Here is a 55109-nt window from a genome sequence, read left to right on the forward strand (position 1 = left end):
ACGTCCAGGACATGACCGAGTGGAAGAACCGCCTCGACATGTACCGCCAGGCCGTCCTGACCGCCATCAGCGACCAGGCCGCCGACACCCCGAGGTGGATCCCCGCCGCCTCGACGGCCCCCCACGCCTACAACTGACCGTCATCCTCCGGGCGTACTGTGGACAGCGGTGTCTCACGCGTGCGCGAGAGGGGGAGTGGTGGCTTTCCGTGACGGGGAGCAGGTGTTCTACGGTGCCGATCCCGCCGAGCTGGCCAGGGGCGACCCGGAGGTGGCCGGGGCGCTCGGGGACGAGCTGGACAGGGTCCGGGGACGGCTGCAGCTGATCGCCAGCGAGAATCTCGCCTCGCCGGCGGTGCTGGCGGCGCTGGGGTCGGTGCTGAGCAACAAGTACGCGGAGGGGTATCCAGGGGGGCGGTACCACGGGGGGTGCGAGGTCGCCGACCGCGTGGAGCGGCTGGCGGTGCGGCGGGCGCTGGAGCTGTTCGGGGCGGATCACGCGAACGTGCAGCCCTATTCGGGGGCGGCGGCCAACATGGCGGCGTACGTCGCGCTGCTCCGGCCGGGGGACACGGTGCTGGCGATGGAGCTGTCGCACGGCGGGCATCTGACGCACGGGTCGAAGGGGAACTTCTCGGGCCGGTGGTTCGACGTCGTGTCGTACGGCGTGCGCAGGGACACCGAGACCATCGACTACGACGAGGTGCGCGAACTGGCGCTGCGGCACCGCCCCGACATGATCATCTGCGGGGCGGCGGCGTACCCCAGGCTGATCGACTTCGAGGTGTTCCGCGGCATCGCCGACGAGGTGGGGGCATGGCTGCTCGCCGACGTGGCCCACGAGATCGGCCTGATGGCGGGGGGCGCGGTGCCGTCGCCGGTGCCGCACGCGGACGTGGTGACGTTCACCACGCACAAGTCGCTGCGCGGCCCGAGGGGCGGCGGCATCCTCTGCACGCGGGAGGTGGCGGCCCGGGTGGACCGCGCGGTGTTCCCGTTCGTGCAGGGCGGCCCGCTGATGAACGTCATAGCGGCCAAGGCGGTCGCGTTCGGCGAGGCGCTTCGCCCGGAGTTCCGCACGTACGCCGCCCAGGTGGTCGCCAACGCCAAGGCGCTGACCGAGGCCCTGGCGGAGGAGGAACTGCGCCCGGTGACCGGTGGCACCGACACCCACATGGCGCTGGTCGACGTCCGCGACCTCGGCGCGACCGGGGTGAGCGCCGAGACGGCGTGCGCCCAGGCGGGCATCGTCCTCAACCGCAACGCCATCCCCTACGATCCCGAGCCGCCGCGGGTGAACTCCGGCGTGCGCCTCGGCACGTCGTGCGTGACCACGCAGGGCATGGGCGTGCCCGAGATGAAGGAGATCGCTTCCTTGGTGGCGCAGGCGGTGCGGGAGCCGGGTGCGATAACGTCGGTGGCCGAACGGGTCACCAGATTGACCGCCGGTCATCCGGCGTATCCACGGGGTTAATGTGTCGTTCTATGTACTTTTCCGGTCACAAGTGACCGGGGGATACGGGAAACTGGGTCCGTGCGCGAATACCTCCTGATAGCGCTGGTGGCGGCGGCGGTCACCTACCTCCTGGTCCCGCTGGTCAGGGTCTTCGCCCTGCGCATCGGCGCCGCGCCGGAGATCCGCGAGAGGGACGTGCACACCGTCCGCACCCCGCGCCTCGGCGGCCTCGCCATGTACGCCGGCATGCTGGCCGGCCTTTTCGTCGCCACCAGGCTGCCGCACCTCGGCGAGACCCTGGCGGCCCCCGAGATCGGCGACGGCCGTACCGCCCTCGCGCTCGCGCTGGCCGGCGGCATCATCGTGCTGACCGGTTTCTTCGACGACTGGTGGGGCCTGGACGCCTTCGTGAAGCTGGTCGGCCAGATCGCCGCCGCGGGCGTGCTGGTGGCGTTCAAGCTGACCATCCTGTGGATCCCGCAGCCCAACGGCGGCACCATCAGCCTGGACGAGACGCTGCGCACCATCATCACGATCCTGGTCGTCGTGGTGGCCATCAACGCGGTCAACTTCGTGGACGGCCTGGACGGCCTGGCCGCGGGCATCGTCTGCATCGCCGCGATGGCGACCTTCGTGTACTCGCTGGCCCTCTCGCAGAACTCCTTCGTCACCGCCGACCACGAGCCGACCCGCCTGAACGTCCCGGCGATCATCGCGGCGATCCTCATCGGCATGTGCCTGGGCTTCCTGCCGCACAACTTCAACCCCGCCAAGATCTTCATGGGCGACACCGGCGCGATGCTCATCGGCCTGGTGCTGGCGTCGTCGGTGGTCACGGTGACCGGCCGGGTCGACTACTCGGGCATCCCCGAGATCAACCGCTTCCCCGTCGTGCTGCCGGTGCTGCTGCCGGTGGCGGTGATGGTGCTCCCGCTGATGGACCTCCTGATGGCCGTGGTGCGCCGCACCTCGCAGGGCCTGTCGCCGTTCGCGCCCGACCGGGGCCACCTGCACCACCGCCTGCTCCAGATCGGCCACTCCCACCGCCGCACGGTCCTGATCATGTACGCGTGGACCTTCCTGTTCGCCGCGAGCGTGGTCGGCATGTCGGTCGGCGGCGTGCCGCTGATCCTGTTCCCGCTCACCGTGCTGCTGGCGCTGGTCGTGCTGGTGATGATGGCGCTGCCGCTGTGGCGCTCCGGACGCGGCGGCGCCCACGCGGCGCGCCCGGGTCCCGGCGGAACGGGCGGGCCCGGCGGGACGGCCGCCCCGGGTGCCCCCGGCGCGCCGGCGCACGGCGTGCCCGCGCAGGGCCCGGCTCCGGACACCCGGGCGGCGACCACCCGTTGACCTGCTGTTCACCTGCGGGTGCGCTCTTCTGTTACCTCGGCGAAAGCCCTGGTAAAGGAGCCTAGCCCGAGCTTGTGATATCTTTCACTAGCAAGGGCGGCGAGACGGTCGCTCAGTAAGGTAGCAAACGCTCGCTTGACAACCTGTTCTCCTTGGAGCGCCGATGCAGGCTAACGACGTGCGCGCACTCAAAAGCGCGGCAATACCAACCATCGTGGTCGGGCTGGTCGTGGTCGTCGCGGCGGCGCTGCTAGCAGGGGGTGCGGGTGCGCTCGGCGCCGCGATCGGCGTGGCGCTGGTAGCGGTCTTCTTCACGATCGGCCTCGCGGCCGTCACCTGGGCGGGCCGCGTGTCGCCCCAGATGATGATGCTCGCCGCCGTGCTGGGATACCTCGTCAAGGTGATCCTGCTCATGGTGCTGCTGAGCGCCTTCCGTGAAGCCACCGCGTTCTCCCCGCGCGCCCTCGGCTGGAGCGTCGTGTTGTGCACCATCACCTGGACGATCGGTGAGGTCCGCGCGTTCCTGAAACTCAAAATGCTGTACGTCGACCCGAGCGCCGAGGTTCCCGGTCAGGGCCGTCGGACATGAGCGTAGGATTCATCCGAGGTCGGGTGGGGTCCGATATGACTAGTCCCCTGCCCGCCTGCTATCGTCGTGCCCGCGATGAGCGAGCAGCGCAAGCCCGAGGAAGACGGCCGCGACTTCGCCAATGCCGCCTGGTCCATCCCGAGCTATCTGGTCGCCGGGATGCTGGCCTGGGGCGGCGTCGGCTGGTTGCTGGGCCGTTGGCTCGACGTGGCCGCGCTCTTCCCGATAGGCATCGTCCTTGGGACCGTGCTCGCGGTGTACCTGGTGTATGTGAGGTACGGGCGCTGAGCGCCCCGTCCACTTCTCGCAGTCTTCTGTTGATCCACCACCTTGGAGGGAACGCCGCGTGAGCGCGCTGACGGTCCTCGCCGCCGACGGAGAGTTCGAGGCCCCAGGGCCTTCGATCTTCAATTTCCCCCCGCTCTGGCCAGGTGCCCCGGAGTGGGCGTCAAAGCCCGCGCTGTTCGCTCTCCTCGGTGCGCTGCTGGTCTGCGTGCTGGCCTGGAGCGCGTTCGCCAGCCCGAAACTCGTGCCCCGCGGCATGCAGAACCTCGGTGAGATCGGTTACCTGTTCGTGAGGGACGAGATCGCCCGGCCGTTCCTCGGCAAGGACGCCGAGAAGTGGATGCCGCTGCTCGTCCCGCTCTTCTTCCTGGTCTTCTGCTGGAACCTCATGGGCGTCGTCCCGGGGATCCAGCTCCCCATCGCCTCGCACATCGCGTTCCCCGCGGTGCTGGCCCTCGTGATCTACGTCATCAAGCTGTACCTCGGTATCAAGGTGCAAGGGCTCATCGGGTACTTCAAGAACCTCGTGCCCCCCGGCCTGCCCAAGCCGGCGTACGCCATGCTCATCCCGATCGAGCTTCTGCAGAACTTCGTGACCGCGCCGTTCACCCACGCGGTCCGACTGTTCGCGAACATGTTCGCCGGCCACATGATCCTCGCGTTCTTCAGCGCGGTGGGCTTCTGGTTCCTGTTCGAGGCCCTCACGCCGTTCGGCGCGCCGGTCGGCATCCTCGGTGTGATCATGGCGACGCTGATGACCGGCTTCGAGATGTTCATCCAGTACCTGCAGGCGTTCCTGTTCACGCTGCTGGCCGCCATGTACATCGGCGCGTCGCTGCACCCCGATCACTGAGTCCCGCGAACCCCGAATAGCCAAGACCGGTGCACCGGCACCGGCCAAAAGTAAAGGAATCACAGCAATGAGCATTCTCGCTGAGGTCTCCGGCAACGTCACCGCCATCGGTTACGGCCTTGCCGCCATCGGCCCCGGCATCGGCGTGGGCATCATCTTCGGCCAGGGTGTGCAGGCCATCGCGCGCCAGCCCGAAGCGTACGGCCTGATCCGCCAGAACATGCTCCTCGGCTTCGTCCTCACCGAGGCGCTGGCCCTGATCGGTCTGGTCGCGCCCTTCATCTTCCAGACCATCTGAGTGGCGCGACCATCCTCTGACGGAAGGCTGCATCCATGACATCAATGACGCTGGCAACCGGAATCCTGGCGGCCGAGGAGAACAACCCCCTCGTCCCGCACGCCTACGAATTGGTCGTCGGCAGCTTCGCGTTCCTCCTGGTGCTGGTGGTCGTCGGCAGAATCCTCGTCCCCCGCATCCAGAAAACGCTCACGGAGCGGACCGAGGCCATCGAAGGCGGCATCAAGAAGGCCGAGGACGCCCAGGCCGAGGCCCGCGCCACGCTGGAGGAGTACCGCGCCAAGCTGGCCGAGGCCCGGCACGAGGCCGCTCGCATGCGCGAGGAGGCCCGTGAGCAGGCCGCGCAGATCAAGGCCGAGCTGCGGGAGGAGGCCCAGAGCGAGGCTCGCCGTCTGATCGAGGCGGCGCACGCGCAGATCGAGGCCGACCGCCTGCAGGCGTTCACCCAGCTGCGCACCGAGCTCGGCCGCCTGTCGACCGAGCTGGCCGCGCGCATCGTGGGCGAGTCCCTCGAGGACGAGACCCGCCAGTCGCGCGTGGTGGACCGCTTCCTTGAGGAGCTGGAGACCACGGGCCAGGCGGCGGTGCGCTGATGAGAGGTCTGAGCCGTAGTTCGTTCGCCACCGTGGAGGAGCGCTTCAACGCGGTGGCGGCGACGGCCGATCTCGGCCGGCTGGCCGCGGACCTGCACGGGGTCGCGGTCCTGCTGGACCGCGAGCACGCGCTGCGCCGCAACCTCTCCGACCCGGCGCGTCACGCGGAGCAGAAGGCCGAGGTCGCGCGCATGCTCCTCGGCGCCAAGGTGTCCGAGGCCGCCATGGAGACCGTGGTGGCGGCGGTGTCGGCGCGCTGGTCCCGCTCGGCGGACCTCGCCGACGCGCTGGAGCGGCTGAGCGTGATCGCGTCGGCCGCCGAAGGCGAGTCGCACGGCATGCTCGACGACGTCGAGGACGAGCTGTTCAGGTTCGGCCGCATCGTCGAGGCCAACCCCCGGCTGCGCATGGTGCTCGCCGACATCTCGGTGCCCGCCGAGGCGAAGGGCCGGCTGGTCGCCGAGCTGCTGGAGGGCAAGGTCACCCCCGTCACGCTGGGCCTGGTGACCCGGCTCGTGGGGTACCCGCGTGGTCGTAGCTTGGAAACCGGGCTGAACGAATACATCTGGCTCGTGGCGGAGCAGCGGCAGCAACTCGTCGCCGTGGTGCGCAGCGCCGTTCCGCTGACCGACGCCCAGAAGCGGCGTCTGGCCGACTGGCTGCGCACCACCTACGGGCGCGACGTCCACCTGAACACAGAGGTGGACTCCCGGGTGATCGGTGGATTCTCGGTCCGTCTGGGAGACGAGATGATCGACACCACGATCGCAGGACGTATCGAAGAAGTCCGCCGCCGATTGGCCGGCTAGTGGAGTCGTGGCGGCCGATGATAAGGGAGACTGAAGAGAGATGGCGGAGCTGACGATCCGCCCGGACGAGATCCGGGAAGCCCTTGAGCGCTTCGTTCAGGCGTACGAGCCGGAAGGCGCGGCGCGCGAGGAGATCGGGACCGTCGTCGACGCCGGTGACGGGATCGCCCACATCTCCGGCCTGCCTTCGGCGATGGCGAACGAACTGCTCGAATTCGAGGACGGCACGCGCGGTCTGGCGCTGAACCTCGACGTACGCGACATCGGTGTCGTGGTCCTCGGCGACTTCAGCGGCATCGAAGAGGGCCAGGCGGTCCGCCGGACGGGCGAGGTCCTGTCCGCGCCGATCGGCGACGCCTTCCTCGGCCGCGTGGTCGACCCCCTGGGGAACCCCATCGACGGCAAGGGGGCGATCGAGGCCGAGGGACGCCGTCCCCTGGAGGTGCAGGCCCCCTCGGTCGTCCAGCGGCAGCCGGTGAAGGAGCCGCTGCAGACCGGCCTCAAGGCGATCGACGCCATGACGCCGATCGGCCGCGGCCAGCGCCAGCTGATCATCGGCGACCGCGGCACCGGCAAGACCGCGATCGCGGTGGACACGATCCTCAACCAGCGTGAGAACTGGGAGAGCGGCGACCCCGCCAAGCAGGTGCGCTGCGTCTACGTCGCCGTCGGCCAGAAGGGCTCGACGATCGCGCAGGTGCGGGCCCGCCTGGAGGAGGCGGGCGCGATGGAGTACACCACCATCGTCGCCGCCCCGGCCTCCGACCCCGCCGGTTACAAGTACATCGCCCCCTACACCGGTTCCGCCATCGGGCAGCACTGGATGTACCAGGGCAAGCACGTCCTGATCGTCTTCGACGACCTGACCAAGCAGGCCGACGCCTACCGCGCCGTGTCCCTGCTGCTGCGCCGCCCGCCGGGCCGCGAGGCGTTCCCCGGCGACGTCTTCTACTTGCACTCGCGTCTGCTGGAGCGCTGCGCGAAGCTGTCGGACGACATGGGCGCGGGCTCGATGACCGGCCTGCCGATCATCGAGACCAAGGGCAACGACGTCTCGGCGTTCATCCCGACCAACGTCATCTCCATCACCGACGGCCAGTGCTTCCTGGAGACCGACCTGTTCAACGCGGGCGTCCGTCCCGCGATCAACGTCGGTATCTCGGTGTCGCGAGTCGGCGGCTCCGCGCAGATCAAGGCGATGAAGACCGTCGCCGGCACGCTGCGCCTGGCGCTCTCGCAGTACCGCGACCTGGAGGCGTTCGCCGCCTTCGCCTCCGACCTGGACGCGGCCTCCCGTGCCCAGCTGGAGCGCGGCGCCCGCCTGGTGGAGCTGCTCAAGCAGCCGCAGTACACCCCCTTCCCGGTGGAGAAGGAGGTCGTCTCGGTCTGGAGCGGCACCAGCGGCGAGCTGGACGACGTGCCGCTGGAGGACATCGGCCGCTTCGAGGCGGAGTTCCTGGAGCACCTCTCCAGCCGCCACAAGGGCATCCTCGACGGCATCCGGGAGTCCCGTGTCATGAACGACGACACGGTCACCGCGCTGAAGGAGGCCATCACGGAGTTCAAGCAGACCTTCCAGACCTCCGCCGGTGAGCTCCTGGTCCAGGACGAGCCCGTCGAGGCGCTGGAGGCCGACGAGGTCGGCCAGGAGAAGATCGTGAAGCACGTCCGCCCGTCGAGCGAGAAGAAGTAACGCATGGGTGCCCAGCTAAGGGTGCTGCGGCGGCGTATCCGAGGGGTCAAGTCCACGGCGAAGATCACCCGGGCGCAGGAGCTCATCGCGTCGTCGCGCATCATCAAGGCGCAGCAGCGCATGGAGGCGGCCGTGCCGTACGAGCGCGAGATCACTCGCGCGGTGTCGGCCGTCCTCAGCAACACGTCCGACGTGGACCACCCGCTGACCGTCGCCAAGGAGCGCCCGGCCACCGCCGGCGTGCTGATCGTGACGAGCGACCGCGGTTTCGCGGGCGGCTTCAACGCCAACATCCTGCGCGAGGCCGAGGCCCTGGCGGGTCACCTGCGCGGGCGCGGCCTGGAGATCAAGCCGTACGTCGTGGGCCGCAAGGGCATCACCTGGCACCGGTTCCGCAGCCGGGAGATGAGCGGGGAGTGGTCGGGGTTCTCCGACAACCCCCTGTACCAGCACGCCAAAGAGATCGGCGAGGCCCTGGTGAACTCGTTCTCCGACGAGAACGGGATCGACGAGATCCACGTCGTGCACACCGAGTTCGTCTCGATGCTGACGCAGCAGGTGCAGGTCAAGCGCATCCTGCCCCTGGAGGTCGAAGAGACCACCGAGCAGCCGGCGGAGGGCCCGCTCCCGTACTACGAGTTCGAGCCGACGGCGGGTGAGGTGCTGAACCAGCTCCTGCCCCGCTACATCGAGTCGCGCATCTTCAACGCGCTGCTCCAGTCGGCCGCCTCCGAGCACGCCTCCCGGCGCCGCGCGATGAAGTCGGCGACCGACAACGCCAACGAGCTCATCCGCACGTTCACCCAGCAGATGAACCAGGCTCGCCAGGCCGAGATCACCCAGGAAATCAGCGAGATCGTCGGTGGTGCCAACGCGCTCGCCGACGCCGCCGCGGGGAAAGAGTGAGAAACCACAATGACAGCTGAGACCGTCGCGACCGGTGTTGGTCGCGTGGCCCGTGTCACGGGGCCCGTCGTCGACGTGGAGTTCCCCGTCGAGGCGATGCCGGACATCTACAACGCGCTCACCGTCGAGGTCACCCTCGGCGACGAGACCAAACTGCTCACCATGGAGGTCGCCCAGCACCTGGGTGACAACCTGGTGCGCGCCATCTCCATGCAGCCCACCGACGGCCTGGTCCGCGGGGTGGCGGTCGCCGACACCGGCAACCCCATCTCGGTCCCGGTCGGCGACGTCGTCAAGGGCCACGTGTGGAACACGCTGGGCGAGGCGCTGGACGTCGAGACCGCCTCGCTGCAGATCAGCGAGCGGTGGGGCATCCACCGGCCGTCCCCGCCGTTCGACCAGCTCGAGTCGCGCACCGAGATGCTGCCCACCGGCATCAAGGTCATCGACCTGCTCACCCCGTACGTCAAGGGCGGCAAGATCGGCCTGTTCGGCGGCGCAGGCGTGGGCAAGACCGTCCTGATCCAGGAGATGATCCGCCGGGTCGCGCTGAAGTTCTCCGGCACGTCGGTGTTCGCCGGCGTCGGCGAGCGCACCCGTGAGGGCAACGACCTCTGGCTGGAGATGGAGGAGGCGGACGTCCTCAAGGACACCGCCCTGGTGTTCGGCCAGATGGACGAGCCCCCGGGCACCCGTCTGCGCGTCGCGCTGTCCGCGCTGACCATGGCGGAGTACTTCCGCGACGTGCAGAAGCAGGACGTGCTGCTGTTCATCGACAACATCTTCCGGTTCACCCAGGCGGGTTCGGAGGTGTCCACCCTGCTCGGCCGCATGCCGTCCGCGGTGGGTTACCAGCCGACCCTGGCGGACGAGATGGGCGTGCTGCAGGAGCGCATCACCTCGACCCGCGGTCACTCGATCACCTCGATGCAGGCGATCTACGTGCCCGCGGACGACATCACCGACCCGGCCCCGCACAACGCGTTCGCGCACCTCGACGCGCAGACCGTTCTGTCCCGGCCGATCTCGGAGAAGGGCATCTACCCGGCGGTGGACCCGCTGGACTCCACCTCCCGCATCCTCGACCCCACCATCGTGGGCGAGGAGCACTACCGGGTGGCCCAGGAGACCAAGCGGATCCTCCAGAAGTACCGGGAACTCCAGGACATCATCGCCATCCTCGGCATCGACGAACTGTCGGAAGAGGACAAGGTGGTCGTCCAGCGTGCCCGCCGGATCGAGCGCTTCCTGTCCCACCCGATGTACGCCGCCGAGGCGTTCACCGGCCAGCCGGGCGAGTTCGTGCCGGTCGACGAGACCATCCACTCCTTCAAGGGGCTGTGCGAGGGCGAGTACGACCACCTGCCCGAGCAGGCGTTCTTCATGGTCGGCGGCATCGACCAGGCCATCGCCCGGGCGAAGGAACTGGCCCGCTGACGACGGGACGCCGGTACGGCCCCGCCGTACCGGCGTCCGAGGAAGGTATGTGATGGCAAAGCTCCGCATCGGCGTCGTCTCGCCGGAACGTGAGATCTGGTCCGGCGAGGCCGACATGGTGATTGCCAAGACCGTGGACGGAGAGATCGGTATTATGCCGAATCACGCTCCTGTTCTCGGCGTCCTCGTGGAAGGCGGCGTGCTGCGCGTCAAGCGCGGCGACGCGGGCGACATCGTCGCGGCGGTCCACGGCGGGTTCATCTCGGTGGCCAACAACGACGTGTCGGTGCTGGCGGAGACGGCCGAGCTCGGCAGCGAGGTCGACGTCGCCGCGGCGAGGGACGCCCTGCAGAGGGCGCTCGCCTCGGTCGAGGCGGACGGCGAGGACACCGAGGCCCAGGTCGAGGCCAAGCGTGCGAGGGCCCGGCTGCGCGCGGCCGGCGAAGAGGTCTGACGAAACACCCGATGTGAAGTGGGGGCGGCGATGGCGGCGCTGGACATCCTCGTGAGCGTTGCGGCGATCGCCGTCCTGCTCGTGCTACGGGGCGTGTTGCTGGCCCGCTCCCGGGGCACCATCGTATGCAGCCTCCGGATAGGCGAGAGGGCCTGGAGGAGCGGGGTGGCCCGCTACGCCGGAGGAGAGCTTCACTGGATCCCGTTCCTGGGACTACGACTGAGGCCGCGTCACGCGATCGCGAGGCGCGGCCTCACCGTTTCCACCCGGCGCCCGCTCAGCGCCAAGGAGGGCCCGGTCGGCTACTGGACGGTCGACTGCGCCGGGGTGTCGCTGGCCATGAGCGAGGACGCCCTGACCGGTTTCCTGGCCTGGGTCGAGTCCGCGCCGCCGAGCGCCTACCTGGACGCCGCCTGACGTCCCCCGCCTCGCTCCGTACGGCGCCCAGCCGCGCCGTGCGGCCCGGACCCCACCGAGGCCGAGCCTGACCTCGTCAGCGGGTGCCGCCGGGCTTCCAGAGCACCTCCTGGCCCGCCGCCACCACCCGGCACAGGATGAACAGCAGGTCGCTGAGCCGGTTGAGATATCTGGCCGTGAGCGGGTTCACATCCTCGTGCGCCTCCAAGGCCGCCCACGCGGTGCGCTCGGCGCGCCGCACGACGGTGCGCGCGACGTGCAGCAGCGCGGTGCCGGGGGCGCCGCCCGGCAGGATGAAGCTGCGCAGCGGGGTGAGCCCGGCGTTGAAGCGGTCGCACTGCTCCTCCAGCCGGTCGACGTACTCCTGCTCCACCCGCAGCGGCGGGAACGGCGGGTTCTCCGTCAGCGGCATGCACAGGTCGGCACCGAGATCGAACAACTCGTTCTGCACCCGGGTCAGCACCACGTTCACCTCGGGCGCGAGACCGCCGAGCGCCATCGCGACGCCGATGGCGGCGTTGGCCTCCTCCACGTCGGCGTACGCGGCGAGCCGGGGATCGGTCTTACTGGTGCGGCTCATGTCGCCGAGGGCGGTGCCGCCGTCGTCGCCGGTGCGCGTGTAGATCGTGGACAGCACGACCGGCTTGTCGTTGTCAGCTCGCGTCATGCCGTCAGCGTAACGAGCGGAGGGCGCGGCCCGGCCGGGCGACGGGGGGGTGTGCGGGATCCAGGGAGACAAGCAACCAGGCAAGAGGTGGATAGAGCGTGCTCAGATGGGCAGGGAACCCGTGCGGCCTGGCGGCCGCGCGACACGAGGAGGGCACCATGCGGAGCCGGAGAACTCCGGGACGGCAGGTGGTCAACGTCGGGTCCAGGCTGGACGGAGGCACCGTCGCGGGCCTGCGCCCGCGCCTGCATGAGGCGGTCGACCGCGGCGAAGGCGATCTGATCGTCGACATGTCCGGCCTGGAGATGATCGACGCGGCCGGTCTCGGGGTCCTGGTCGGCACGCACCGTCGCGCGCTGCGGGCCGATCGCCGCCTGGTGCTGCGCGACGTGCCGCCGCGGGTCATGCGTGTGCTGGCGATCACCAGATTGCACCGGGTGATCCCGGTGGAGATGCCCGAGGCCGCGGTGGCCTAGGCGGGCTCAGGAGCCGAACGAGCGCCGGAAGATATGCACGGCGGTCTCGACGAGATGCTCCAGGGGGGGTTGCCGCTCGGCGAGCACCCACTCGATCAGCAGTTCCTGGAGGGCCCCGACCATGCCGAGGGCCAGCAGATGCTTGCGCCCGGGCAGGCCGACGGGCAGCTCCCCGACGGCGTCCTCGATGATCTCGGTGAACCCGGTGACGGCCCGCTGGCGGCGCATCGAGAGGATCTCACCGGCCCTGCGCACCTCCAGGTGCATGATGCGCGCGCGCCGCACGTCCCGGGTCACGAAGGAGATGTACTCCGTGATTCCGGCCTCGATGCGGCTGTCCGGATCCGGGGGCGCCTCGCCGATCGCCTTGGAGACGGCGAGCATGGTTTCCTCCACGCAGTGGTCGTAAACCGCCCGCATGAGATCTTCCCGTCCGGAGAAACATTCATAGAACGCCCGGTTGGAGATGCGGGCCGCGGCGCACAATCGTTCGATCGTGGTCGTCGTGAATCCCGCACCGGCGAACAACGTGTATGCCGCGTGCAGCAACCGCTGCCTGCGGTCGGCTAATCGTTGCTCCGCGGTCATTCCGCGGTAGTCGCGTCCCGTCGCCACTGTCCACCTCACGTCCTTGCTGGCCCCGTAGGAACCCATCATTATGGACGCAAGATCGTTTTAGCGGAAGTATCACGACAACTAGCTCTTGCGGCGGCCGTGGAGAAAGGTGACCAATTTCACGAGACGCTCCAGGTCGGCTGGGGTTCGAGTGAAAGAGGTGAGATTCATTCCGGGTATGGCGAAACGCTGCCGGGAGATCGCCTTCGGCCGGGTGAACTCGCGCAGCCCGTCGGCCCCGTGAATGCGGCCGAACCCCGAGGCGCCCACGCCGCCGAACGGCAGCGCGGGGACGCCGACGAACGAGATCACCGAGTTGACGGCCGTCATGCCGCTGAGCATGGCCCGCGCCAGCTCGGTGGCCCGGCGCACGTTCCCGGCGAAGACCGTGCCGCCGAGGCCGTACGCCACCGCGTTGGCCCGGCGCACCGCCTCGTCGGCGTCCGCGACCTTGGCGACCGTGATGGTCGGGCCGAACGTCTCCTCCTGGACGGCGCTGGAGTCCTCCGGCACGCCGGTGAGCACCACGGGGTCCACGAACGGCGGGCGGACCGACTCCGCGCCGCCGACCACGGCCGTGGCGCCCCTGGCGAGCGCGTCGTCGACGTGGCGGCGGATGACGCCGGTCTGCTCCGGCATGGTGATCGGGCCGTAGTCCTCCCCGGCGCGCAAGGCGTTCACCCGCTGGGTGAGCTCGCGCAGGAAGTCGTCGTACACGCGCTCGACCGCGTACACGCGCTCCACGCCCACGCAGGTCTGGCCGGCGTTGGACATGGCGCCCCACACCGCCGCGTCGGCGGCGGCCCCGAGATCGGCGTCCTCGTCGACGATCAGCGCGTCCTTGCCGCCGCACTCGGCCACCATCGGCGTCAGGTTGGCGGCGCAGGCCGTCATGACCCGCTTGGCCGTGGCCGTCGACCCGGTGAACGCGATCTTGCCGATGCCCGGGTGACCCGCCAGCGCGGCCCCCGTCTCCCCGAACCCGGTGATCACCTGGAACACCGGATGCTCGGGCACGCTCTCGGCGAACAGCTCGGCCAGCAGCCTGCCGACCCCCGGCGTCAGCTCGCTGGGCTTGAACACCACGGCGTTCCCCGCAGCCAGCGCGTACGCGATCGACCCCATGGGCGTGAACACCGGGTAGTTCCACGGCCCGATCACCCCGACCACGCCGAGGGGGAGGTACTCCAGCGTGGCGGTGAGGTTCATCCCGACCAGCCCCGTCGGCACCCGCCGCGGCCCGAGCACCTTGCGCGCGTTCCGGGCCGCCCAGTCCACATGGGTGATCGCGATCGCCGTCTCCAGCGTGGCGTCCCCCACAGGTTTGCCGGTCTCCTGCGCCACCAGCTCCGCGATCCGCTTCAGGTTCCGCGTCAGCAGGGCCTTGTAGTCCAGCAGCCGCCTCTTGCGGCCGTCGTACCCCAGCCGCCCCCACCACAGGGCCGCCTTCCCGGCGCGCTCCACCGCGGCCCCGACGGACGCCGCGTCGTCGATCGGGTGGGTTCCCACCACCGCTCCCGTCGCGGGGTGCACGGACTCGAAGGTACGCCGGTCGGTGGCCGTAGACATGGGGAAACTCCTTCCCGCCCGCCACCCCACCGAAAAGGGACGGCCGGGCGAACGTTCGCGGTCACGATAACCCCGTCCCGTCACCGATGACCACCCGCGGGGGTGCGGGCGGGGCTACAGCAGGCCGCGGCGCAGGGCCGTGGTGACGGCGGCGGTGCGGTCGCCCACGCCGAGCTTGCCGAAGACGCGCAGGAGGTGGGTCTTGACGGTGGCCTCGCTGATGAACAGCTCGCGGCCCACCTCGGCGTTGGTGAGGCCGCGGGCCACCAGGGCGAGGACCTCGGTCTCGCGTTTGGACAGGGAGTCGGCCACGGGGGAGCGCATGTGGCCGACCAGTTTGGTGGCCACCGAGGGGGACAGGACGGTCTCGCCGCGGGATGCGGCGAAGACGGCGGACACCAGGTCGGCGCGGGAGGTGTCCTTCAGCAGGTACCCGGCGGCGCCCGCCTCGACGGCCCGCACGATGTCCTGGTCGGTCTCGAACGTGGTCAGGACGATGACGCGGCAGCCGGGGCGGTCGGTGAGGACGCGGGGGATGGCGCCCACCCCGTCGCCGCCGGGCATGCGCAGGTCCATGAGGATCACGTCCGGCTCCAGCTCGCGCGCCCGCACCACGGCCTCGTCGCCGGACCCGGCCTCCCCGGCCACCGTGATGCCCGTGTCGGCCTCCAGCATGCCGCGCAGGCCCTCCCGCACCACGGGGTGGTCGTCGACGATCAGCACACGGATCACGGGCGCTCCTTCCTGCGGGACGGCACGGCGGCGGCCACCCGCCGCCGGAGGGCACCCGGGCCCCGGGACGGTCCGGCGCCGCCGGTGACCGCGTGCCCGCCCGCGGCGGGAAGCGGGGCGGGCCCGGCGGGGGCCGCCGGCTCATCCAGGTCCGCCGCGGGAGACGCGGCGGGTTCCACGTCGGGGTACGGGATGCGCACGGTGAGCTCGGTGCCGCGCCCGGGGACGGAGTCCACGTGGACGTCGCCGCCCGCCTGCTCCACGCGGGTACGCATGCCCCGCAGGCCGAAGCCCTGGGCGACGGTGGCGGAGTCGAAGCCGCGCCCGGTGTCGCGCACCCGCAGCACGACGTCGCGCTCACCGTACTCCAGGCCGACCCGCACGGCGGACGCCGCGGCGTGCCGCCGCACGTTGGCCAGCCCCTCCTGCGCCGCCCGGATCAGCACGACCTCGATGCCGGGCGGCAGCGGCCGGGAGCCGTCGCCCACCTCGAACACCACCGGCACGCTCAGCTCCTCGGCCAGCCGGGCGGCGATGCGGCGCAGCGCCTCCTCCAGCGTGGAGCCGTCCAGCGGGGTGGGGGTGAGCGCCGCGATCAGGCCGCGCGCCTCGGCGAGGCTCTCCCGGGCGGTCCGCACGGCCAGCGCCAGGTGCCGGGACGGGTCCCGCTGCGCCTCGGCGGCCTGGATGAGCATGATGATGCTGGTGAACCCCTGGGCGAGGGTGTCGTGGATCTCCCCGGCCAGCCGCTCCCGCTCGGCCATGGCCCCTCGTTCGCGCGACAGCCGGGCGACCTGCGCCTTGCTGGCCTCCAGCTCCTCGATGAGCTGGGCCCGCTCGGCGCTCTGGGTGATGATCCGCGAGATCCACGGCCCGAACACGAGCGAGAACGTGATGGCCACCGCGCTGGTCGCCGCCGCGGTGAAGACCGCCTCCCACCTGAGGCCGGGCTGGAGCGCGAACCGCACGGCGGGCGACAGGTTGAGCGAGAGCACCATCACGATCGCCCAGCGCGCGGTGAGCGTCATGAAGATCTGCGGGCACAGCGCGAACAGCGCGAACGACGACGCCGGGACGAGGATCGTCGCGGGCACGAAGGTGACCAGCACGAACGCCACGTACAGCCGCCGCGCCCGCTGCTGCTCCTCCGACCGCCCGAGCGCCGGGCGCCCGAACACGATGTACGTCGCGCCGCACAGGGTCAGCAGCGCCAGGGCGGTCGCCTTGGCGGGGGCGGACGTGCCGTCGTCGACCAGCACCAGCGTGCCGGTGACCAGGTACGCCACCACGAACATGATGTTCCACCCGCGAAACGCCCGCCACGCGTCGGCCGGCGCCGGGCGTCCGCCCGGCGCCACCCGGCGCGCGCAGTCGTTGTAGCGTGCCGTCCGCTTCATCCGTCGCGGCGGCTCTTCCAGCGAAACGTCGTCAAGCACAAGATGAGACCTCCTGCCACCCACGCTGCCAGTACCAGGGCGACCCGGTCGAGTTCATAAGAACCTGTCATTTCCAGGGCGGCCCCTGCATCGCCCAGGAAGACCGACCGGAAACCCTGGCACATCCACTTCAGCGGAAAGAACGAGGCGATCCGCATCAACCATTCGGGCATCTCGGTGAACGGGATGAAAACTCCGGAGATGAACTGCAGCACGACGAACGGAAGGCTGATCACCGCGCTGGCGCTCTTGGCCGACCGGGGCAGGCTGCTGACCGCGACCCCGAGCAGCGCGGAGCCGGTGATGCCGAGCAGGAACACCCACGCGAACGTCACCCAGCGCCCCACCTCGGACGGCAGGTTCAGGTCGTACAGCAGCACGCCGATGGTCAGCAGGATCGCGATCTCCAGCACCGCCACGACCAGCACGCTGATGATTTTGCCGATGAAGTAGGCGCTGCGCGGCAGCGGGGTGCCGGCCAGCCGCTTCAGGGTGCCGTCGTCGCGGTCGCCGGCGATGCCGATGCCGAGGTTCTGGAAGCTCACGCTCATCACGCCCGCGCCGATCAGGCCCGCGGAGTAGAGCTGGGAGACGGTGATCGGGGAGTCGCCGAGCTGCCCCTGGAAGATCGAGCCGAAGATGGCGAGCAGCACGATGGGGAACGCGAAGGTGAAGACGACGGCGTCCTTCTCGCGGAAGAACATCTTGGTCTCCACGAGCCCTCTCGACCACCCGGTGGCGGCGAGCGAGGGCGGGCGCCGGGATGTGGCGGCGCGCGGCGGCGCGGCCGGGGAAGCAGCGACGGTGTCGCTCATGGGGGTCCTCCAGGAAGGTGCCGGCCCGGTCGGGCGGCGGATGAGGCCGGGGACGTCCGGGCCGGGGAAGGCGACGAGAGCGGGACGTGCCGGTCAGGCGTGGGTGGCGATGAGGCCGAGGTAGACGTCCTCCAGGGTCGGCCTGGTGACCGTGAGCTCGGGCACCTCGCCGTCGAAGCGGCGGGTGAGCTCCACCACGGTGCGGGAGGGCGTGGCGGTCTCCAGCCGCCTGCGCTCGCCGTCCTCCTGCCAGCTCACCGTGGCGTTGGCGGTGGCCCGGCCGCCGAGCGTGGCGGGGTCGCCCTCGGCGACGATGCGCCCGGCGCTGATCACCGCGACCCGGCCGGCCAGCGCCTCGGCCTCATCGAGGTAGTGGGTGGTGAGCATGATGGTGGTGCCCTCGCGGGCCAGGTCCCTGATCAGGTCCCAGAACTGCCGGCGGGCCTCGGGGTCGAACCCCGTGGTGGGCTCGTCCAGGAAGAGCAGCTCGGGCCGTCCGATCACGCCGAGGGCCACGTCCACCCGCCGCCGCTGTCCCCCGGACAGCTTGCGCACCCGGGTGCCGGCCTTCTCGGACAGCCCCACCTTGGCGATCACCTCGTCGGGGTCCCTCGGGTCCTGGTAGTAGGTCGCGAAGTGCCGGACGGTCTCGCGCACGGTCAGCTCCGCGGTGTCCCCGGCGGTCTGCAGCACGATGCCGATGCGGTCCCGCCACTGCCGCGTGGGGTGGCGCGGGTCGATCCCGAGCACGCTCACCTCGCCGTCGTCCCGGGTCCGGTACCCCTCCAGGATCTCGACCGTGGTCGACTTGCCCGCCCCGTTCGGCCCGAGGACGGCGAACACCTCACCCTCCTGGATCTCCAGGTCGATCCCGTCCACCGCCCGGACCTCGCCGTAGCGCTTGGCGAGACCGCGCACCCGTACCGCTGCCTGTGTCATGTCCCGAGCATCCCGCACCGCCCCCTGGCCGCGGCACCATCGTCGGGCTGAACCGGGCGTCCACCGAACGGGGGACACCGGGGGTCGGCCGTCCGGCGCGACGTGATCTCGCGAAGGCCGGGCCCCGCAGGCGATATAGGTTGACTATGGATCGGTCCCCTTTCCCCCCGGGAGCCACCGATGCTCGTTCTCGTGCTCGACGCGTTGCGCTGGGAGTGCCGCGGGGAACGGCGCCGCCTCGATCCGGACCGGCTACTGGTGCGCTCCGGGGAGACCGCGGTGGTGGCCGGAGGCTCCACCGCGGACGCCGACACCTTCACCGAGGTGCTGCTCGGCCGGGCGCCGCTTCCCGGCGGGCACATCCGGCTCGCCGACGCGGTGATCCCGCTGGACGTGCGGCGGGAGATCGCGCTGGTGCCGGCGGGCGGCGGCCTGTTCCCGTACCTCAGCGTCCGGGAGAACATCGTCTGCGGGCGGCGCGGGATCACCGGGGCCGCCGTGCGGGACGCGGCGGCGAGGTTCCGGCTGAACGGCCACCTGGACCGCCGTCCCGGCGACCTCGGGCACGAGGAGCGCGTCCGCGTGGCGCTCGCCCGCGCCACCTGCGCCACCGCCATCCGCGTCCTCGTGGTCGAGGACCGCGCCGGCGAGGTGCCCTGTCACCGGGCGGTGGACACGGCGCGGCGGGAGCTCCCCGACCTTCCCGTGGTGGTGGTCACCGACGACCCCACCCAGGTCGTCACCCTGCGGGCGTCCCAGTGGGAGATCGTCGATGCGGCCTGACCTCACCCGCAGGGGCGCTCTCGCGCTGGTGGCGGGCTCGGCCGCGGCCGGGCTGACCGGCTGCGCCACCTCGCCGGTGCGCATCGCGGTGCCCTGGAGCGGATGGGAGCTCGCGAGGTTCCGCCAGGTGATGCGCGGCTTCCCCGGCGACCCGGTGGTGTTCTCCGCGGGGGACAGCATGGACGCCCTGCTGAAGAACCCCGTGGCGCGGTCGGCCCGGCCGGACGTCGCCTTCATCCCGCGCCTCGGGACACTCGGCGAGGCGGCCTCTGGCCTGCGCACCATGCCGTCGGCGATCCCGGGGCCCTCGTCCGCCGGCGGCGCGACGGCCTGGCGGAGGCTGCTCACCCACGGCGGCCAGGTCAAGGGCGTCTGGTTCAAGGCGGCGCACAAGTCGCTGCTCTGGTTCCGCGACGCGGTCCCGCCGCCGTTCGGCGCGAACCCGGCCGAGCCGTCGTCCTGGAAGGACTGGCTGGCGTACTGCCGCACGGCTCCCCGCCCGGTCCTGTCGATCGGCGCGGCGGACGGCTGGGTGCTCACCGACTGGTTCGAGAACGTCCTGCTGGGCATCGACCCCGTCACCTACCGCAGGCTGCTCCCGGCGGCGGACGGCACGAAGCCGCGCTGGGACGGGTACGCCGTCACCGAGACGCTGCGGCGCCTCCAGGAGCTGTGGGAGATCCCCGATCTGCTGCCGGGCGGGGGCCGCAGGGCGCTGCTGACCTCGTTCCACGACTCGATCCTCGACGTCTTTCACTACGGGCACGCCCGGGCGGTGGCCGCCGCGGACTTCGCGTACCCGGTGATCTCCAGGTACGGGAGCAGGATGCCGGCCCCGTGCCGGTTCCCCGCGACGAACTCCGCCGCGGTGCCGGTCCTGGTGGCCGGGGACGCCGCCGTCGCGCTCACCGAGGCGGGCGAGAGCGTCGTCCGCTGGCTGGCCGGCGACCACGGTCGGGTCGCGGTGCGGGACGCCTGGGTGCGCGAGGGCGGCTTCATCTCCCTGGACTCCCGGGTGACCGGCTATCCCGTCATCCTCGGCCCCTTCACCGGCCAGGTCACCGGGGAGAACGTCGAGTTCGACCTGTCCGACCAGCTCACCGGGCGCCTGTCCGGCGGCAACGGGCGCGGCCTGTGGCGCATCCTCACCAGGTTCTTCGGCGACGTCACCGGCGTCACATCCACCGCCGACCCGGTGGGCGCGGCGCAGAAGGCGATGACGGAGGCGGCCGGGTGAGCGACGAGCCACTGCTGTTCGCGGTGACGCCGAGGATGGACCCCCGGGCACCGGCCACCTGGAGCTCCCACGGCCGGTGGGCCGGATGGGGATACCTGCTGCCCGCCATGGCCGTCATGACGGCGATCCTCGCGGTGCCGCTGGCGATGACGGTGACCACGAGCCTGCTCACCCCGCAGGCGTACCGGACGCTCGTCACCAAGCCCGACTTCTGGCTGGCGCTGCGCAACAACCTGATCTGGATGGCGTTCGCGCTCATCGCCTGCGCGCTCGGCCTCGGCCTCGCCCGGCTGGCCAGGGACGTCGGCGGGCGGCTGCGGTGGGTGCTGACCGCCGCGCTGACCGTCCCCGCCGTCGTCTCGCCGCTGGCCGCCGCGATCACCCTGCGGCTCATCTTCGACTTCCGGCCCGAGCGGGGGCTGCTCGGGGGAGGAGCGCGCGAGGGATACCTGCTCGGGCCCGGCTGGATCTGGCTGCTGCTCGGCATGGCGTTCGTGTGGCAGTGGACCGGGGTGGCGTTCCTCGTCTTCCGTGAGGGGCTCGGCCGGATCCGCGGGGACCTGCTGCGCATCGCGCGGATCTTCGCGCCCGGCAGGTGGTCCAGGACCCGCCTGGTGATGATCCCCACGCTCTTCCCCACGGCCGCGATCGCCGGTCTGATCGTGCTCCTCGCCGCCGCCCGCGCGTTCGAGATCGTGCTGGTGGCCGTGCCGGGGTCCATCCAGGACCAGGTGGACGTGCTGGGGCTCTTCTGGTGGCGGCAGAGCGACGTGTTCGCCGCCGGGGAGCGCGAGGCCCTCGGCGTGCTGCTGTTCCTGATCCCGGCCACCGCGGCGCTGCTGCTGCTCTGGCGGCTGCGCAGGGACCTGCCCCCGCCGGGGGAGAGCGGCGCGGACGGCCCGGCGCGCGGCCCCGGCCGGGTGCCGCGGGCCGTGTCGGCCCTGGTGGCGCTGGTGTGGCTGCTGCCGTTCGCCGTTCTGCTGCTCACCTCGCTGCACGACCCGGTGGACGCCGCCAGGTCCGGCCCGCGGGCCGGGAGCTACGGGTTCGCCTCCTACGCCGAGGCGCTGAGCGACGGGTCGTTCTTCGACGCGATGACGCCCACGGCGACCCGGTCCCTGCTGGTCGCGGTCCTGGTCGTCTTCCTGGCCGTCCCGGCGGCCTACGGGCTGACGTACGCGGGCATGCGCCGCCGCGCGGGGGCGGTCGTGGTGGCGCTGGCGGCGGCGCTCGCGACGATCCCGCCGCAGGCCATCGCCGTCCCGCTGGGCCAGGTGACCGACCGCCTGGTGGGCGGCCCGGTGACGCTGAGCCTGGTGCACACCGCGCTGATCCTGCCGCTCGCGGTGCTGCTGCTGCGCAACGCGTTCCTGTCGGTGCCGCGCCCGGTGGTCAACCGGCCGCTGGCGCAGGGCCGCTCGGCGTTCCGGTGGGTCGTCGAGGCGCGGTTCCCCGCCGTGGTCACCGTGGCGGTGCTGTCCGCGGTGTTCACCTGGAACGACCTCATCGTGAGCCTCCTGCTGAACTGGCCCGCCGCGGACCAGGTCCCCCTGGTGATCTGGCAGCAGGCCAGGGAGTTCGCCACGTCCGCGGGCCCGCTCGCCGCCGAGTCGTTGATGGCGGGCGCCGTGCCCGCGGCGCTGGTGCTGGCGACCGGGCGCTGGCTGGCCGAAGGGCTCACCCAGGGGGTGGCGCGATGAACCCGCCGCCGCGCCGCCACCGGGTCGCCCGGCTGCTCGCCCTGCTGCCGCAGAGCCGCGGCGAGTCGCTGGTGGCCGGACTGACGGTGCTGGGCCTCGTCGCGACCGCCCTGCTGAAGGAGATCCTGACCGATCTGGCGCTGGAGCTGCTCCCGCTCTGGATCCTGCTCATCGTCACGGTGCCCGCGTTCGTGATCTTCTGGCTGCGCAGGCGGCGCGAGCCCGGCGTGGTGCCCGAGTCGCCGCCGCTGACCTTCCCGCCGCCGGTGGAGCGCCTGATCGGGAGGGACGAGGCGGTGCGGCAGGTCGTCCGCGGGGTGGAGGCCCGGGGGCTCGCCGTGGTGCAGGGCAGCAAGGGCCTCGGCACGTCCGCCGTCGCCACCGCCGCCGCCTGGGAGATCGAGCCCCAGCCGGACCGGCAGCGATACGCCGACCTGCGCGGCCAGGACCGCGGCAGGCCCGAGCCCGCCCTCAGCGTGGCCCGCAGGACCCTCGGCGTGCTCGGCCTCCAGCCGGGCGCGGTGGAGACCGCCGACGCGGCGGCGGCCCTGATCGGCGACGCGCTGCGCACGTCCGGCCTGACGCTGCTGCTGGACAACGTCCAGGACTGGGACCAGGTCGCGTGGCTGCCCCGCGCCCCGTCGGCACGGATCGTCGTGGCCGGGCTGCTCGCGGGCACGCCGGTGGAGGAGGAGCCGATCCCCATCGGGTCCCTGTCCGAGGAGGACGGCCTGCGGCTGCTGCGGGCGAAGGTGAAGGTGAACCCCGGGCGGCTGGCCCCGGCGCCCCGGGACCCGCTGCTGCGGTCCTTCCTGCGCAACCCGGTGATCGTCCTCACCGTCGCCGCGTGGCTCGACCACAACGGCGGGATGCGGATCGGCGACCTGGCCGACGACCTGCGCTCGCGGTCGTCGGAGGCCGACGTCCTCGCGACCGTCCGGCGGCGGCTGTCGCAACGGCTGTCGCCGCACGCGGCGCGGCTGCTGTCGGTCCTCGCGCACCTGCCCGTCGAAGAGGTCACCACCGTCACGCTCGCGCGGGTCGCGGGCCTGTCGGAGCGGGAGACCGCCGAGGCCGTCCAGGCGCTCCTCGACAACTGCCTGGTGGAACGGCCGCGCTCGCCGTCCCGGGTCCGCGCCGTGGACGGCGCCTCGCTGATCGTGGAGCCGCCCAGGGACGGCGCCGCCGTCACCCGGGCGCTGGTCGGGCAGCTGGCCGCCCAGGCCGACGCGCACGGACGGCGGCTGCCCGGCGACGAGCACGCCCGGCGGTGGTTCGCCGCCGAGGACACCGCGCTGCTGAAGGTGCTCAGCGCGGCCCCGCCGGTCGCCGCGTCGGCGTACGACATCTGGCGCATCGGGGACGCGCTGGAGACGTGGTTCAACGCCCAGCACCGGCAGACCGACCGGCTGGAGGCGGCCCGGCGGCTGGCCGCCGCCGCCCACCGGCTGCGGGACCGGGAGGCGAACGTCGTCGCCGAGCTGCGCTGCGCCGACGTCGGGCTGGCCCTCGGCGTGGTCGGCGAGGCGAGAAGGCACCTCGCGCGGGCCTGGGAGTCGCTCCCGCCCGCCTCGCGCCCGCCCCAGCTGCACCTCGCCCAGGCCGCCGTCCACCTGACCACCCAGGAGGACCTCACGGTCGTGGAGGCGGAGCTGGCGCGGTACCGGCAGGCGCTGCCCTCCGGGGACGCGCAGGGGCTCGCCGTGGCGCAGGTCAACATCGGCGCGCTGCTGCTGAGCGGCGGCGCGCTGGACTCCCGCCGGGTCCAGGACGCCCACAAGCTCCTCGGCACCGTGGCGGCGTCCCACGACCAGAACGTCGACCTCGGCACCAAGGCCCACGCGACCGAGCTGCGGGCGCTGGCCGACTGGCGCCTCGGCAAGGAGCAGGAGGCCCGCGCCGGGTGGCGGAGGGCCGCCGGCATGTTCCGCCGCACCGGCGAGCCGGTGGGCGAGGGCCGCTGCACCGTCCACCTCGGCACCTCCCTGGTCGGGGCCGACCCCGCCGAGGCCGCCCGTCTGCTGCGCGCCGGCCGCGGCCGGCTGCCCGGCACCGGCCTGCCCACCGCCCTGGCCTGCCTCTACCTCGCGCGCCTGGAACCCGCCCAGGCCCGCGGCCACGTCGAGGCCGGCCTCGACGCGCTCGCGCCCTGGGCGGACGTGACCGAGCCCTCGCACATCGGGGAGATCAGGCGTCGCCTGGAGGAACTGGCCACGATCTCGTCGTAGCCGCCGGACGTCCACGGGGCTCGCGTCACGGCTCGTTGTGGCCGGCGGGCCCGTCCTCGGTCTCGGCATCGCTCGACGGGCCGGCGAGCCCGTCCAGCAGGGCCTCCCACCGGGGGCCGATGGAGGCCATGGTGTAGCGATCGGCGGAGCGCAGGGCGTTGGCGCCGAGGGTGCGGCGCAGGTCCTCGTCCTCGATGAGGCGGCACAGGGCGCGGCCGAGGGCGGCGGCCTTGTCGGAGCGGACCAGCAGTCCGTCGTGGCCGTCGGTGATGATCTCGCGGGGGCCGTGCGGGCAGTCGAAGCTGACCACCGGCACGCCCTTGCTCATCGCTTCCAGGATGGTCATGCCGAAGCCCTCGTAGCGCGAGGCGACCGCGTGGATCGACGCCTTAGACAACATGATCCCCGGCTCCCGGGTGCTGCCCATCAGGGTGACCACGCCGGTGAGGCCGGCCTTGTCGATCCGGTCGCGCAGGCGCTGCTCGCGTTCCTCGGTGCCGCCGCCGTAGATGTGCAGCCGCCAGCCGGGGTGGGCGGCGGCGACGGTCTTCCACGCGTTGACCAGCCGGTCGAAGCCTTTGGCGTGCGCGACGCGGCCGATGCCCACCACCACCTTCTCGTCCAGCCGCGAGACGTCCCCGGCCAGCTCGGCGACCGCGTTGGGCACGCACAGCAGGCGGCCGGGCGGCTTCTGGCGCAGCGCCTTGCGGTACGCCTTCAGGTCGGCCTCGGTGAGCGTGGTGAACACGTCCAGCCGCCCGTAGCGGCGGCGGATCGCGGCCTGCAACTCCGGCGCGTGCGCGTCGAAGGTGGTGTGCTCCTGGCCGATGGTGAGCACCCCTGGCGGGGTGAACAGCGCCATGATCAGGTTGAAGGCGGGCCGGGTGCCGATCAGGACGCCGCCGCGCAACGAGCGCAGGCGCCGGACCAGCAGCAGGTCCGTGCGCAGGCTCATGTTGAGGTACGCCTTCTCCTGCTCGGGCACCAGCCTGCTGCGCATCCGGCTCAGGCGGCGCGCGACCGGGCCCTGCGGGACGGTGCGGTCGTCCAGGAACGTCACCCGCACCCCGGGCGGGATCTCGAAGAACGGTTCCTCGGCCGTGCGGGTCAGGCTGATGATCTCGACGTCCCTGGTGCGGGCCAGGTGGGCCGCGAGGTTCAATGTGGTGCGGATCGTGCCGCCCATGCCGTACGCGTGCAGAAGCAGGATGCGCACGGTGCCGGTCCCCGGCGGCGGCGCCCCGCGGGCCTTCTTCCGGTTGAGCACCCCGAGCACCCGTAACGCGGCGCGCGCGATCGTCCTGCGTGCTTTCGGCGACACGCGGAAACCCCCCTTGACGACGGATCATTTGCCCGCACCAGGCCGCTCCTGCGGCCGGTGGGACCTCCAATGACCTTGTGACGCCATATCGCTGGGGAATGTTGGACGAGCTTGGAAAGATCATCCTTAGGGAGGAGGAAGAACCCCTCAGAACCCGCGAAAACCGCCCAAAAGGGCGCTCAGAAAAGCGTGTCCTTACGCTCGATGCCGCGCAGCGCGTCGTAGTCCAGCACCACGCAGCGGATGCCGCGGTCCTCGGCCAGCGTGCGCGCCTGCGGCGCGATGGTCTGGGCCGCCAGGATGCCGCCGACCGGGGACAGCAGGGGATTGCGGTTCAGCAGCTCCAGGTAGCGTGTCAGCTGCTCGACGGCGTCGATGCCCGCCCGCCGCTTGATCTCCACCGCCACCGTGCCTCCAGGCTGGTCCCGGCACAGGATGTCCACCGGCCCGATCGCCGTGGGGTACTCCCGCCGCACCAGCGTCCACCCGTCCCCCAGGGTCTCGATGTGCTCGGCCAGCAGCGCCTGCAGATGGGCCTCCACACCGTCCTTGCGCAGCCCCGGATCCACACCGAGCTCGTGCGAGGAGTCATGCGTGATCTCCTCGATGGTGAGAATGAGCTTCTCCCCGGTCTTGCTATGGGTGACCGTCCACACGCCCTCCTCCTCACGGAGGCTGCACGGCGGACTCATCCAGTTGAGCGGCTTGAACGCCCGGTCGTCCGCGTGCACGGACACCGAGCCGTCCGCCTTGATGAGGATCAGACGGGGCGCCATGGGCAGGTGCGCCGTCAGGCGGCCCGCGTAATCCACGCTGCATCGCGCGATGACCAGTCGCATGACGGCCAACCCTACCGCCCGCTCCGGTGCCCGTCAGGCGCATGATCAAGTCCCTCCCCGTGGGTGGTAACGGGGGGCCGCTCTGGAAGACTGGCCGACGTGGAGGTGGGACGCATGGGTACGGCGTACGAGACCGTGGGTGTGGTCGGGCTCGGCACGATGGGGGCGGGGATCGCCGAGGTGTTCGCCCGCGCGGGGCTCGCCGTGATCGGCGTGGAGGCGGACCCGGACGCGCTGGAGCGCGGCAGGTCGCACCTGAGCCGATCCACCGAGAAGGCCCTGCGCCGGGGCAAGCTCACCGAGGAGGAGCGCGCGGCGATACTCGGCCGGGTCACCTTCGCCGGGGACCTCGGCGCGCTGCGGGACGCCGACCTGGTGGTCGAGGCCATCCCGGAGATCATGGAGGCCAAGCGGGCGCTGTTCGCCGAGCTCGACCGGATCTGCGGGCCGGGAACCGTGCTCGCCACCAACACCTCCTCGTTGTCGGTCACCGCCCTCGCCGCCGCGACCACGCGCCCCGGCCGGGTCGTCGGCATGCACTTCTTCAACCCCGCGCCCGTCATGCGGCTCGTCGAGGTGGTGCGCACCGTGGTCACCGACCCCGGCGTGGCCGAGGGCGTCGCGGGTCTGGCGCGGCGGATCGGCAAGACCCCGGTGCGGGTGGGGGACCGCGCGGGATTCGTGGTCAACCGCCTGCTGCTCGGCTACCTGAACCGCGCCGTTGGCCTGCTGGAGCGGGGCGTGGCCTCCCAGCACGACATCGAGACCGCGATGCGGCTCGGCGCGGGCCTGCCGATGGGGCCGTTCGCGCTGCTCGACCTGATCGGCCTGGACACCGCGTACGAGATCTGCGAGGTGCTGTTCCAGGAGAACCGCGACCCGTCGTTCGCGCCGTCCCCGCTGCTGCGCGAGCTGGTCGCGGCCGGGGCTCTCGGGCGCAAGACCGGGCGCGGGTTCTCCGCCTACACCGACGAGCCGTCACGGCCGGCGCCGCACGCCGAGACGCCGGGCAGGCTGCGGGTCGCCTCGGTCTGCGTGCTCGGCGACGGCGCGGAGGAGTTCCGGCAGCGGCTGGCCGCCATCGGCTTCAAGTGCGACGACCCGGACGAGTCGGACGTGGTGATCGCGCTGGCCGACGGCGCGGTCGCCGGGCTCGGGGAGCGGGTGCCCCGGCCCGAGCACCTGGTGGGGCTCCACCTGGTGGGCGACCGGCTCGCCGAGGTGGTCCGCACGGTGCGCACCGCGCCCGAGGCGGCCGAGGCGGTGCGCGGCCTGATGCGGGTGCTCGGTCTCACCCCCGTGACCTGCGCCGACCGTTCCGGCCTGGTGGTGAGCGCGCTGCTGTACCCCTACCTCAACGACGCCGTGCGCCTGTACGACGGCGGCTACGCCACGATGGACGAGATCGACGACGCCATGCGCCTCGGCTGCGGCTACCCCGCCGGGCCGTTCGAGACCCTGGACACCCTCGGCCTCGCCACCGTCCGCGACGGCCTGCGCGCCCAGTACGACGAGTACCGCGAGCCCTTCCTGGCGCCCTCCCCGCTGCTGGACCGTCTCGTCACCGCCGGCGTCCCCGGTTTCCGTGCCCGGTGAGGGAAGAAACCCGCCCCGCCATCACGTTCGTGCCGACATGAGCCCACGCCGCGCCCGCCGCATGGACCCCATGATGGGCAAGGGCCGCCGCACCGAGCCGCCCCGCCCCGTGGAGGACGCCCTGCGCGGCAGCGAGCGCCTGGAGAGCTGGCCCGACGGCGACTGGAAGGTCCGCCAGGTCTCCGGTGCCGGCTCGGACAAGCTGTACCGCTGCCCCGGCTGCGATCACGAGATCCGTCCCGGCCTCCCCCACGTGGTGAGCTGGCCCGCCTGGAGCGGCGGCGAGGGTGAACGCCGCCACTGGCACACCGCCTGCTGGCGCAAACGCGTCGACCGTGGCCCCGGCCGCTCACGCTACTGAGGAGACACCTGTGGAGATCCGCTCGTCGACGGTCCTGCCCGCCGTGCGGCAGGACATCGAGCTGCACACCGCCGACGGGCTCACGCTGGTCGGCGAGCTGGCCCTGCCGCCCGAGGGGCCCCCGGCCGCCACCCTGGTGTGCCTGCACCCCCTGCCGACGGCCGAGGGCATGATGGACAGCCACGTCCTGCGCAAGGCCGCCAACCGCCTCCCCGCCCTGGCGGGCATCGCCGTCCTGCGCTTCAACACCCGGGGCACCGAATCCCCCCGGGGCCGCTCGGAGGGCACCTTCGGCGACGGCGAGTCCGAGCGCTTCGACGTGGCCTCCGCCCTGGAGTACACCGAGTTCCACGACCTCCCGAACCCCTGGCTCCTCGGCTGGTCCTTCGGCACCGAGCTGGCCCTCAAGTGGGGTCGCGACCCCTTGGTCCGCGGCGCCGTCCTGCTGTCCCCGCCCCTGCGCCGCGCCACCGACGCCGATCTCGACGCCTGGGCGGAGTTCGGCCGCCCCCTGGTGGCGCTGATCCCCGAGTTCGACGACTACCTCCGCCCCGACGAGGCCCGCCGCCGCTTCGCCCGCGTCCCGCAGGCCGAGGTGATCGCCGTGGACAACGCCAAGCACCTCTGGGTGGGCGAGCCCTACGTCCGCATCGTCCTCAACGAGATCGTCACGCGCCTCAACCCCGCCGCGCACCCGCTTCCGACCGAGGCCTGACGTTCCGGTAGAGGGTGTGCCATGGTCGCCGATGCCCTAGAATTTCGTTCGGTTTTCGAGCGAGGAGGATGCCGTGCGGGCATTTGATCTTTCTGGGCGCAACGCGTTCGTCACCGGCGCTTCGCGGGGCATCGGGCGGGCCATCGCGCTCGCCTACGCCGAGGCGGGCGCCGACGTCGTCCTCGTCTCCCGGTCGGCGGACAAGCTGGCGGAGGTCGCCAAGGAGGTCGAGGCCGTGGGGCGCCGCGCGCACGTCATCGCCTGCGACCTCACCGACCGGGAGGCGTCCGCAGCCGCCGTCCACGAGGGCATCGCGGCGTTCGGGCACCTGGACATCGTGGTGAACAACGCGGGCGGGTCCAACTTCCTCGTGCCCTTCAAGGACCTGCGCCTGTCCGGCTGGGACAAGCTGATCCGCCTCAACCTGGACTCGGTGATGTCGGTCTGCCACGCCGTGGCCCCCCACCTGCTGGAGCGCGGCTCCGGCTCGGTGGTCAACGTCGCCTCCATCGCGGCCCTCGGCGCGCCGTTCCTGGCCCCCTACGCCGCCGCTAAGGCCGGGGTCGTCGCCCTCACCAAGACGCTGGCCGTGGAATGGGCCACCTCCGGCGTACGGGTCAACGCCCTGTGCCCCGGCTGGACCGCCACCGACCTCAACCGCGACCTGTGGCAGGACGAGAACGCCTCACGGGCCACCGTCGGCGGCGTCCCCATGGCGCGCTGGGGCACCCCCGAGGAGATGGCGGGCCCGGCCGTCTTCCTGGCGAGCCAGGCCTCGGCGTACATCACCGGGCAGGCCCTCTACGTGGACGGCGGCCTCACCGCCGTCTGAGCCGCTCAGACCTGGGCCTGGCGGGGCAGCACCACCTCGCGGACGATCAGCGCCACGGCGGCGGCCACCGGGATGGCCAGCAGGGCACCCACGGCACCGAGGAGCGCGCCGCCGAACAGGGCGGCGATCACCGAGACGGCGGGCGCCACGTCCACCGAGCGGCGCATCACCCTGGGATAGATGACGTAGTTCTCCACCTGCTGGTAGACGGTGAAGAAGATGATGCAGGCGATGGCCAGGGTGCCGGACTGGAGCGCGCCCACGGCGGTCACCAGGACGGCGCCCACGGTGGCGCCGACCAGGGGGATCAGGTCGGTGACGGCGACGACCAGGGCCAGGGCCAGGGCGTACTTGGCGCCCGCGATGGTGAGGAAGAGCCAGGACAGGCCGCCCGCGATCACCGAGATCAGCACGTTGCCGGCCACGTACCCGCCGATGCCCGTCAGGATCTCGTCGCCGATGGCCCGGGTGCGGACGCGGCGGCTGGAGGGCACCAGCTTCAGCATGTACTCCTTGATCGCGGACAGCGAGCCGAGGAAGTACAGCGTGAGCACCAGCAGCGTGAGGCCGGAGAAGAACGCGTCCAGCACCACGGCCCCCGCGCCCAGGATGCCCCCGGCCACCGTCGTGCCGAGGTCCCCGCTGGTGACGTACGCCTGCAGCTTGGCCAGGATCTGGTAGTCGGCGTCCAGCTGCTTGATCGTCGGGTTGGCCAGCAGCTCCTGCACGTACCCGGGCACGGCCTGGATGAAGTCGCTGGTCTCCTGGCTGACCGGCGGCACGATCGCCAGCCCGAACAGCCCGAACAGCATGATCACCCCGACGAACACGATCGAGATGGCCCCCCGGCGCGGCACCCGGTACCGCTGGAGCACCTCGACGATGGGATTCAGGCCCACCGCCAGGAACATGGCCACCACGATCAGCACGATCACGTTGCGCGCGCTCACCAGCGCCTGCGCCAGCCCCCACGCCGTCAGCACCCCGAGCGCGGCCGTCAGGCCCCACAGGAACGGCCCCCGGACGAGAGGCTTGCCCGGAACCCCGTACGGCGCAAGATCGCCGTTCTCGGGGCGGTCCATCTCGATCACCGCCGTCGCCGTGGAGTCCGGCGTGCCGGCGTCCTTGGGGGTGGGCGTCGTGTCCGGCCTGGAATCGGGCACTGGCGCTCCTCAGGCGTGTGGAACCGGGGGGAGGTGGGGGAGTGGCACAACAGAGGAGAGCCTAGCGACCATGAAGGTCGCCAGGCTCTCCGGTAGCCGTCCCTATCGCCCGTCGTGTGGTGAGGAGCCTATTCCTGCCACCACTCTGAGTCGTCCTCGGCCGGTGCGGCGGACCGCTGCGGAGCGGGGGCCGCGGCCGGAGCCGGGACGGGCTTGTCGTTCGCGACGGGGGTCGCCGCCAGAGCGGGCTTCGGCGCGGGCGCCGCCACCGCGGGGGCGTCGTCCATGCCCGGCAGGGCCGCGCCGCCGAGCAGCTGGCGCAGCTGGGCGAGGTGGCTGGTGATGCTGTCGCGCTGACGGGTCAGCTCGTCGACCTGGCGCTGGGCGAGCGTGCGGTTGCGCTCGGCGTCGGCCTTGGCGTCCGAGACGATGGACTCGGCGCTGGACTTGGCCTCGGCGACGAACTGGTCGGCGTTCTTGCGGGCGTTGGCCAGCAGCTGCTTGGCGTGGGTGTCGGCCTCGCGGCGGGTCTGGTCGGCCTGCTGCGTGGCCTTGGTGGCCCGCTGCTCGGCGGTGGCGGCGCGCTGCTCGGCCTCGGCGACCAGCTTCTGCGTGGCGGCCTGGGCGGTGGCGTGGCGCTCCGACTCCTGGCGCTCGGCCTCCTCGCGGCGGGCGGCGAGCTGGATCTCGAACTCGGCCTCGTCTTGGGCGCGCTTCGCCTCGGACTCCTCCAGCACCCGCTGCGCCTGGGCCCGCATCTCGTCGGCCTGGCGCTTGGCGGTGGTGAGCACCTCGTCGCGCTCGCGCTTGGTGGACGCGCGCAGCTGGGCGACCTCACGCTCGGTGGTGGTGCGCAGCTTGGCGATCTCGCGCTCGGCGTCGGCCCGCTTCTCGGCGACCTCGTGGTCGGCGGTGGCGCGGAGCTTGGAGACCTCGCGCTCGGTGGTGGAGGTCAGCTCGTCGGCCTCGCGGCGGGCGGTGCCGCGGATGTCCTCGGCGTCGCGCTCGGCGGTGGTGCGCATCTCGTCGGCCTCGCGGGTGGCCAGCGCGCGCTTCTCGGCGGCCTCGTTCTCGGCGGCGGCCCTCAGGTCCGCGGCATCGATCTTCGCAGCGGCCTTGATCTCGTTCGCCTCGGCCCTCGCGGCCTGGACGAGCTCGGTTGCCTGCTCCTCCGCCAGCCGGAGCAACTGCTCGATGCGGGCGCCAAGACCGGAGTAGGTCGGGCGTTCCTGCTCCTGGAGCTGGCGCTGGGAGTCGGAAAGCTCTCGCTGCATCGCGGCGACCTGCTCGCGGGACTGACGCAGGTCGGTGTCGAGCTGCTTCAGATGGTCGTGAACCTGGTGCCGGTCGTAGCCACGGAGAACCACGTCGAATTCCCGCGTGGGGGCGTCTTCAAAGAAATTGTTGAGCTGGGCGTCGATGTCGGAGGACTGCATGAGGCTCGATCCTGGGTTGTCGAGACGGCTACACGGGCCGGACGAGGGGCGGACATCCGAGGCGAGGTCCCGCCACTGCCCCACGCGCTACCAGCACAGAACCGTCACGGAGCTCGGGTGCGCTCGTCGAGGTCCTGCGCTGGGCTCGCCGGTCCATGGCGGGTTCCACGTCCGGTGGTAGGTCAGCGTACTCCGGTGTTGCCGAATTGGAGGTCCCGACCGACTTTCTGCGCGACTTGTTACGAATAGGCCATTGTTGAGTTTCGGGTGCTAGGACTGGGGCCGGGGGGACTCCACCAGCTCTGTCAACACTCCTCCCACATCTTTCGGATGAAGAAACGCGATTGACGTGCCCATTGCCCCGTGACGGGGCTCCTTGTCGATCACCCGGATCCCGATGGCCTCCATCTCCTTGATGGCCTTCGCCAGGTCCGGCACACCGTACGCGATGTGGTGGATGCCCTCGCCGCGCCGGTCCAGGAACCGGCCGACGGGCGTGTCGGGATGGAGTGGTTGGACGAGCTGGATGTACGACCCGCCGCCCTCGCCGTCGGCGATGTGCAGCATGGCCTCATTCACGCCCTGTTCCTCATTGATTTCGCGGCTGACCACCGTGACGTCGAAGACCTTCTCGTAGAAAGCGATCTTCTCGTCGAGATCGTGGCAGGCGATGCCCACGTGGTCGATTCTCAGCAGCATTGCGTCTTCCTCCTCCGCCCCGCGCCTGCTTGGCGGGGCGCTCCCGCGGGGGGCGCTCCCGCGGCGACCTCCCCCGAGGTCGTCGTACGGTCTCCTCTAGGTATGGTGACAAAGTCGCCTACGACCCCATCATGGAGGCCCCGGTGTCCAGTTCTCCCGCCGCCCGGCGATCGGTCATCGTCGCTGGGGCCCGCACCCCTATCGGACGCCTTCTCGGCGCCCTGGCAGGGGTTTCCGCCGTCGAGCTCGGCGGCCTGGCGATCAAGGCGGCACTCGGGCGCTCCGGAGTCGCACCCGAGCAGGTGCAGTACGTGATCATGGGCCAGGTCCTCCAGGCGGGGGCCGGGCAGATCCCCTCCCGCCAGGCCGCGGTCAAGGCAGGCATACCCATGAGCGTGCCCTCCCTGACGATCAACAAGGTCTGCCTGTCCGGCCTGGACGCCATCGCCCTGGCCGACCAGCTGATCAGGGCCGGGGAGTTCGACATCGTGGTGGCGGGCGGCATGGAGTCCATGACCAACGCCCCCCACCTGCTGCCCGGCCTGCGCAAGGGCGTGAAGTACGGCGCGGCCGAGATCCAGGACGCGATGGCGCTGGACGGCCTCACGGACGTCTTCGACCAGGTCTCGATGGGGGAGTCCACCGAGCGCCACAACACCCGCCTCGGGCTCGGCAGGGCCGAGCAGGACGCCTTCTCGGCCCGCTCCCACCAGCTGGCCGCCGCGGCGGCCAAGGACGGCCGCTTCGACGACGAGATCGTGCCGGTGGCCCTGCCGCAGCGCAAGGGCGACCCGCTGGTCTTCGCCGCCGACGAGGGCGTGCGCGGCGACACCACCGCCGAGACGCTGGCCGGCCTGCGGCCCGCGTTCGCCAAGGACGGCACGATCACCGCCGGGTCGGCCTCCCAGATCTCCGACGGCGCGTGCGCCGTCGTGGTGATGTCCAGGGACAAGGCCGAGGAGCTCGGCCTGCCGTGGCTGGCCGAGATCGGCGCGCACGGCAACGTCGCGGGGCCGGACAACTCCCTGCAGTCCCAGCCGGCCAACGCCATCGCCCAGGCTCTCGGCAAGCAGGGCCTCACCGTGGACGACCTCGCCCTGATCGAGATCAACGAGGCCTTCGCGGCGGTCGTGCTGCAGTCCGCCAAGGAGCTCGGCGTGCCGCACGACAAGGTCAACGTGAACGGCGGCGGCATCGCCCTCGGCCACCCCATCGGGGCCTCGGGCGCGCGGATCGTGCTGACCCTGGCGCACGAGCTGCGGCGCCGCGGCGGCGGTACCGGCGCGGCAGGGCTCTGCGGCGGGGGCGGTCAGGGCGACGCCCTCATCATCACCGTCCCCGCGCCCTGATCGTCCCGGCACGCGTCATCAGGGCTCGTCGGCGAACTTGATCGTCACCTTGGTGAAGCCCAGCGACTTGAGCATGCCCTCCAGCATCAGCTTGGTGTTCTTGTCGGCGCGGGCGCGCAGGTCGCTCTGCTGGGCGGCCTCGGCGATCTTCTGCTCCGCCAGGACGTACAGCTCCTGCTGGTCCGCTGGGTTGTCCGAGAGCATGTCGTTGAACCGGTCGAACAGGCCTCGTTCCCTCGCGTATACGTGGGATTTCTGGTGGTCCAGGTTGGGACGTTCCAGCTGGGCGCGCGGCAGCCGCACCGTCACCTCGGTGCGGTCCGGCGAGATGGTGATGGCGTCGTCCTTCAGCCCGCTGAAGTCGACGTACGCGTCCACGCTCCCCACCCCGACGAACAGGGTGCGCGAGCCCTTCAGCGCGTCGGGCAGGAACGGCGCGTCCTTCTCCAGGTCGACGATGACCTGGAAGTTGCCCGCGGCGGCCTGGTAGCGGCTCATGTCCTGGATCGACTGCAGCAGCACGGGCGGGCTGCGGTCGACGTTGCGCGTGCCGAAGGGGTCGAAGTAGGTCCAGGCCAGCCAGGCGCCTCCGGCGAGCAGGACGACGACGGCCAGGATGCCGACGAGGAAACGCCGGCCACGGCCGGAGCGACGTTGCTCGTGCGCTCCGGCTTCGGTGGACGGGTAGGGCGTCCGGGGGGGCGGCGACTCGCGATTCACGGCAGTGGTTCTTCCCGAGAAGAACCCGTTCTCACCTTCCGTGGCGTTACCTGATCCCACGTGCACGTCAGGGGTGGTACGCCGGAGTGCGCGCCGCCGAGGAGACGGGCAGCGCGGGGTACGGCGAACCGGGCACCGGGACCTGCGGCGGGTAGCGGATCACGCCGCCGGACGGCCACGCCGGGTGATCCCCCCGCACGCGCACCGGGTGGTAACGGGCCCCGCCGCCGAAGTGCGGCCCGTGCAGCCGGCAGGTCGCGAAGTCGGTGTAGAACATGCGCAGCCAGTCCCGCCGCTGGCTCTCGGCCAGCGTGGAGAACCACCCCGCCGCGGCCTGGTGGCCCGCCAGCGGCCCCGCGGGCAGCGGGCGCCCGCGCAGCCAGGCCGTCACGATGGCCCGGTACCCCTCGGCCGCCGTCCCCGCGCACGGCCTCGCCAGCGTCCCGACGAACTCCGACGCGGCCCGGTCGGCGTACCCCGGGGCGAGGTCGTCCACGTGGATGGTCACCACGCCGGGCCCGAGGTCGTCGGCGTCGTCGCGCGAGCGCTGCTCGACCCGGGAGAACGCGGCGGGCGTGCCGGTGAGCCGGGCGGCGATCGTGGTGAACTCGGCGCCGAGCTCGGTCAGGCCGCCGCGCATCCCGGGATGCACGCACACCGTGATCGGCCACTCCTGGCAGCTGTAGACCATGGGCTCGTCGGCGGCCACCGCCTGCGGCCGGATCAGCATGCGGGCCATGCCCGCCCCGGCCACCAGCACCGCGAGCACCGCCAGCGCGAACGCCAGGGCGCGCCGGGTCACGACGGCCGTCCAGACGAGCAGCAGGGCGCCGGTGGCGCCGAGCAGCCAGAGCGTCTGGTCGGCGAACGCGACCGGGCTCAGCCCCGTGAACGGGTCGTACGGCTCGGCGACGCCCGGCGCGAGCCTGGCGGCGAAGGACGAGCCCCCCGACGGCGAGGTGAGCAGCGCGTAGGTGCCCGCCCCCGCGGCGAGCGGCGTCACCGGCCAGGGCAGCGCCCAGCCCGCGATCCACCCGATCACGGTGTACAGCGCCAGCCCCGCGGCGCCCACCGCGAGTCCCGTGGGCGCCAGATGCCCCGCCTGCTCGGTCAGGACGGCCTTCATGGCGAGCACGCTCACCGTCGCACCGAAGGCCCCCACCACGACCGCGAGGATCGCCAGCGGCGCTCTCAGCACCCGCCAGCCGGGCCCGCCCGAGCGCGCCCCTCCCGGGGCGCCGGCGCGCGGACGTCCGGTCAGGCCCCGCGCGCGCCAGGGCGCGCCGCGTCCACGCCACGGCGCGGCACGCGCGTGCCAGGACCCGCCCCCGGGTGCGCGGCGCGGCGAGGCGCGACGGGCGCGCACCGCGACCCACGCGCCGAAGGCGGCGGCGACCGGGCCGGTCAGACGTAGCGACCCGATGACGGCGACGACGATGTTCTCCCATGCGGAGACACCAGGAATCAGGACGCTCCACGCGGCGAGCAGGCCCAGCGCGAGCAGCGTTCCTACCGCCACCAGCGCGCTGTGCTTCAGCTCCTCCCGTGAAACGCCCCTATGCTCAAGCACGGCCCCGCGTGGACCGGATGACCGGCCACGCCGCCCGCGCGGTGTTCGTGTAGTTCACTTGCAAGGACCCCCCGTGCCTGGATGAGCGGCGCGCCACTCGGATGCCGGCCCCTTGGCATCCCCTCGCCCGGCCGCCTCGCCCCGCCGGTCCGTCCACGGGATCACGTAGTCGTGCCTCGCGTCGGACGGCAGGGCTTTCCCCGTGCTTTGGGTCGGGCTTTGCCGCGCCTCACCTCTTGACGTGCCAACCATAACGGAGCGTGATGTTTGGCGTCCCGCTTCTTGGGTACCAAATGGAATTCCGGTCACCCTGTGTCAGTGGTCGCGGCAGGCGCTAGCGTAAGCGTGTGTCAATCGGTGTACCTAAGCCGCTCAACCTGCCCTTCGACCCAATCGAGCGCGCCGCCGACACGTGGCGCGTGCACTTCGGGCCGTCATCCGCCATGGCAGCCGTCACCTCGATCATGAGAGCGCACCAGATCCTGCTCGGGCAACTGGACACGCTGCTCCGCCCGCACGACTTGACCTTCGCGCGCTACGAGGCGCTCGTGCTGCTCACCTTCAGCCGTACCGGTTCGCTGGCGTTGTCACGGATCGGCGAACGGCTGATGGTGCACCCGACCAGCGTCACCAACACCGTCGACCGCCTGGAACGTGCCGGGCTGGTGCGCCGGGTGCGCAACCCCGACGACGGGCGCGGCATCCTCGCCCAGATCACCGAGAAGGGGCGCGAGGTCGTCAAGCGCGCCACCGACGACCTCATGGCCGCCGACTTCTGCCTGGGCATGTACGGCGAGCCGGACCTGGTGCACATGTTCGACCTGCTGCGCACCATCAGGGTCGCGGCGGGTGACTTCCCGGCCCCCGACGAGACCGCGCGCTCCGACGCGTAGGGCGCGTTCCGGGCCCGCCGCACCGGGACGCCGCACGGGGACGCCGCCGTGCCGAGACGGCAGAAGGGGCCCGCCCTGGGAGGACGGGCCCCTTCCGGGGTGCTCCGGTCACCGGCCGTGTGCCGGTGACCGGTCAGTGCTTCAGTGGCCGACGGCGCGCAGGGCGTCGACGATGCCCTTGCCGTAGAAGCCGTTGGACCAGGTGCTTCCCTCGCAGACGTGCGTCGCCGTCACGGTGGTCCCGTTGGGCAGGATGCGGGTGTAGGTGTAGGCGGGCGGGGTGGGGCAGGCGGTCTTGGTGGCCGTGGCCTTCAGGACCCCCTCGACCAGGTCCGGGGACATGGTCTTGCCGCCGTTGCGCCAGTCACGGGTGCCGTACTTGCTGACGATGAGCGCCGCGACGCCGGCCGCGCGGGGCGAGGCCATGGACGTGCCCTGAAGGTACTGGTAGTACGCGCAGGTGGAGCCCTTGCAGTCCTTCACCACGTAGTCCACCGTCGGGTTCCCGGCCGCGTCGATCTCGCCGTTGGCGATGGCGAGCGACTTGGGATAGGCCGACAGCGTGGCCTTGGTGACGTCCCGCGTGTTGGTCGGCGTGTCGTACGTGTCGCCGCCGGGGGAGGCGACGTCGACGTAGCCGTTGCCGAAGCTGGAGTAGTACGACTTGCGCTTGCTGATGCCGATGGCGGACACCGAGATCACGTGCTCACCCTCGCCGGGCAGGGACAGGCAGCTCGGCGGGATGGTGCGCGTGTAGGGCGCCTCGCCGGGCTGGCCGGCGAAGTCCGGGCTGGTGTTGTCGGTGTAGTTCTTGGTGTAGTCACCGGCCTGGTTGCCCGCGGCGCCGACCAGGGTGACGCCCTTGCGGTGCGCGTAGTTCAGGGCGCGCTGGGTCGCGTTGATGATCGTGGCCTGCTCGGCCCGGTCCTCGGGCGAGTCGGCCGGGTTGTCGGTGCAGTTGAACAGCCATGGGTCGATGTAGTAGCTCATGTTGACCACGTCGACACCGGCGTCACCGGCGTAGGTCAGGGCGTCCACGCTCGGCTGCAGGAAGAAGTAACCCGAGTCCTGGCCGGCGCGGATGTTGATGACGGTGACGTTGGGGGCGACACCGGCGACACCGAGCTTGTTGATCGGGGAGGCGATCGAGGACGCCACGTGCGTGCCGTGACCGTTCTCGTCCACGTCCGGCGCGTCGCTGCAGGAGTGGTCGGCCTCTTCCTCACAGGGGCCGTCGACCGGGTCGCCGTTGGCGTCCACGGGGACGTCGGTCGTGAAGTTGCGGCTCAGGGCGCGGTTGAAGTTGGGGGCGATGTCGGGGTGCGAACCGTCGACGCCGGTGTCGATGACACCGACCACCACCTGCTTGTCGCCCTTCTCGTACTTGTGGGCCTCGTTCGCGTGGATCTGCTTCAGGTCCCACTGAAGGTCCGAGAGCGGTTCGGCCTTGTCGTTGCGGCCGTGGTTGAGCGGGCCGCCGTGGCCCCGGCCTTCCTTCTCCACTGCCTTGGCCAGCTCGGCCGCGCGGGCGGCGTCACTCGCCCTCGCGCTCTTGGGGACGCTGCCGATGCTGCGGTCGTGCGCGACGCCATCGACGGCGCCGCTGGCCCTGACCGCATCAGCGAAGCCCGGGTTCTGCGTTGACACCGTGGCCAGTCCGACCGCGGTGTTCACTTTGAGGACGCTGCCGCCCGCCGCCTCGATCGCCTTCTGGGCGTCGGCGGCAACGGCACCTTCCTTGTACAGGACGACGTACTGGGTCGTGGTCGCCGGCGCGGCCTTTGTTGGTCCAGCTTGCGCCGGGTTGGCCGCCACTGCCGCGATCAGTGCGGTAGCCGCAGCTACGACGATGACGCGTCTCAACACCCACCTCCAAGTGAGCTGAACTTCTGCGGAGTTCATATTTCGGGATAACCCCGGTTCGTGACAGTCCCGTGAGGATTTGCGATAAAGGTGTGACATAGCGGCGGGCGAATCGGGCTCAGGCGCCCCCGGGCGACGCTGAGCACCCGGTGGATGCGGCAGGATTGGGGTATGAGCCCAGCGGACTTCACTCGACCGGCATCGCTGCAAGGGGCCGTGGACCTCGGCGCGCGCAAGCAGGCCCTGGAGGCGCAGGCCCGCCGCGAGGCGGCGGCGGCCCAGGCGCCGGCGCAGGGCGCCACACCCCCCGCCGCGGGGGGGACGGTCATCGACGTCACCGACGCCACCTTCGCCACCGAGGTGATCGAGCGCTCCATGCGGGTGCCGGTGATCCTCGACCTCTGGGCGACCTGGTGCGAACCATGCAAGCAGCTCAGCCCCATCCTGGAGAAGCTCGCCGCCGAGGCCGCCGGACGCTGGGTCCTCGCCAAGGTCGACGTGGACGCGAGCCCGCAGATCAGCGGCGCGCTCCAGGTGCAGAGCATCCCCACCGTCCTCGCAGTGTTCCAGGGACAGGCCGTCACCGGCTTCCAGGGCGCGCTGCCCGAGGCACAGGTGCGGCAATGGCTCGACCAACTCATGACCGCGCTGGCGCAGTACCTCCAGCCGGGCGGCGAGCAGCCCCCCGGCGAAGCCGATGCCGAGGCGCCCCAGCCCCAGGTCGACCCCGACCTCCTCGCCGCCGAGAAGGCCGTCGACGAGGGCGACCTCGACGCCGCCGCGGCGGCGTACGAGCGGCTGCTCGCCCGCTCGCCCGCCGACCAGGACGCCAAGATCGGCCTGGCCGGTGTCGGCCTCATCCGCCGTACCCAGGACCTCGACCCCCGCGGGGTGATCGACCGGGCCGCCGCCGACCCCAAGGACGTGGAGGCGCAGGCCCAGGCCGCGGACGTCGAGATGCTGAGCGGCATGCCGGAGGCCGCGTTCGCCCGGCTCATCGGCCTGATCCGCCGCAGCTCCGGCGACGACCGCGACCGCACCCGCCGTCACCTGCTCGGCCTCTTCGACGCCCTGCCCCCCGGCGACCCGGTCGTCGCCAAGGCCCGCCGGGATCTCGCCAACGCCCTCTTCTGACCGCTGGGGGTCCACCCCGGAGTTCACGGGGGCCGTCCACAGGGACGGCGTGAGCGCTAGGCCTGGTCTGGCACGATGGATATCCCCCGAATGTGCAGGCTGGCCGGATGCGCGATCACGGGCACCCGAGCGAGCGCGACCACACACACCGCAAAGGAGCGGATTGACGTGGCGACCGTGCCGAGCGTGTCCTACTCGATCACCGTCCGTCTCGAGGTCCCGGCGGGGGGCAAGGCCGTCAGCCAGCTCACCCACGCCGTGGAGAACGCCGGGGGAGTGGTGACCGCCCTCGACGTCACCACCGCCGGGCACGAGACCCTGCGCATCGACGTCACCTGCGCCGCCAAGGACACCGAGCACGCGCAGGCCATCGTCGACAGCCTGGGCCAGGTGGGCGGGGTCGTCCTGCACAAGGTCAGCGACCGCACGTTCCTCATGCACCTCGGCGGCAAGATCGAGATGCAGTCCAAGGTGCCGCTGCGCACCCGTGACGAGCTGTCGATGGCGTACACCCCCGGCGTCGCCCGGGTGTCCCTGGCCATCGCCCGCAACCCCGAGGACGCCCGGCGCCTCACCATCAAGCGCAACACCGTGGCCGTCGTCACCGACGGCTCGGCGGTGCTCGGCCTCGGCAACATCGGCCCCGCCGCCGCGCTACCGGTCATGGAGGGCAAGGCCGCCCTGTTCAAGCGCTTCGCGGGCATCGACGCCTGGCCCATCTGCCTGGACACCCAGGACGTCGACACCATCGTCGAGGTCGTCCGCTGCATCGCCCCCGGCTTCGGCGGCATCAATCTCGAGGACATCTCCGCGCCGCGCTGCTTCGAGATCGAGCGCCGCCTGCGCGACATGCTGGACATCCCGGTCTTCCACGACGACCAGCACGGCACCGCGATCTGCGTCCTCGCCGCCCTCACCAACGCCCTGCGCGTCGTCGGCAAGTCCCTGCCCGACGTCCGCATCGCCATGGCAGGCGCCGGCGCCGCCGGCACCGCCGTCCTGCGCCTGCTCCTCGCCGCCGGTGCCCGCCACGTCGTCGTCTGCGACTACCTCGGCGCCGTCCACAAGGGCCGCGACGACCTCGACGACTCCCTGCGCTGGATCGCCGAGAACACCAACGCCGAGGGCTACGGCGGCGACCTGCGCGGCGCCGTCAAGGGCGCCGACGTCTTCATCGGCGTCTCCGCCCCCGGCATCCTCACCGGCGACGACATCGCCACCATGGCCGACTCCGCCGTGGTCTTCGCCCTCGCCAACCCCGACCCCGAGGTCTCCCCCGACGACGCCAGAGAACACGCCGCCGTAGTCGCCACCGGCCGCTCCGACTACCCCAACCAGATCAACAACGTCCTGGCCTTCCCCGGCGTCTTCCGCGGCCTCCTGGACTCCCAGTCCCGCACCGTGACCGAGTCCATGCTCCTGGCCGCCGCCACCGCCCTGGCCGGCGTCGTCTCCCCCGAAGAACTGGGCCCCAACTACATAATCCCCAGCGTCTTCCACCCCGACGTCTCCACCACAGTCGCCTCCGCCGTAAGCAAAAGCGCCGGCGGCCGAGTCCGAGGCCTAACCGAAGCCTGACCCCCCCAGCCCCACCCACCCACGGCGGGCCCATTTCTCGCTGCCCACAAATAAGCCCCACCCGCAGAAAAACCCTGCTACTCACCCTTAACCGATTTTGTGCGCAAGGTGAAGCAAAAGAGCGCTCGGACTGCCCTCATTGGGGCTCCCGCCCCAAACCCCAAGGCAGGGGCTCCGCCCCCGCACCCCCTACCTGGGACAGTTGATGGTGATGACGGCGATGCCGCCCTCCACCTCGACGTCACCCTCATCCCGTGCTCTGCGCCGTCTTCCGAGCAACCTCCCTGGTCGAGGTCTCCGCAGGAGGAGAGCTGGGGGGAGAAGAGCCTAGAGAAGCCCTCGCTCTCCCGCCCACCGCGAGAGCTCGGTACCGGTGCACGGCAGGCGCATCCCAGACGCTCGCAGAGCATCGACATGCCCGCAGATTTCCACCAGCGTCAGCTTTCTGAGCGCGTACAGCCGGGTCAGCAACCATACGGTGCCGTGAATCTCCAGGCCGTGACGCCGTCCGACTCTGGTCGCGTCACGGTCGTCGGTGAGCACGACGAGTCGATGGGTTTCCGCGGCCGCGAACACACTGGCTTCGCCGAGGTCGTGTTCTCCGGCGCCGAGCAAGGTGACCCACTTGTCGAAGGCAAGCAGGTCTTCGTCGGTGTCCTGCGGCAGGACCCGTAGCCATTCGAGTTTGGCCGGTGACGTCAGCGACGGATACCGATCGACATGCCTGGTGACCTCTTCCACCACGATGTAGGTGGTGGACATCTCCATCACGCAGGCGCCGAGTACATCGAGACGATCGGCTTTCGCGAAGTGAAGGATCACCATGGCGTCCGCTACGAGCGGTGGCAACGGGTCGTCCGGCCTCGCCGTCGTCATGGGGCGTCGTCCTCGTCGCCGCTTGGAGGCAGGTCGGTTTCGTTGTTTAACTGCCCGTGCATGAGTTCCACGGCTCGACGGCTGGTGATGTGGTGGTCCCGGTAGGCCAGCATCACGGCGTGCGCGAAGCCTGGGGGGACGCGGATGGAGTCGAGGTCCGGCTGGGGGGTCCAACCCAGCGCGTCCCTGAATTCGGCGTATGTCGGAGGGCAGGCACGTAGCTTCGTTTCCTCGGCTTTGCCTATCGCTTCGGCCGTGGTCGCCTGCCGGAGGGCGAGACTCCAGGATGTCCGGTGTTCGGCCGCCAGGCGGATGAGCGTGGATCTGCAGGGTCCGCGCTCCACCCATGCCCGGCTGATGGCGGCGACCGGGAGGAGGAGTTCCGCGGCGAAGACGTTCACCACCGCTTCGCGGTCCTCACGGGAGGCGCTTACTCCCAGGTCGCTCGAGTACTCATCGCCGAGTATGAGGTGGCCGAGTTCGTGGGCCGCGGTCGCGCGACGACGGCCGGGGTCGCCACTGACGCTGATCACGGCTGCCGCCACGTCACCGTCCACGGCTGAGGCGCCGTCCCCCGGAAGGTCTGTCAGCAGCAGGTACTGCCCGCTCTGCTCGCAGAGGTCGACGAGCGACTCGATTGGCCGGCTCCCCAGGCCGAGCTCATCTCTCAGCCACCGCGCGGCGGCCACCGCGGCCGCACGCCCGTCGACCCTGTCCGGGTATCGCTTGATCGGGTTCGGCCGGAGCGTCCCCAGGGAGACGAGGAGCCGGATGTCACGAATCCACGAGGCCAGCGCGGCGTCGATGCGATACGAGGCCTGCGCGGCGTCTGTGGTGGTGTCCTCGGCCAAGGGCGCGCGGTGGGACATCACCGCTGGCGGCGCACTGATGAAGTGCGCGATCGGAAGATCGAGTGCGCTTGCCACCCGCACGAGTTCCAGCGCGTCCAGACGCCTGCCACCGGCCTCGATCTTGCTGACCATGGTCCGATCGAGACCGATCCTCTCGGCCAGCTGTTCCTGGGAAAGCCGCATGGCCAGCCGTGATTCGCGAACCCGTTCCCCGATCGCGACCCAGTCAAGCGAACTCATGGTGCGATAATCGCACAGCGAGTGATCCGCCGACCACCTCGCGAGGCAATGCTCCGGACATCATTGCTTCCAAGCCGCCGAAGCGGGACGCCGCTCTCGTGACGGGCTTCGGCTGTCGTCTTATCGCGGTGTCGCGGGGCCGACTATTGTGACCGCTCGGTTTGTGGCGGAGTGGCGTTTCGCGGCTTGGGAGGAATGAGGGCGATGGGGTTCGAATTTGAGGGGCCGTTGCTGGATGGGGTGCTGGTGCGGCTGGAGCCGTTGGGGCGGCGGCATGTGGACGAACTGGTGGTGGCGGTGGAGGAGGGGCGCGAGGCGTATGGGTTTACGTGGGTGCCTCGGGCTTCGGAGGTGGAGGGGTATGTCGACGGGCGGCTCGCTCGGGCGGCGGCTGGGGAACTGGCTCCGTACGCGCAGGTGGAGAAGGGGTCGGGGCGGGTGGTGGGGGTCACTGCTTACTGTGATCCTCGGTTGTGGCCGGGGCGGGGGGAGTTGTGCGCGGTCGAGGTGGGGTCGACGTGGCTCGCGGCGTCGGCGCAGGGGACCGGGGTGAACCTGGAGGCCAAGTTCCTGCTGTTCCGGCATGTGTTCGAGAGCTGGGGGGTGGCTCGGGTCGATCTCCAGACGGACGCGCGGAACGAGCGGTCGCGGGGCGCGATCGAGAGTGTGGGGGCGCGGCTCGAAGGTGTGCTGCGGAACTGGTCCCGGTCGCGGGCGCCGGGTGAGGACGGGCGGCTTCGGGACTCCGCGGTCTACTCGATCATCGCGGACGAGTGGCCGGACTGCCGGGCGATGCTGGAGAAGCGGCTGGCCCGGGTGCTGGAGCGCCGGGGGGCGGGTGCCGGCCGGACCTGACATTTCTGGGTTTTCGTCATGTGGGGCGGCGGCGGGTGCAGGGGCGGAGGGTCATGTGGGGGTGGAGGCCTCGGGGGGTGGGGTGGGGCCAGAGGAGGGCTAGCCAGAGGAGTAGGGAGCCGGAGATGGTCAGGCCTAGGGCGGTGGCCACCTTGGCGTAGAAGTCGGTGGGGGGGCCGGTGTGGGGGAGGCTGCCGCGGATCAGGGGGTTGTAGCGGTAGCCGTGGCGGATCAGGGGGTTGTGGTGGTGGCCGCGGGTGGAGGTGGCGGAGTCGCGGGAGTCGTCCGAGCTGCTTTCCTCGTGGCGGTAGGAGGAGGCCTGGTATTCGGCGTAGGAGTCCTCGCGGGAGTCGCAGGTGGAGCGGAGGCGGTAGGTGGTGGTGCCCTGGCCCTCGATGGTGACGCCGACGCGGTCGGTGTCCTGGGGGTCGACGTGGACGGGGATGGTGCGTTCGACGCCGGGCCACAGGAGGCCGTTGCGGATGAGCTTGCCGTCCTGGTGGACGGAGTACTCGGCGGCGTCGCGGTCGCGGGGGGCGTTCATGACGACCTCGGCGCGGCCGGCGGGGCAGTCGACCCGGGTGACGGAGACGCCGATGCGGTGGTCGCGGGGGTCGTCGGAGCCGGCGGCGTGCGAGGCGCGGGCGGCCGGGAAACCGGCGGCGGCGGCGCCGATCGCCACGATCGTCACAAGGAGGACGGGGCTCATGCCACACCTCCGGGCGCCGCGGTCGTCACAGGGGCGGCGGGGCTCATGCCCGGTCTCCGGGAGCCGTGAACGGCACGAGTAGGACAGGGCTCATGCGGGGCCTCCTCTGGTGTGACGGCGCGGTGCGCGCAAGGTTCCCTCCGATCTTCGTCACTCTACGTGCCCAGTTACCTGCCGGGCGTAACGTGGCGTGAGGCGAAAGCCTTAATGTGGCTGGGGGTGGGCGCGCGTTCCGGGCATCACACGTCATGATGGATGCATGGCGGAGGCGATCTACGTCGGCAGGCTGCTGGTGGCGACGCCACTGCTGGACGACCCCAACTTCCGGCGTGGTGTCGTGCTGATACTGGAACACGACGACGACGGCGGCACCCTCGGCGTCATGCTCAACCGGCCCAGCGAGGTCACCGTCACCCAGGTTCTGCCCTCTTGGGACGCACTCGTCAGCGGCCCGCCCGTCCTGTTCGAAGGAGGGCCGGTCCAGACCGACAGCGCGCTGGCGCTGGCCGCGGTGCCGAGCGGGCAGGAGCCGCTCGGCTGGCGGCGTCTGCACGCGGGCACCTCGGCGGTGTCCAAGCTCGGCACGGTCGACCTGGACGCGCCGCCGGAGATCCTGGCCGGCGAGATCACCCAGATGCGTATCTTCGCCGGGTACGCGGGCTGGACGGCGGGTCAGCTGGAGGCCGAGATCCGGGACGGCTCGTGGTACGTCGTGGAGGCCGAGCCGGGCGACACCTTCGACTCCAGCCCGGCCAACCTGTGGCGCTCGGTGCTGCGCCGCCAGCCCGGGGAACTGGCCTTCGTGGCCACCTGCCCGGACGACCCCAAGCTCAACTAGACCAGGAGACGGCCCGCGCCGGGGGTCAGTACCGCCTCGGCGAGGTCGAGGCTGCGTTCCACGTCGGCCGCGAGGGCCCGCGGGCCCTGTCCCTCGACCGCGCACGCGAACCCCACCCGCACGGCCGAGGTGACGAACGCCACCAGCAGCCGCGGACGCAGGTCGCCGGGGTCGGCGCCGAGGCGGCGGGCGATCTCCTCGCTCAGCTTCTCCTCCACTTCGGACATCCGCGCGAAGCTCGCCGCCAGCAGCCCGGGGTTGGCGTCGATGACCCGCCGGTGCTTGACGAAGCGCTCGAAGTCCTCCGCGGAGTCGCTCTTGCCCTCCATGGCCCGCGTGAACTCCCGGTACGCGCCGACCAGCGCGGCCAGCGGCGCCTCGTCGTCGGGGCGGGCCGCCAGCGCGGCCGTGATGCGTTCGTCGTACTCCGCGGTGAAGTCGAGCGCGAGGTCTTCCTTGCTGCCGAAGTAGCGGAAGAAGGTGCGGGGCGAGACCTCTACGGCGGCGGCGATCTGGTCGACGGTGGTGGCCTCGAAGCCCTGGATGAGGAACAGGTCGAAGGCGGTGTCGATCAGCGCCTGCCGGGTCTGGTGCTTCTTGCGCTCGCGTAGACCCATGGCGGACACCTCCTGGACATCTTCGCGACATATTATGCCACAAGTCACCATGTGTCGGATAAAAGTGTTTGTCATATGTCACGGACTGCCATAAATTACCGTCTGCTGACAGAGATAGATACAGGGGGACCTCTCCATGGCACAAGCGCTGGCCGCGCGCCCCGACGCGCCCGTCAGACGTGGCCACGGCCATCCGTGGCTCACACTCCTCGCCGTCGCACTCGGTGTGATCATGGTGATGCTCGACGGCACCGTCGTCGCCATCGCCAACCCGGTCATCGGCCAGGATCTCGGAGCCTCGCTCTCCGACCTCCAGTGGGTCACCAGCGGCTACCTGCTGTCCCTCGCGGTCTTCCTGATCACCGCGGGCAAGCTGGGCGACCTGTTCGGCCACAAGCGGGTCTTCGTCGTCGGCATCGCTGGCTTCGCGCTGACCTCGCTCGCCATCGGCCTCACCTCGTCCATCGGCGTGCTCATCGGCCTGCGCGTCCTGCAGGGCCTGTTCGGCGCGCTGCTCCAGCCCGCCGCCCTGGCGCTGCTGCGCGCCGCGTTCCCCGCCGAGCGACTGAACATGGCCATCGGCATCTGGGGCGCCGCGATCGGCGTGTCCAGCGCCGCGGGCCCCATCGTCGGCGGCCTGCTCGTGGAGAACGTCAGCTGGCAGTCGGTCTTCTTCATCAACGTCCCGGTCGGCGTCGTGGCGCTCCTGGTCGGTCTGTGGGTCATCAGGGAGAGCAGGGCCGAGTCCCTGTCCAAGATCGACATCCCGGGTGTCGTCCTGCTGTCGGTGGCGATGTTCTGCCTGGTCTGGGCGATCATCAAGGCCCCCGAGTACGGCTGGGGCGACGGCCGCACGATCGCGTTCGCCGCGGCTGCGGTGATCTTCGGTGCCGCCTTCGTGTTCTGGCAGGGCAGGGCCGCCGAGCCGCTGCTGCCTCTCGGCCTGTTCCGCAACGCCTCGGTCTCCATCGGAACGGTTCTCATGGTGCTGATGGCCTTCTCGATGTTCGGCGCGATGTTCTTCCTGACCTTCTACTTCCAGGGCGTGCACGGCCTGTCCCCGCTGGAGTCGGGCATGCGCATGCTGCCCATGAGCGCCGGCATGATCGTCGCCTCCCCACTGGCGGGCGTCGCGCTGACCAGGTTCGGGCCGAGGATCCCGATCGCGGTCGGCATGCTGATCACCGCGACCTCGATGCTCCTGCTGTCCCGCCTGGGACTGGAGGCCGGGTACATCGACACCGCGATCCCGTTCGCGCTGCTCGCCTTCGGCCTCTCCCCGGTCATGGTCGGCGCCACCGAGGTCATCGTGGGCAACTCCCCGGTGGAGCTCAGCGGCGTCGCGGGCGGCATGCAGCAGTCCGCCATGCAGGTCGGCGGCTCGCTCGGCACCGCGGTGCTCGGCGCGCTGATCACCGCCAAGGTCGCGGACGTGCTGCCCGGCCACCTGGCGTCCGGGAACATCCCGAGCACCCCCGCCCAGATCGACGCGCTGAAGGGCCCGGTGTCCCTCGGCATCGCCCCGGTCCCGCCGGGCACGCCGCAGCCGGTCGCGGACGCGCTCACCTCGGCCGCGCACCTGTCCTTCCTGGACGGCATGCACTTCGGCTTCACCGTGGCCGTCGTGGTCGCGGTCGTGGCCGCGGGGCTGGCCTTGTTCGTCAGGGCGGGCCGCAAGACCGACATGCCCGTGCACGCGGGCTGAGGCCGGACGCACGTAGACTCGTTTCCCGTGAGCACGAAGATCCTTCCCGAGAGCGAAGTCCGCCCGAACCTCTCGCACGGCGACGAGGGGGATCACGAGCGGTTCTCGCATTACGCGGACAAGAACGAGATCACCGAGAGCATGGTCACCGGCACCCCGATCCGCGCCCTGTGCGGCAAGATCTGGGTGCCGAGCCGTGATCCGAAGCGCTACCCGGTCTGCCCGGAGTGCAAGGACATCTACGAAGGGCTCCCCAAGGGCGAGTCCGGCGACTGAGTGTCACTCCCCCCGCCGGGGCGTCCGCGGGGTTAGCGTCAGCACTCCGGACCTGCGACGACGGGGGAGTGCATGGTCAGGCGGGCGATGGCCGTGTCCTTGGTGTGCCTGTTCGCGCTCGGCGCCGTGCCAGGGCCCGCCCGGGCCGGGCACGGCCGCCCGTGCGCCGGCCCGCAGCGTGCCGGTGCGCGCCCGCCCGAGCCGTACACCCCCGATCCCGGCGAGGCGGCCCGCATGCTCGCCGCCATGCGGGCGCGGTTGCGTGCCGCCAAGACGTCCCCGGCCACGTCGATCGTCGTGCCCGTGTGGGTGCACGTCCTCACCGAGGGCAGGCTCGGCGCGAGCGAGGGCGCGATCGCCCCGCAGGTGGAGGCGCTCAACGCCGCGTACGGCGGGCGGCTCGGCGGGGTGGACACCGGCATCAGGTTCACGCTGCGCGGCGTGACCCGCACCGAGGAACCCACCTGGTTCCGCGACCCGCTGGGCAACGAGGCCGCGATGAAGACCAGGCTGCGCAAGGGCGGCCCCGAGACCCTCAACCTGTACGTCGCCCAGCCCGGCGACAGGGTGCTCGGCTTCTCGACCTACCCCCATTGGTACAGGCGCAGGCCCGCCCTGGACGGCGTCGTGATCGACTGGCGCACCCTGCCCGGTGGCGCGCTGCTCGCCTTCGGCAAGGGATACACGGGGGTGCACGAGATCGGCCACTGGCTCGGTCTGCTGCACACCTTCGAGAACGGCTGCTCCCCGCCCGGCGACCAGGTCGACGACACTCCGCCCGAGGGGCAGTCCACGCAGGGCTGCCCGCAGGACAAGGACACCTGCCCCGACCCCGGCGAGGACCCCATTCACAACTTCATGGACTACACCACCGACGCCTGCATGAGCGAGTTCACCGCCGGGCAGGCCGTTCGCATGCGGGACATGTGGACAGCATTCCGTTCCCCGCCCGTCTGATACCGGCCGTCGCGGGTCGTTGACGCGGGGGCGCCCCGGGAGCCGATACTCGAAGGCACCGGGAGGAGACGCCGTGGAGGAGCACCGTACGAAACGCCGGCCGTACGGCGAGTCCGCGTGGCCGCCGCGCGAGCAGGAGGGCCTGCCCCCCTCGGCCCGGCTGTACGGCGCGCCCGCCGCGCCGTCCGGCATCCGGGTGCCGCTGTGGGCGCAGCGGCTCGCCATCGTGCTCGGCTCGGTAGCGGCGGGGATCACCGTGGTCGCCCTGGTGGTGTCCACGGTCGTGAGCCGGGTGAACGCGCCCGACACCACCCGGCTGACCGTGACGGACGGCCTCGCCGGGGTCACCTACTTCATGCCGCCCGGGTGGCGCGCCGGCGCGGTCCCCCCGGTGACCGGCTTCACCTCCGCGGCCGTGTACGGCGGGGCGGCCATCGTGATGACCAGGCCGGGCGACTCCGTCGCGGTCTCCGGCCCCCGCGCGGCCACACTGTCGCTCACCGAGCTGTACGCGCGGCTCCTGCTGCACGGCGACACCGTGGACGTGGTGGACGACCGCCCGGTGGAGACCGGCGGGTACACCGGCCACTCCCGGGCGCTGCGGGCGGGCTACAGCGACGTGGTGAACCGCCCGGCGTACCTGCGGGTGACGGTGCTGACCAAGGAGGGCGGGGACAAGGCCAGCGTGGTGATCGTCGGGATGGTCCAGCCGGACGACCCGCGGCGGCGCGCCGAGATAGACGGCGTACTCGCGTTGCTGAAGTAGCAGGTCACCGGCGTGCGCGGCGGCGGGGCCCCGGCGGATCCGCGGGGGACGGCACGTCTTGTCGGTGGTCCCCACTATCGTGGCTTCACTGTGAGGGTGCGAAACGAGCGCGACGACACGATCATGAGCCGGGGTCCCGCCCCGGCTGCCGGGAAAGGTCCTTGGAGGAGGAGATCGGCGTTGAGCTTGCCCGCCGCGTCCCGCCTGCCTTCTCCCGGGCACCCGCCGCGGGGGGTGGCGTGAGCAATTTCGCCGCGTCCCACCTGTCCCCCTCCTATCCCGACCGAGCCGCCTGGGGCACCGCGCCCCGGCTGCGCGCCTGGCAGCAGGAGGCGCTCGACCTCTACTTCCGGCGCGAGACGCGCGACTTCCTCACCGTCGCCACCCCCGGCGCCGGCAAGACCACCTACGCGCTGCGAATCGCCAGCGAGCTGCTCGCGCGAGGCGTGGTGCGGGCGGTGACCATCGTCACCCCCACCGAGCACCTCAAGCGCCAGTGGGCCGACGCCGCCGGGCGGGTCGGCATCGCCATCGACCCCGAGTTCAAGAACAGCCAGGGCGCCACCTCCCGGGACTACCTCGGCGTCGCGGTGACCTACGCCCAGGTGGCGATGCACCCCGCGCTCCACCGGGCCCGCACCGAGGCCCGCAAGACGCTGGTGATCTTCGACGAGATCCACCACGCGGGCGACGCCAAGTCCTGGGGCGAAGGCGTGCGCGACGCCTTCGAGCCCGCCACCCGCAGGCTCGCCCTCACCGGCACCCCGTTCCGCTCCGACACCAACCCCATCCCGTTCGTCACCTACGCCGAGGACGGCGAGGGCGTGCGGCGCAGCGTCTCCGACTACTCCTACGGCTACGCCCCCGCGCTGGCCGACGGCGTGGTCCGCCCGGTGATCTTCCTGGCGTACGCGGGGGAGATGCGCTGGCGCACCCGCGCGGGGGACGAGATCACCGCGACGCTCGGCACCCCGCTCACCAAGGACCAGCTCGGCCAGGCGTGGCGCGCCGCGCTCGACCCCAAGGGCGACTGGATCCGCCAGGTGCTCATGGCGGCCGACAAGCGCCTCACCGAGGTGCGCCGGGGCGTCCCGGACGCCGGGGCCATGGTGATCGCGAGCGACCACGAGACCGCCAGGGCCTACTCCCGCCACCTGCGCGACATCACCGGCCAGGGCGCGACGGTCGTGTTGTCCGACGACCCCGGCGCCTCCGCAAAGATCAAGCAGTTCACCGCCTCGGAGGAACGCTGGCTGGTGGCGGTGCGCATGGTGTCCGAGGGCGTCGACATCCCCCGCCTCGCGGTCGGGGTCTACGCCACCAGCACCTCCACGCCGCTGTTCTTCGCCCAGGCGGTGGGGCGTTTCGTCCGGGCGCGCAAACGGGGCGAGACCGCGTCGGTGTTCCTGCCGTCGGTGCCCACCCTGATGGGCCTGGCGGGCGAGATGGAGGCCGAGCGCGACCACGTGCTCGACCGCAAGCTGCCCGAGGAGGGGCTGGACGACTTCCTGGTCGAGGAGGCCCAGCAGAAGAAGGACAATCCCGACGTCCTCGGCGACGAGCTGCCGTTCGAGACCGTGGAGGCGTCCGCCACGTTCGACCGGGTGCTGTTCGACGGCGGCGAGTTCGGCACCGGCGCCGAGCCCGGCTCCCCTGAGGAGGAGGACTTCCTCGGCCTGCCCGGCCTGCTGGAGCCCGACCAGGTGGCCGTCCTGCTGCGCAAGCACCAGGCCGACCAGCAGGCCGCCCGGCGCCGCCAGAGCGCCGAGCCGCGTCCCGAGCCCGTGCTCGCCCCGCACGAGGAGATCGCGGCCCTGCGCAAGGAGCTGAACGGCCTGGTCGGCGCCTGGAACCACCGCACCGGCCAGCCGCACGGCGTCATCCACGCCGAGCTCCGCCGCGTCTGCGGCGGCCCTCCCATCGCGCAGGCGTCCGCCGAAGAGATCCGCAAGCGCATCGACACCATCCGCAAGTGGGCCACCCAGCGCGGACGATGACGCGTACCGGCCCCCGCGATCCTCGGGCCGGCCCCCGCGACCCGCGGACCGGGAGTCCGCGTACCGGCCCCCGTGACCCGCGGACCGGGAGTTCGCGTACCGGCCCCCGCGACCCGCGGACCAGAAGTCCGCGTACCGGCCCCCGCGACGCGGAGGTCCCGGGGCCTGTCGCGCCGTGAGGCGGGGCGGTCTCCCCGCCGTCAGGCCGGGGCGACGACCGGCGTGCCGACCAGTTCCACCCCGGCGGCGCGCAGTTCGTCCAGGGCGGCGTCGGTGGTGGGACGGGCGACGCCGGCGGTGAGGTCGAGCAGGACGCGGACGGCGAAGCCCTCGCGGGCGGCGTCGAGGGCGGTGGCGCGCACGCAGTGGTCGGTGGCGATGCCCACCACGTCCACGGCGCCGACCTCGCGGGAGCGCAGCCACTCGGCCAGGCCCGTGCCGTCCGCGCCGTGGCCCTCGAACCCGCTGTACGCGGCGCTGTGCCGTCCCTTGCTGAAGACCTCCTCGACCCGCGAGGTGTCCAGGGAGGGGTGGAAGGCGGCGCCGCCGGTACCCACGACGCAGTGGGCGGGCCAGGTGCGCGCGTAGTCGGGGTGGTCGGAGAAGTGGTCGCCCGGGTCCACGTGGTAGTCCCGGGTGGCCACCACGTGGTCGTACCCGCCGGTGGCGGCGTGCGGCCCGATGGCCGCCGCGACACCGGCTCCGCCCTGGACGGCCAGGCTGCCGCCCTCGCAGAAGTCGTTCTGCACGTCCACGATGACCAGGGTGGTCTTCATCGAGGTCCTTTCCACCACAGGGGGATCAGGTGAACACGGTGGGGATCGCCGCGTCCCCTGCCGACAGATGGTGCGCGTCCTTCGGCAGCTCCGCCACCGACGCCAGGTGCCGTTCCCGGGCCTCGTCGAGCGGCTCGCGCCCGACGACCACCCCGCCGCGCACCAGCGGGCGCAGCAGCGGCCGGGTGCCCGCCGGGGTCGCGCACCCGGGGACGGTGGTGACGAGCTCGCCGGCGGCGACGCCGTCCTCCAGCTCGCGGAAGGCCGTCTTGCGCCCGCCCTTGGACGGCTTGCCCACCGACTGCTTCGCCACCGGCTGCAGCGTCCCCGCGGCGTCCTCCCGGGCCACCAGCTTGTACACCATCGACGCGGTCGGCGCCCCCGAGCCGGTGACCACCGAGGTGCCGACGCCGTACCCGTCCACGGGCGCGGCACCGAGCGCGGCGATGGCGTACTCGTCGAGGTCGCCGGTGACCACGACGCGGGTGCCGGTGGCGCCGAGCCCGTCCAGCAGCCGCCGCACCTCGTGCGCCGACGCGGCCAGGTCCCCGGAGTCGATCCGCACCGCGCCGAGCGACGGCCCGGCCAGCTCCACCGCCGTGCGCACCGCCTTGGCGACGTCGTAGGTGTCCACCAGCAGCGTCGTGCCGGTGCCGAGGAAGTCCAGCTGCGCCTGGAAGGCGTCGTGCTCGGAGTCGTGCAGCAGCGTGAACGCGTGCGCCGCCGTCCCGGCCGTCGGCACGCCGTACAGGCTCCCGGCCATGAGGTTGGAGGTGGACGCGAACCCGGCCAGGTACGCCGCCCGCGCCGCCGCGACCGCGGCCCCCTCGTGGGTGCGCCGCGACCCCATCTCGATGATCGGCCGCTCCCCGGCCGCGCGCACCATGCGGGACGCCGCCGAGGCCACCGCCGAGTCGTGGTTGAGGATCGAGAGGACCACCGTCTCCAGCAGCACGGCCTCGGCGAACGTGCCGTCCACCACCATGATCGGGGAGCCGGGGAAGTAGCACTCGCCCTCGCCGTAGCCGTGCACGTCCCCGGAGAAGCGGTAGGAGGCCAGGAACTCCAGCGTGCGCTCGTCCACCACCCGCCCGCGCCGCAGGAAATCCAGCTCGGCCGCACCGAACCGGAACCCCTCGATCGCGTCCAGGACGCGGCCGGTGCCCGCGACCACGCCGTACCGCCTGCCGTGCGGGAGATGGCGGGCGAACACCTCGAACACCGCCCGGCGGTGCGCGGCG

The 55109-nt window shown here is 71.6% G+C and carries 55 protein-coding genes (2 of these 55 cut by a window edge); 34 read left to right on the top strand and 21 right to left on the bottom strand.

Annotated elements, in window-relative coordinates:
* The 14 genes from ACFP1K_RS13680 to ACFP1K_RS13745 all read left to right on the top strand — a co-directional run.
* Positions 1-137, top strand: partial view of a hypothetical protein gene (locus tag ACFP1K_RS13680; RefSeq protein WP_380751740.1) — the 3' portion only. The gene continues 244 nt to the left of window position 1, outside the view; the window shows 137 of its 381 coding nt (coding positions 245-381); its start codon lies off the left edge, out of view; its stop codon occupies positions 135-137.
* Between the two features lie 85 nt (positions 138-222).
* Positions 223-1473: a serine hydroxymethyltransferase gene (locus tag ACFP1K_RS13685; protein WP_449329151.1), complete on the top strand. Its 1251-nt coding sequence runs from the start codon at positions 223-225 to the stop codon at positions 1471-1473.
* Positions 1474-1533: 60 nt separating this feature from the next.
* The gene (locus tag ACFP1K_RS13690) at positions 1534-2805 is read left to right on the top strand and encodes a glycosyltransferase family 4 protein (RefSeq protein WP_380751745.1); all 1272 of its coding nucleotides are present in this window, start codon (positions 1534-1536) and stop codon (positions 2803-2805) included.
* A gap of 163 nt (positions 2806-2968) precedes the next feature.
* Entirely contained in the window at positions 2969-3394 is a 426-nt protein-coding gene (locus ACFP1K_RS13695) for a hypothetical protein (protein WP_380751748.1), read from the top strand.
* A gap of 75 nt (positions 3395-3469) precedes the next feature.
* Positions 3470-3682: an AtpZ/AtpI family protein gene (locus ACFP1K_RS13700; protein WP_380751751.1), complete on the top strand. Its 213-nt coding sequence runs from the start codon at positions 3470-3472 to the stop codon at positions 3680-3682.
* A gap of 58 nt (positions 3683-3740) precedes the next feature.
* Positions 3741-4532: a F0F1 ATP synthase subunit A gene (gene atpB / locus ACFP1K_RS13705; RefSeq protein ID WP_380751754.1), complete on the top strand. Its 792-nt coding sequence runs from the start codon at positions 3741-3743 to the stop codon at positions 4530-4532.
* A gap of 67 nt (positions 4533-4599) precedes the next feature.
* The gene (atpE, locus tag ACFP1K_RS13710) at positions 4600-4830 is read left to right on the top strand and encodes an ATP synthase F0 subunit C (RefSeq protein ID WP_380751757.1); all 231 of its coding nucleotides are present in this window, start codon (positions 4600-4602) and stop codon (positions 4828-4830) included.
* A 44-nt stretch (positions 4831-4874) separates the two neighbouring features.
* Positions 4875-5423 carry a F0F1 ATP synthase subunit B gene (locus ACFP1K_RS13715; protein ID WP_380751760.1) on the top strand — a complete coding sequence of 183 codons (549 nt, stop codon included), beginning with the start codon at positions 4875-4877 and terminating at the stop codon, positions 5421-5423.
* A complete protein-coding gene (locus ACFP1K_RS13720; RefSeq protein WP_380751765.1) occupies positions 5423-6232 on the top strand; it encodes a F0F1 ATP synthase subunit delta in 810 nt (269 codons plus the stop codon). The genes ACFP1K_RS13715 and ACFP1K_RS13720 overlap by 1 nt, the downstream gene beginning before the upstream one ends.
* Positions 6233-6272: 40 nt before the next feature.
* Positions 6273-7925, top strand: a complete 1653-nt coding sequence (atpA, locus tag ACFP1K_RS13725) for a F0F1 ATP synthase subunit alpha (protein ID WP_380751769.1) — start codon at positions 6273-6275, stop codon at positions 7923-7925.
* Positions 7926-7928: 3 nt separating this feature from the next.
* Positions 7929-8831 (top strand): F0F1 ATP synthase subunit gamma, encoded by a 903-nt coding sequence (locus ACFP1K_RS13730; protein WP_380751773.1) that lies wholly within the window; start codon positions 7929-7931, stop codon positions 8829-8831.
* Between the two features lie 9 nt (positions 8832-8840).
* A complete protein-coding gene (atpD, locus tag ACFP1K_RS13735) occupies positions 8841-10268 on the top strand; it encodes a F0F1 ATP synthase subunit beta (RefSeq protein ID WP_380751779.1) in 1428 nt (475 codons plus the stop codon).
* Positions 10269-10320: 52 nt separating this feature from the next.
* Positions 10321-10722, top strand: a complete 402-nt coding sequence (locus ACFP1K_RS13740) for a F0F1 ATP synthase subunit epsilon (RefSeq protein ID WP_380751782.1) — start codon at positions 10321-10323, stop codon at positions 10720-10722.
* Positions 10723-10752: 30 nt separating this feature from the next.
* A complete protein-coding gene (locus ACFP1K_RS13745) occupies positions 10753-11139 on the top strand; it encodes a DUF2550 family protein (protein ID WP_380751785.1) in 387 nt (128 codons plus the stop codon).
* 76 nt (positions 11140-11215) lie between these two features.
* Here the strand turns inward: ACFP1K_RS13745 and ACFP1K_RS13750 are convergent, their stop codons facing one another.
* A complete protein-coding gene (locus ACFP1K_RS13750) occupies positions 11216-11806 on the bottom strand; it encodes a cob(I)yrinic acid a,c-diamide adenosyltransferase (RefSeq protein WP_380751788.1) in 591 nt (196 codons plus the stop codon).
* A 158-nt stretch (positions 11807-11964) separates the two neighbouring features.
* Here ACFP1K_RS13750 and ACFP1K_RS13755 point away from each other — a divergent pair, with 158 nt between their 5' ends.
* Complete coding sequence (locus ACFP1K_RS13755; RefSeq protein WP_380751791.1) at positions 11965-12282, top strand: STAS domain-containing protein; 318 nt, start codon at positions 11965-11967, stop codon at positions 12280-12282.
* Between the two features lie 6 nt (positions 12283-12288).
* Here ACFP1K_RS13755 and ACFP1K_RS13760 read toward each other — a convergent pair whose 3' ends face one another.
* The 6 genes from ACFP1K_RS13760 to ACFP1K_RS13785 all read right to left on the bottom strand — a co-directional run bounded on the left by ACFP1K_RS13760 (position 12289) and on the right by ACFP1K_RS13785 (position 18388).
* Positions 12289-12897: a TetR/AcrR family transcriptional regulator gene (locus tag ACFP1K_RS13760; RefSeq protein WP_380751794.1), complete on the bottom strand. Its 609-nt coding sequence runs from the start codon at positions 12895-12897 to the stop codon at positions 12289-12291.
* Positions 12898-12978: 81 nt separating this feature from the next.
* On the bottom strand, positions 12979-14466 hold the full coding sequence (locus ACFP1K_RS13765; protein WP_380751797.1) for an aldehyde dehydrogenase family protein: 1488 nt from the start codon (positions 14464-14466) through the stop codon (positions 12979-12981).
* Between the two features lie 114 nt (positions 14467-14580).
* Positions 14581-15198 (bottom strand): response regulator, encoded by a 618-nt coding sequence (locus ACFP1K_RS13770; RefSeq protein WP_380751800.1) that lies wholly within the window; start codon positions 15196-15198, stop codon positions 14581-14583.
* A complete protein-coding gene (locus ACFP1K_RS13775; protein WP_380751803.1) occupies positions 15195-16634 on the bottom strand; it encodes a sensor histidine kinase in 1440 nt (479 codons plus the stop codon). The genes ACFP1K_RS13770 and ACFP1K_RS13775 overlap by 4 nt, the downstream gene beginning before the upstream one ends.
* Entirely contained in the window at positions 16592-17449 is an 858-nt protein-coding gene (locus ACFP1K_RS13780; RefSeq protein ID WP_380751806.1) for an ABC transporter permease, read from the bottom strand. Before ACFP1K_RS13780 ends, ACFP1K_RS13775 begins: the two co-directional genes overlap by 43 nt.
* A 93-nt stretch (positions 17450-17542) precedes the next feature.
* Entirely contained in the window at positions 17543-18388 is an 846-nt protein-coding gene (locus ACFP1K_RS13785) for an ABC transporter ATP-binding protein (RefSeq protein ID WP_380751809.1), read from the bottom strand.
* A gap of 180 nt (positions 18389-18568) precedes the next feature.
* On the opposite strand from ACFP1K_RS13785, the gene ACFP1K_RS13790 reads away from it, so the two are divergent.
* The 4 genes from ACFP1K_RS13790 to ACFP1K_RS13805 are packed head-to-tail and all read left to right on the top strand — an operon-like array spanning position 18569 to position 24336.
* Positions 18569-19171 (top strand): ATP-binding cassette domain-containing protein, encoded by a 603-nt coding sequence (locus ACFP1K_RS13790; RefSeq protein ID WP_380751814.1) that lies wholly within the window; start codon positions 18569-18571, stop codon positions 19169-19171.
* Positions 19161-20408 (top strand): hypothetical protein, encoded by a 1248-nt coding sequence (locus tag ACFP1K_RS13795; protein ID WP_380751819.1) that lies wholly within the window; start codon positions 19161-19163, stop codon positions 20406-20408. Before ACFP1K_RS13790 ends, ACFP1K_RS13795 begins: the two co-directional genes overlap by 11 nt.
* Positions 20405-22108, top strand: a complete 1704-nt coding sequence (locus tag ACFP1K_RS13800) for a hypothetical protein (protein WP_380751822.1) — start codon at positions 20405-20407, stop codon at positions 22106-22108. The genes ACFP1K_RS13795 and ACFP1K_RS13800 overlap by 4 nt, the downstream gene beginning before the upstream one ends.
* Entirely contained in the window at positions 22105-24336 is a 2232-nt protein-coding gene (locus ACFP1K_RS13805; RefSeq protein WP_380751825.1) for a hypothetical protein, read from the top strand. The genes ACFP1K_RS13800 and ACFP1K_RS13805 overlap by 4 nt, the downstream gene beginning before the upstream one ends.
* A 25-nt stretch (positions 24337-24361) precedes the next feature.
* Here the strand turns inward: ACFP1K_RS13805 and ACFP1K_RS13810 are convergent, their stop codons facing one another.
* Both ACFP1K_RS13810 and nucS read right to left on the bottom strand, forming a co-directional pair.
* The gene (locus ACFP1K_RS13810; protein WP_380751828.1) at positions 24362-25657 is read right to left on the bottom strand and encodes a glycosyltransferase family 4 protein; all 1296 of its coding nucleotides are present in this window, start codon (positions 25655-25657) and stop codon (positions 24362-24364) included.
* Between the two features lie 179 nt (positions 25658-25836).
* Positions 25837-26496: an endonuclease NucS gene (nucS, locus tag ACFP1K_RS13815; protein ID WP_380751831.1), complete on the bottom strand. Its 660-nt coding sequence runs from the start codon at positions 26494-26496 to the stop codon at positions 25837-25839.
* Positions 26497-26610: 114 nt separating this feature from the next.
* On the opposite strand from nucS, the gene ACFP1K_RS13820 reads away from it, so the two are divergent.
* The 4 genes from ACFP1K_RS13820 to ACFP1K_RS13835 all read left to right on the top strand — a co-directional run bounded on the left by ACFP1K_RS13820 (position 26611) and on the right by ACFP1K_RS13835 (position 30000).
* Positions 26611-28092: a 3-hydroxyacyl-CoA dehydrogenase family protein gene (locus ACFP1K_RS13820; RefSeq protein ID WP_380751834.1), complete on the top strand. Its 1482-nt coding sequence runs from the start codon at positions 26611-26613 to the stop codon at positions 28090-28092.
* A 37-nt stretch (positions 28093-28129) separates the two neighbouring features.
* Positions 28130-28453 (top strand): ATP/GTP-binding protein, encoded by a 324-nt coding sequence (locus tag ACFP1K_RS13825; protein WP_380751837.1) that lies wholly within the window; start codon positions 28130-28132, stop codon positions 28451-28453.
* A 10-nt stretch (positions 28454-28463) separates the two neighbouring features.
* Positions 28464-29168, top strand: a complete 705-nt coding sequence (locus ACFP1K_RS13830; RefSeq protein WP_380751840.1) for an alpha/beta hydrolase — start codon at positions 28464-28466, stop codon at positions 29166-29168.
* A 73-nt stretch (positions 29169-29241) separates the two neighbouring features.
* Complete coding sequence (locus tag ACFP1K_RS13835) at positions 29242-30000, top strand: SDR family NAD(P)-dependent oxidoreductase (protein ID WP_380751843.1); 759 nt, start codon at positions 29242-29244, stop codon at positions 29998-30000.
* Positions 30001-30005: 5 nt separating this feature from the next.
* Here ACFP1K_RS13835 and ACFP1K_RS13840 read toward each other — a convergent pair whose 3' ends face one another.
* The 3 genes from ACFP1K_RS13840 to mce form a co-directional block, all read right to left on the bottom strand.
* The gene (locus tag ACFP1K_RS13840; protein WP_380751845.1) at positions 30006-31163 is read right to left on the bottom strand and encodes an AI-2E family transporter; all 1158 of its coding nucleotides are present in this window, start codon (positions 31161-31163) and stop codon (positions 30006-30008) included.
* Between the two features lie 128 nt (positions 31164-31291).
* The gene (locus tag ACFP1K_RS13845) at positions 31292-32599 is read right to left on the bottom strand and encodes a DivIVA domain-containing protein (RefSeq protein ID WP_380751847.1); all 1308 of its coding nucleotides are present in this window, start codon (positions 32597-32599) and stop codon (positions 31292-31294) included.
* Positions 32600-32869: 270 nt separating this feature from the next.
* On the bottom strand, positions 32870-33298 hold the full coding sequence (mce, locus tag ACFP1K_RS13850; protein ID WP_380751849.1) for a methylmalonyl-CoA epimerase: 429 nt from the start codon (positions 33296-33298) through the stop codon (positions 32870-32872).
* A gap of 143 nt (positions 33299-33441) precedes the next feature.
* Between mce and ACFP1K_RS13855 the strand changes: the two genes are divergently transcribed.
* Positions 33442-34647: an acetyl-CoA C-acetyltransferase gene (locus ACFP1K_RS13855; RefSeq protein ID WP_380751851.1), complete on the top strand. Its 1206-nt coding sequence runs from the start codon at positions 33442-33444 to the stop codon at positions 34645-34647.
* 18 nt (positions 34648-34665) lie between these two features.
* On the opposite strand, the gene ACFP1K_RS13860 is transcribed toward ACFP1K_RS13855, so the two are convergent.
* Together ACFP1K_RS13860 and ACFP1K_RS13865 are read right to left on the bottom strand one after the other, a co-directional pair.
* A complete protein-coding gene (locus tag ACFP1K_RS13860) occupies positions 34666-35367 on the bottom strand; it encodes a DUF4230 domain-containing protein (RefSeq protein ID WP_380751853.1) in 702 nt (233 codons plus the stop codon).
* A gap of 67 nt (positions 35368-35434) precedes the next feature.
* Complete coding sequence (locus tag ACFP1K_RS13865) at positions 35435-36937, bottom strand: hypothetical protein (protein WP_380751858.1); 1503 nt, start codon at positions 36935-36937, stop codon at positions 35435-35437.
* A 353-nt stretch (positions 36938-37290) separates the two neighbouring features.
* Here ACFP1K_RS13865 and ACFP1K_RS13870 point away from each other — a divergent pair, with 353 nt between their 5' ends.
* Positions 37291-37830, top strand: coding sequence for a MarR family winged helix-turn-helix transcriptional regulator (locus ACFP1K_RS13870; protein WP_380752010.1), 540 nt, complete (start codon positions 37291-37293; stop codon positions 37828-37830).
* A gap of 141 nt (positions 37831-37971) precedes the next feature.
* Here ACFP1K_RS13870 and ACFP1K_RS13875 read toward each other — a convergent pair whose 3' ends face one another.
* On the bottom strand, positions 37972-39693 hold the full coding sequence (locus tag ACFP1K_RS13875; protein ID WP_380751861.1) for a S8 family serine peptidase: 1722 nt from the start codon (positions 39691-39693) through the stop codon (positions 37972-37974).
* 171 nt (positions 39694-39864) lie between these two features.
* On the opposite strand from ACFP1K_RS13875, the gene ACFP1K_RS13880 reads away from it, so the two are divergent.
* Positions 39865-40827 carry a tetratricopeptide repeat protein gene (locus ACFP1K_RS13880; protein ID WP_380751864.1) on the top strand — a complete coding sequence of 321 codons (963 nt, stop codon included), beginning with the start codon at positions 39865-39867 and terminating at the stop codon, positions 40825-40827.
* A 168-nt stretch (positions 40828-40995) separates the two neighbouring features.
* Positions 40996-42405, top strand: a complete 1410-nt coding sequence (locus ACFP1K_RS13885; RefSeq protein WP_380751867.1) for an NAD-dependent malic enzyme — start codon at positions 40996-40998, stop codon at positions 42403-42405.
* Positions 42406-42732: 327 nt separating this feature from the next.
* Here the strand turns inward: ACFP1K_RS13885 and ACFP1K_RS13890 are convergent, their stop codons facing one another.
* On the bottom strand, positions 42733-43281 hold the full coding sequence (locus ACFP1K_RS13890) for a hypothetical protein (protein ID WP_380751870.1): 549 nt from the start codon (positions 43279-43281) through the stop codon (positions 42733-42735).
* Positions 43278-44372, bottom strand: a complete 1095-nt coding sequence (locus ACFP1K_RS13895) for a helix-turn-helix domain-containing protein (protein WP_380751873.1) — start codon at positions 44370-44372, stop codon at positions 43278-43280. The genes ACFP1K_RS13890 and ACFP1K_RS13895 overlap by 4 nt, the downstream gene beginning before the upstream one ends.
* Positions 44373-44576: 204 nt before the next feature.
* Here ACFP1K_RS13895 and ACFP1K_RS13900 point away from each other — a divergent pair, with 204 nt between their 5' ends.
* Positions 44577-45227 carry a GNAT family N-acetyltransferase gene (locus ACFP1K_RS13900; protein ID WP_380751876.1) on the top strand — a complete coding sequence of 217 codons (651 nt, stop codon included), beginning with the start codon at positions 44577-44579 and terminating at the stop codon, positions 45225-45227.
* A 16-nt stretch (positions 45228-45243) separates the two neighbouring features.
* On the opposite strand, the gene ACFP1K_RS13905 is transcribed toward ACFP1K_RS13900, so the two are convergent.
* On the bottom strand, positions 45244-45936 hold the full coding sequence (locus ACFP1K_RS13905; protein ID WP_380751879.1) for a hypothetical protein: 693 nt from the start codon (positions 45934-45936) through the stop codon (positions 45244-45246).
* Positions 45937-46195: 259 nt separating this feature from the next.
* On the opposite strand from ACFP1K_RS13905, the gene ACFP1K_RS13910 reads away from it, so the two are divergent.
* Positions 46196-46774: a YqgE/AlgH family protein gene (locus tag ACFP1K_RS13910; protein ID WP_380751882.1), complete on the top strand. Its 579-nt coding sequence runs from the start codon at positions 46196-46198 to the stop codon at positions 46772-46774.
* Here ACFP1K_RS13910 and ACFP1K_RS13915 read toward each other — a convergent pair.
* Complete coding sequence (locus ACFP1K_RS13915; RefSeq protein WP_380751885.1) at positions 46771-47391, bottom strand: TetR family transcriptional regulator; 621 nt, start codon at positions 47389-47391, stop codon at positions 46771-46773. The two genes, ACFP1K_RS13910 and ACFP1K_RS13915, sit on opposite strands and share 4 nt — an antisense overlap.
* Before the next feature lie 136 nt (positions 47392-47527).
* Between ACFP1K_RS13915 and ACFP1K_RS13920 the strand changes: the two genes are divergently transcribed.
* From ACFP1K_RS13920 to ACFP1K_RS13940, 5 genes are all read left to right on the top strand, one after another.
* Positions 47528-49096, top strand: a complete 1569-nt coding sequence (locus tag ACFP1K_RS13920; RefSeq protein WP_380751888.1) for an MFS transporter — start codon at positions 47528-47530, stop codon at positions 49094-49096.
* A gap of 27 nt (positions 49097-49123) precedes the next feature.
* Complete coding sequence (locus tag ACFP1K_RS13925) at positions 49124-49372, top strand: DUF3039 domain-containing protein (protein WP_380751891.1); 249 nt, start codon at positions 49124-49126, stop codon at positions 49370-49372.
* 87 nt (positions 49373-49459) lie between these two features.
* Positions 49460-50329: a zinc metalloprotease gene (locus ACFP1K_RS13930; protein ID WP_380751894.1), complete on the top strand. Its 870-nt coding sequence runs from the start codon at positions 49460-49462 to the stop codon at positions 50327-50329.
* A 73-nt stretch (positions 50330-50402) separates the two neighbouring features.
* A complete protein-coding gene (locus ACFP1K_RS13935) occupies positions 50403-51095 on the top strand; it encodes a hypothetical protein (protein WP_380751897.1) in 693 nt (230 codons plus the stop codon).
* Between the two features lie 239 nt (positions 51096-51334).
* A complete protein-coding gene (locus ACFP1K_RS13940) occupies positions 51335-53092 on the top strand; it encodes a DEAD/DEAH box helicase (protein WP_380751900.1) in 1758 nt (585 codons plus the stop codon).
* Between the two features lie 200 nt (positions 53093-53292).
* Here ACFP1K_RS13940 and ACFP1K_RS13945 read toward each other — a convergent pair whose 3' ends face one another.
* Together ACFP1K_RS13945 and ACFP1K_RS13950 are read right to left on the bottom strand one after the other, a co-directional pair.
* On the bottom strand, positions 53293-53868 hold the full coding sequence (locus ACFP1K_RS13945) for an isochorismatase family protein (RefSeq protein WP_380751903.1): 576 nt from the start codon (positions 53866-53868) through the stop codon (positions 53293-53295).
* A gap of 25 nt (positions 53869-53893) precedes the next feature.
* Positions 53894-55109 carry the 3' portion of a nicotinate phosphoribosyltransferase gene (locus ACFP1K_RS13950; protein ID WP_380752013.1) on the bottom strand. Its footprint extends 71 nt past the window's final position, so only the last 1216 of its 1287 coding nucleotides appear in the window; its start codon lies off the right edge, out of view — the gene reads right to left on this strand; the stop codon is at positions 53894-53896.

The organism is Sphaerisporangium aureirubrum (assembly GCF_042658925.1).
Lineage (GTDB): Bacteria > Actinomycetota > Actinomycetes > Streptosporangiales > Streptosporangiaceae > Sphaerisporangium > Sphaerisporangium aureirubrum.

What these genes read in the sequence shown, in the direction of transcription:
- ACFP1K_RS13695 (WP_380751748.1), top strand. Translation starts at nt 2,969, where the DNA reads ATGCAGGCTAACGACGTGCGCGCACTCAAAAGCGCGGCAATACCAACC.
- ACFP1K_RS13700 (WP_380751751.1), top strand. Translation starts at nt 3,470, where the DNA reads ATGAGCGAGCAGCGCAAGCCCGAGGAAGACGGCCGCGACTTCGCCAAT.
- atpE (WP_380751757.1), top strand. Translation starts at nt 4,600, where the DNA reads ATGAGCATTCTCGCTGAGGTCTCCGGCAACGTCACCGCCATCGGTTAC.
- ACFP1K_RS13715 (WP_380751760.1), top strand. Translation starts at nt 4,875, where the DNA reads ATGACGCTGGCAACCGGAATCCTGGCGGCCGAGGAGAACAACCCCCTC.
- ACFP1K_RS13720 (WP_380751765.1), top strand. Translation starts at nt 5,423, where the DNA reads ATGAGAGGTCTGAGCCGTAGTTCGTTCGCCACCGTGGAGGAGCGCTTC.
- atpA (WP_380751769.1), top strand. Translation starts at nt 6,273, where the DNA reads ATGGCGGAGCTGACGATCCGCCCGGACGAGATCCGGGAAGCCCTTGAG.
- ACFP1K_RS13730 (WP_380751773.1), top strand. Translation starts at nt 7,929, where the DNA reads ATGGGTGCCCAGCTAAGGGTGCTGCGGCGGCGTATCCGAGGGGTCAAG.
- atpD (WP_380751779.1), top strand. Translation starts at nt 8,841, where the DNA reads ATGACAGCTGAGACCGTCGCGACCGGTGTTGGTCGCGTGGCCCGTGTC.
- ACFP1K_RS13740 (WP_380751782.1), top strand. Translation starts at nt 10,321, where the DNA reads ATGGCAAAGCTCCGCATCGGCGTCGTCTCGCCGGAACGTGAGATCTGG.
- ACFP1K_RS13745 (WP_380751785.1), top strand. Translation starts at nt 10,753, where the DNA reads ATGGCGGCGCTGGACATCCTCGTGAGCGTTGCGGCGATCGCCGTCCTG.
- ACFP1K_RS13750 (WP_380751788.1), bottom strand. Translation starts at nt 11,806, where the DNA reads ATGACGCGAGCTGACAACGACAAGCCGGTCGTGCTGTCCACGATCTAC.
- ACFP1K_RS13755 (WP_380751791.1), top strand. Translation starts at nt 11,965, where the DNA reads ATGCGGAGCCGGAGAACTCCGGGACGGCAGGTGGTCAACGTCGGGTCC.
- ACFP1K_RS13765 (WP_380751797.1), bottom strand. Translation starts at nt 14,466, where the DNA reads ATGTCTACGGCCACCGACCGGCGTACCTTCGAGTCCGTGCACCCCGCG.
- ACFP1K_RS13780 (WP_380751806.1), bottom strand. Translation starts at nt 17,449, where the DNA reads ATGAGCGACACCGTCGCTGCTTCCCCGGCCGCGCCGCCGCGCGCCGCC.
- ACFP1K_RS13785 (WP_380751809.1), bottom strand. Translation starts at nt 18,388, where the DNA reads ATGACACAGGCAGCGGTACGGGTGCGCGGTCTCGCCAAGCGCTACGGC.
- ACFP1K_RS13790 (WP_380751814.1), top strand. Translation starts at nt 18,569, where the DNA reads ATGCTCGTTCTCGTGCTCGACGCGTTGCGCTGGGAGTGCCGCGGGGAA.
- ACFP1K_RS13795 (WP_380751819.1), top strand. Translation starts at nt 19,161, where the DNA reads ATGCGGCCTGACCTCACCCGCAGGGGCGCTCTCGCGCTGGTGGCGGGC.
- ACFP1K_RS13805 (WP_380751825.1), top strand. Translation starts at nt 22,105, where the DNA reads ATGAACCCGCCGCCGCGCCGCCACCGGGTCGCCCGGCTGCTCGCCCTG.
- nucS (WP_380751831.1), bottom strand. Translation starts at nt 26,496, where the DNA reads ATGCGACTGGTCATCGCGCGATGCAGCGTGGATTACGCGGGCCGCCTG.
- ACFP1K_RS13820 (WP_380751834.1), top strand. Translation starts at nt 26,611, where the DNA reads ATGGGTACGGCGTACGAGACCGTGGGTGTGGTCGGGCTCGGCACGATG.
- ACFP1K_RS13825 (WP_380751837.1), top strand. Translation starts at nt 28,130, where the DNA reads ATGAGCCCACGCCGCGCCCGCCGCATGGACCCCATGATGGGCAAGGGC.
- ACFP1K_RS13845 (WP_380751847.1), bottom strand. Translation starts at nt 32,599, where the DNA reads ATGCAGTCCTCCGACATCGACGCCCAGCTCAACAATTTCTTTGAAGAC.
- mce (WP_380751849.1), bottom strand. Translation starts at nt 33,298, where the DNA reads ATGCTGCTGAGAATCGACCACGTGGGCATCGCCTGCCACGATCTCGAC.
- ACFP1K_RS13880 (WP_380751864.1), top strand. Translation starts at nt 39,865, where the DNA reads ATGAGCCCAGCGGACTTCACTCGACCGGCATCGCTGCAAGGGGCCGTG.
- ACFP1K_RS13890 (WP_380751870.1), bottom strand. Translation starts at nt 43,281, where the DNA reads ATGACGACGGCGAGGCCGGACGACCCGTTGCCACCGCTCGTAGCGGAC.
- ACFP1K_RS13895 (WP_380751873.1), bottom strand. Translation starts at nt 44,372, where the DNA reads ATGAGTTCGCTTGACTGGGTCGCGATCGGGGAACGGGTTCGCGAATCA.
- ACFP1K_RS13900 (WP_380751876.1), top strand. Translation starts at nt 44,577, where the DNA reads ATGGGGTTCGAATTTGAGGGGCCGTTGCTGGATGGGGTGCTGGTGCGG.
- ACFP1K_RS13905 (WP_380751879.1), bottom strand. Translation starts at nt 45,936, where the DNA reads ATGAGCCCCGTCCTCCTTGTGACGATCGTGGCGATCGGCGCCGCCGCC.
- ACFP1K_RS13910 (WP_380751882.1), top strand. Translation starts at nt 46,196, where the DNA reads ATGGCGGAGGCGATCTACGTCGGCAGGCTGCTGGTGGCGACGCCACTG.
- ACFP1K_RS13915 (WP_380751885.1), bottom strand. Translation starts at nt 47,391, where the DNA reads ATGGGTCTACGCGAGCGCAAGAAGCACCAGACCCGGCAGGCGCTGATC.
- ACFP1K_RS13920 (WP_380751888.1), top strand. Translation starts at nt 47,528, where the DNA reads ATGGCACAAGCGCTGGCCGCGCGCCCCGACGCGCCCGTCAGACGTGGC.
- ACFP1K_RS13930 (WP_380751894.1), top strand. Translation starts at nt 49,460, where the DNA reads ATGGCCGTGTCCTTGGTGTGCCTGTTCGCGCTCGGCGCCGTGCCAGGG.
- ACFP1K_RS13945 (WP_380751903.1), bottom strand. Translation starts at nt 53,868, where the DNA reads ATGAAGACCACCCTGGTCATCGTGGACGTGCAGAACGACTTCTGCGAG.